Origin of the sequence: Pseudomonas sp. OF001 (genome assembly GCF_904426495.1) — a bacterium.
Lineage (GTDB): Bacteria > Pseudomonadota > Gammaproteobacteria > Pseudomonadales > Pseudomonadaceae > Geopseudomonas.
This window is the reverse complement of sequence record NZ_CAJGBM010000034.1, coordinates 220994-275762: the sequence shown is the minus strand read 5'-3', so window position 1 is coordinate 275762 and position 54769 is coordinate 220994. Positions and strand designations below refer to the sequence as shown.

Below are 54769 nucleotides of genomic sequence, written 5' to 3'. Positions count from 1 at the left end.
ACGTGGATGGATTCGTCGACGCCGGCGGTCTTCACCACGCAGCCGTCCAGGGCGATGTTGCCGTACAGCACGGCCAGGCCGCCTTCCTGGGAGTAGGCGTTCGCCACGCTGCGGATGCAGCCCTCGAAGCGGTCGGTGTCCAGGCTCGGCCAGCGGGTGCTCTGGCTGAATGCGGTCTGCGACGGGATGCCGGCAGGGCCCGCCTTGAAGAAGGTGTGCACGGCTTCGTCGCTGGTCTGGGTGATGTCCCAGGCGGCGATGGCGTCGGCCATGGTCGGGCTGTGCACGGTCGGCACGTCGGTGTGCAGCAGGCCGCCGCGGGCCAGCTCACCGAGGATGCTGATGATGCCGCCGGCGCGGTGCACGTCTTCCATGTGGTACTTCTGGATGTTCGGCGCGACCTTGCACAGCTGCGGCACGCGACGCGACAGTTGGTCGATGTGGCGCAGGTTGAAGTCGACCTCGGCCTCCTGGGCGGCGGCCAAGAGGTGCAGGATGGTGTTGGTCGAGCCGCCCATGGCGATGTCCAGGGTCATGGCGTTCTCGAACGCCTTGAAGCTGGCGATCGAGCGCGGCAGCACCGACTCGTCGCTCTCGCCGTAGTAGCGCTGGCACAGCTCGACGATCAGGCGGCCGGCCTTGAGGAACAGCTGCTCGCGGTCGGCGTGGGTGGCCAGGGTGGTGCCGTTGCCCGGCAGGGAGAGGCCGAGGGCCTCGGTCAGGCAGTTCATCGAGTTGGCGGTGAACATGCCCGAGCAGCTGCCGCAGGTCGGGCAGGCGCTGCGCTCGTACTCGGCGACGGTCTCGTCGGAGCAGGAGTCGTCGGCGGCGGCGACCATGGCGTCGACCAGGTCGAGGCCGTGGCTGGCCAGCTTGGTCTTGCCGGCCTCCATCGGGCCGCCGGAGACGAACACCACCGGGATGTTCAGGCGCAGGGCGGCCATCAGCATGCCGGGGGTGATCTTGTCGCAGTTGGAGATGCACACCAGGGCGTCGGCGCAGTGGGCGTTGACCATGTACTCGACGGAGTCGGCGATGATCTCGCGGCTCGGCAGCGAATAGAGCATGCCGTCGTGGCCCATGGCGATGCCGTCGTCGACGGCGATGGTGTCGAATTCCTTGGCCACGCCGCCGGCCTTCTCGATCTCGCGGGCGACCAGCTGGCCGAGGTCCTTCAGGTGCACGTGGCCGGGCACGAACTGGGTGAAGGAGTTGGCGACGGCGATGATCGGCTTCTTGAAGTCCTCGTCCTTCATCCCGGTGGCGCGCCACAGCGCGCGGGCGCCGGCCATGTTGCGGCCGAAGGTGGAGGTTTTCGAGCGATAGTCAGGCATGGCGGGTTCCCGGAATGCAGGCGGATACTGAGCTTTCCAGAATACCAGCGATTGGCGGGCGGGTGCAGCGGGGCGGATGGGGTGCGCACGGCGCACCCTACGCAGGCCCGGGCGTAGGGTGCGCCGTGCGCACCAGAAGGATGCCGCCTCAGTTCGGCAGGATGCGGCAGGTCAGGCTCTTGATGTAGCGGGTCTCGTTGATCGCCGGGTGCACCGGGTGGTCCGGGCCCTGGCTGCCGCGCTCGAGCAGCTGGATGTGGCGGTCGAGGTGGCGGGCGCTCTGCAGCAGGATGTTCTGCAGGTCGTCCTCGGGCAGGTGCATCGAGCAGCTGGCGCTGACCAGGATGCCGTCCTTGCTCAGCAGGCGCATGGCCTGTTCGTTGAGGCGGCGGTAGGCGGCCTCGCCGTTCTTCAGGTCCTTCTTGCGCTTGATGAAGGCGGGCGGGTCGGCGACGATCACGTCGAAGCGCTCCTCGGCGGCCTTCAGCTCCTTGAGCGCCTCGAACACGTCGCCCTCGACGCAGGCCATCTTCTCGCCCACGCCATTCAGCGCGGCGTTACGCTCGACGCCGTCCAGCGCCAGCGCCGAGCCGTCCACGCACATCACCTCGGAGGCGCCGAACACCGCGGCCTGCACGCCCCAGCCGCCGACGTAGCTGAACAGGTCGAGCACGCGCTTGCCCTTGACGTAGGGCGCCAGGCGCGCGCGGTTGAGGCGGTGATCATAGAACCAGCCGGTCTTCTGGCCGCCCTGCACCGGCGCCTCGAACTTCACGCCGTTCTCCTCCAGGGCCACCCACTCCGGCATCACGCCGAAGGCGGTTTCCACGTAGCGTTGCAGGCCCTCGGCGTCGCGGGCGCTGGAGTCGTTCTTGAACAGGATGCCGGCCGGCTTGAGCACCTGCACCAGCGCCTCGACCACGGCGTCCTTGTGGCGCTCCATGGTCGCCGAGGCCAGCTGCACCACCAGGTGGTCGCCGAAGCGGTCGACCACCAGGCCCGGCAGCAGGTCGGAGTCGCCGTACACCAGGCGGTAGCAGGGCGCGTCGAACAGGCGCTCGCGCAGGGACAGGGCGACGTTGATGCGGTGCACCAGCAGCGACTTGTCCAGCACGTGCTTGGTGTCGCGGGAGATCAGCCGGGCGCAGATCAGGTTCTGCGGGCTGATCGCGACTATGCCCAGCGGCTTGCCGCCCGCCATCTCGAGGATGGCTTGGTCGCCCGGCTGGAACAGGCTGAGCGGGGTGGCCGCCACGTCCACCTCGTTGCTGTAGACCCACAGGTGGCCGGCGCGCAGGCGGCGCTCGGCGTTGGCTTTCAGTCGCAGGCTGGGCAGGGACATGGGGCACTCTCGCAAAAAGCGCGGAGTATAGCGGAAGGCAGGGCTTCAGGCGCCTGCCGGCGGGCGCGCGAGGGTGAGCGGGGCCGGCAATCCTGCTATGTTGGCGCCCCCTGTTTTGCCCGTGTCAGCCGCCATGCCAGAACTGCCCGAAGTCGAAACCACCCGCCGCGGCATCGCCCCGCACCTGGAAGGCCACCGCGTGACCCGCGTGATCGTCCGCGAGCGGCGCCTGCGCTGGCCGATTCCCGAGGATCTCGACGTGCGCCTGTCCGGCCAGCGCATCGAGCGGGTCGGCCGGCGGGCCAAGTACCTGCTGATCGAGGCCGAGTGCGGCACCCTGATCGGCCACCTGGGCATGTCCGGCAGCCTGCGCCTGATCGAGGCCGGCCTGCCGGCGGAAAAGCACGAGCACGTCGACATCGAGCTGGATTCGGGCCTGGCGCTGCGCTACACCGACCCGCGGCGCTTCGGCGCGCTGCTGTGGAGCCTCGACCCGCTGAATCACGAGCTGCTGCGCAAGCTTGGCCCGGAGCCGCTGGGCGACGAGTTCGACGGCGAGCGTCTGTACCGGCTGTCGCGTGGGCGTTCGATGGCGGTCAAGCCGTTCATCATGGATAACGCGGTGGTGGTCGGTGTCGGCAACATCTACGCCAGCGAGGCGCTGTTCGCCGCCGGCATCGATCCGCGCCGCGCGGCCGGCTCGATCTCGCGGGCGCGCTACCTGAAGCTGGCGGAAGAGATCAAGCGCATCCTCGCCCAGGCCATCGACTGCGGCGGCACCACCCTGCGCGATTTCGTCGGCGGCGACGGCAAGCCCGGCTACTTCCAGCAGACGCTGCTGGCCTATGGCCGCGGCGGCGAATTCTGCAAGGTCTGCGGCGCCACCCTGCGCGAGGTCAAGCTCGGCCAGCGTGCCAGCGTGTACTGTCCGCGCTGCCAGAGCTGAGCGCCGCTTGCGGTCCTGGTACGGGCGATTGACGGCGTTCACGCTGGCGCCGGACGATTGGCTGGTATAGTTATCCCCACGTGCAACGCGGCAAAAGGACCCTGCGCATGAAACTGTTCCGTTCCACCGCCCTAGGCCTGATCCTGACCACCGGACTGGCCGCCCTCCCGCTGTCCGCGTCAGCTACCCAGGACAATGTCAGCGGCGACCCGCACTACACCGTGGAGGCGCCCAAGGCCTTCTCCATGGTCGGCGACCTGCTGATCGCCCGTCCGCTGCTGATCGCCGGCACGGTGATCGGTGCGGGAGTCTTCGTGGTGACGCTACCGTTCTCGGCGCTGGGCGGCAACGTCGAGGAAGCCGGCCAGGCGTTGGTGATCGAGCCGGGCCGCGAGGCCTTCGTGCGCTGCCTGGGCTGCACCAGCTCCTGGGCCGCGGACGAGCAGTACGCCCGCTAAGCTGGTCGCGGGCGCCTGCCGGGCGCCCGTTCGCTCTCCCCCCCGCCCCCTTTCCCCGCGCATTTCGGGCAGAATGCCCGACGGCCGTCATTGGCCGGTCTCGGGGCGCCTGCCGCCCCCCGTTCGCCGAGCATGCCGCCTTCGGCAAGCCGATTCCCGGGAGAAGCCTTGTCCATCAACAAGAACAACAAGCTCAACGCAGCCGCGCTGTGGCTGCTGGTGGCGGCGCTGGCCGTGTCGTTCTGGTTCAGCCCGGGGTGGACTCGCCTGGCCGGCGGCCTGGCGCTGTTCCTGTTCGGCATGCAGTGCCTGGAGGAAGGGCTGCGCCAGCTGGCCGGCAGCGAGCTGGAGCGCATCCTCGGCAAGGCCACCGACCGCGCCTGGAAAAGCCTCGGCTTCGGCATCTTCGCCACCGTCATGGTGCAGTCGAGCACCCTGGTGTCGCTGCTGGCCATCGCCTTCCTCGGCACCGGGCTGATCGGCCTGGCGGCCGGCCTGTGCATCGTCTTCGGCGCCAACCTGGGCACTACCAGCGGCATCTGGCTGCTGGCGATGATCGGACAGAGCGCCAGCCTCGGCAGCCTGGCCCTGCCGCTGGCGGTGTTCGGCATCCTGCTCGGTTTCAACGGGCCGAGATCCAGGGGTGCCGGGCGGGTGCTGCTGGGCGTGTGCTTCCTGTTCCTCGGCATCGACCTGATGAAGGGCGGCTTCAGCGATGCCACCGCCATGTTCGATCCGGCCCGCTTCAAGGTGGAGGGCGTGCTCGGCATCCTGCTGTTCACCGGCATCGGCGCGCTGGTCACCGCGGTGGTGCAGTCCAGCCACGCCAGCCTGATGCTGGTGCTGACCGCGCTGGCCTCGGGGCAGATCGACTCCAGCCAGGGCTTCGCCCTGGCCATCGGCACCAATGTCGGCGGCGTGCTGACCGCAGTCATCGGTTCGCTGGGCGGCGCCCGCGCCGGCCAGCGGCTGGCGCTGGCCAACGTGATCTTCAACTGGTCGCTCGCGCTGCTCGCCCTGCTGTTCCTGCAGCCGCTGACGGCGCTGGTACTGCTGCTGGCGGAGCGCCTGGGCTTCGCCGGCAATGCGCTGCTCGAGCTGGCGCTGTTCCACAGCCTGTTCAACGGCCTGGGCCTGCTGCTGTTCATACCCTGGCACGGCCGCCTGGCGCTCTGGCTGGAGCGCCTGCTGCCCGAGCCGGCCGAGCCGCACGTGCTGATCGCCGAGGTGGGCAACGGCCAGGCCCCGCAGGCGCTGCCGCAGACCCGCGCCCGCTATCTGGACGAGAACGCCCTGGGCTCGGCGGGGGCCGCGGTGCAGGCGGTGGCCCGCGAGCTGCAGCACCTGGCGCGCCTGAGCCTGGAAGTGATCTGCCACGCCCTGTACCTGCCGGTCGACCAACTGAACAGCCGGCAGATCGACGACACGGTGTTGCGCAGTTCGGCGCAGATGGCCGGGCATGCGCTGGATGCCGAGCAGCTCTACCAGCGCCACATCAAGGGCGTGTATGCCGACCTGCTGAGCTACATGGGCCGCCTGGAGGCCAGCCTGGACGAAGCGCACAACCGCGCCTGGATCGCCAGCCAACTGGTGGCGCTGCAGCTGGTGGATGCGGTGAAGGACGCCAAGCACCTGCAGAAGAACCTCAGCCGCCTGCTGGTCAACGGCGAGCCGGCGGTCAGCGCGGCCTACGCCGACCTGCGCCGCCACCTGCTCTGGGTGCTGCGCGAGATGCGCGCGATCAGCCTGCTCGATCTGCCGGCCGAGGCCCTGCGCTCGCGCCTGGATCTGTTCGACAGCCAGGCGGCGAGCTTCGACACGGCCTTCCGCGAGCGGCTGTTCGCCGCGGTGCGCGAGCAGCGCCTGGACGGCCTGCGCGCCAGTTCGCTGATGAACGACCTGGGCTACGCCAGCCGCATCGGCCAGAGCCTGCGCAACGTGCTGCTGCTCGGCCTCGGCGACGGCCGCGAGGTGATGCCGCAGCTGCCGTTCCGCAGCGAGAGCGACGAGCCGCTGATCCAGCTGGAGAGCAAATGAAAACGCCGGCCCACAGGGGCCGGCGTCGGTCGACAGCGGGGGGCGGTGGATCAGGCCTTGCCGCTGATGATCAGGTACTTCTGCATCAGCTCGTCGCGGGTTTCCGCGTGGTTGGGGTCGAGCGGGATGCAGTCCACCGGGCAGACCTGCTGGCACTGCGGTTCGTCGTAGTGGCCGACGCATTCGGTGCACAGGTTGGGGTCGATCTCGTAGATCTCCTCCCCTTGGGAAATGGCGCCGTTCGGGCACTCCGGTTCGCAGACGTCGCAGTTGATGCAGTCGTCGGTGATCATAAGGGACATGGGGCAACTCCAGGAGCAGGTACAGTCAACGATCTTTATTGTGCCGCAAGCGCCGGCGCGCCGCACCCGCCGCGTCAGCCGGCGAAGCGCTCGCGCAGGGCCTGGGCGACCACCGGGTGGACGAACTTGCCGATGTCGCCGCCGAGCGCGGCGATTTCCCGCACCAGGGTCGAAGAGATGTAGGAGTACTGTTCCGAGGGGGTGAGGAACAGGCTCTCCACCTGCGGCGCCAGCTGGCGGTTCATGTTGGCCAGCTGGAACTCGTACTCGAAGTCCGACACCGCGCGCAGGCCGCGGATCAGGATGTTGGCCTGTTGCTGCTGGGCGAACTGGGCGAGCAGGTTGGAGAAGCCGATCACCCGCACGTTGGGTAGATGGGCGCTGACTGCCTCGGCCAGCTCGACGCGCTTGTCCAGGCTGAACAGCGGGTTCTTCTTCGGGCTGGCCGCCACGGCGATGATCACCTCGTCGAACAGCCGCGCGGCGCGCTCGAGCAGGTCGCTGTGACCTTTGGTGATGGGGTCGAAAGTGCCCGGGTAAAGCGCTCGGTTCATCCTGTTGTCCTGTTGGCAGGGAGCGTCGGAGGCCCGGATGGTAGCGCAGCGCCCACCGGGCGGCCAAGCCGAACCTGAAGCCGGCTCAGGCGGGCACCGCCTCGGCCTCGCTGCACACCCGGTTGCGACCGCCGTTCTTGGCCGCATACAGCGCCTGGTCGGCGCGCTGCAGCAGGCTCTCGCGGCTGTCGCCGGGGCGCGCGCTGCTGACCCCGAAACTGGCGGTGACCCGGCCGACTTCGGCGAAGGGGCTGTCCTGCAGCAGCCGGCGCAGGCTCTCGGCCAGGTGGCTCGCCTGGTCGGCGTCGGTCTCCGGGCAGATGACGATGAACTCCTCGCCGCCCAGGCGGCAGAGGCTGTCGATGCGCCGCAGGCGCGCGCCGATGCGCCGGCACAGTTCCTGGAGCACGCGATCGCCGGCGTCGTGGCCGAAGCCGTCGTTGATCCACTTGAAATGGTCGATGTCCAGCATGATCAGGCTGAGCGGGCGCTGGGTGCGGCTGCGCCGTTCCAGCTCGCCGGCGAGCTGCTCGAGGAAGTAGCGACGGTTGTGGATGCCGGTCAGCGGGTCGGTGATGGTCAGGGTGCGCAGCTCTTCCTCCACCTGCTTGAGGCTGCTGATGTCGGTGATGAAACCGTGCCAGAGCACCGAACCGTCGGCCAGCGGCTCCGGCATCGCCTCGCCGTGCAGCCAGCGCTGGCCGCGCTGCGGCAGCTGCACGCGGTAGTCCTGCTGCCAGCGGGTGAGGGTCAGTGCCGACTGGCGGATCGAGTCGATGACCCGCTCGCGGTCCTCGGGGTGGATGCGCTGGATCGCCGGGCCGGCCTCGCTGCGTACCTCCTCCGGCGTGACCTCGTAGACCTCGCGGATGCCGGCGCTGGCGTAGGGGAAGCAGCTGCGGCCGTCGGGGTACAGGCGGTACTGGTAGATGGTGCCGGGGATCTGCGCGCCGAGTTTCTCCAGCAGCCGGCTGCGCTCCTCCAGGGCCTGGCGGGTGCGCAGGCGCTCGCCGATGTCGAGGGCGATCAGCAGGTAGCCGCCGAGCTGGCCGTCGGCCTCGAGGATGGCCGACAGCATCAGGGTGACGTGCAGCGGCTCGCGGTTGCGGTGCAGCAGCACGGTGTCCAGCTCGCGGTGCTGGCGGGGCGCGAGCAGGGCGGCGAGCAGCGCCGGGGCGTTGTCGGGTACCTCCGCCAGGCCGGCGGCAGCGGCCAGTCGCGGGGCGTCGAGCAGCGGGTCGAGGAGCTGGCCGTGCAGGCTGCCGCGCTCGTGGCCCAGCAGGCGTTCGGCGCCGGCGTTGAAGGTGCGGATGCGGCCGTCGGCGGTGACGCCGATGATCGCCACCTGGGTGGCGGCCTCGAGCAGCCCCTGCAGGCGCGCGTGGCTCTGGCGCAGCTCCAGCTCCAGCGCCTTGCGTACCGAGATGTCGACGTGGGTGCCGATGATCCGTGCAGGCTGGCCGTCGGGCAGGCGTTCGACCACCTTGCCGCGCGCCAGCAGCCACAGCCAGCTGCCGTCCTTGCAGCGCAGGCGCTTCTCGCAGCGGTACATCGGCGTGCGCCCGGCCAGGTGCTCGTGCAGGGTCTGCTGGCAGCGCGCGGCGTCTTCCGGGTGCAGGCGGCCGCGCCATTCCTCGGGCGTGTCGCCGATCTCGTCCTCGGCGTGGCCGAGCAGGGACTTCCACATCGGCGAGAAGTAGATGCGGTCGCGGATCAGGTCCCAGTCCCACACCCCGTCGCCGATGCCGTCGAGGGCCAGGGTCCAGCGTTCCTCGCTGATGCGCAGCGCCTCGCGGCTTTCCTGCAGCTCGGTGGTGCGCCGCTCGACCAGCGCCAGGGCGCGCTGGCGCTGGCTGAGCAGGACGAACAGCAGGGTGCCGAGCAGCAGGCTGAGCGCCACGCCCGGCACGGCGACGCTCCAGACGGGCAGGAGCGGGTGCTGGGCCAGGAAGCTGGCGGTGGGGCGGATCACCAGGCGGTAGTGGTGGCGCGCGGCGTGCAGGTCGCGGCTGGCCTGCAGCGCGCTGTCGGGCGCCGGGGTGCCCAGGCGGTACAGCGGTGCGCTGCCGGGCTGGCCGAGGTCGTGCAGCTCCAGGGCCAGGTTGTTCAGGGTCTGTACGGTCTGCCCTTTCTCCAGCAGCTGGTGCAGGCTGATCGAGCTGAACAGTGCGCCGCGCAGCGGCGCTTCGTTCCGTCCGGCGTGCTGGAGGATGGCGGCGTCGCGTACCGGGGCGACCAGCAGCAGGCCGAGGCGGTCGCTTTCGGCGCCGCTGGTGAAGCGCAGGATGGCGCTGCGGCTGATGCGGTCGTCGCGCAGGGCCTGCTCCAGGGCTTCGCCGCGGGGGCCGGGCGAGGCCATGTCCTGGCCCAGCGGCAGATCGCTGACGCTGCGCGACAGGCTGAACAGCAGCGGGAGGTAGCGCTCGCGGGGCTGCAGCGGATGCAGCTGGCCGGCGGCATCGGCCTCGCGCAGCTGGAAGCGGCTGCCGACCTGGGTTTCGGCGCGGCGGGCGAAGGCTTCCAGCTGCTCCTCGCGCCGCTCGGCGTCGATCGGCAGCAGCGGCGCCCAGGACAGCACCAGATGGTCGTCCAGCAGCGGACGGACGAACTGCTCGAACTCGCTGCGGGTCACTTCGCCCGAGCTTTCGAAGAAGCGGCGCACGCTGTCGAGGTCGCGCTGGCGCACCTGCAGGCGTTCCTCCAGGCGGTTGAAGTGCTCCTCGGCCTGGTGCTCGAACTGCTGGCGGTGCAGGGCCTGACTGTCGTGCCACAGCTGGCGGGTGAGCAGCGCGGTCAGGGCCAGGCCGGTCAGGGTCAGCAGGCCGCACAGCAGCAGCTGGCAGCGGCGTTGGCAGCGGCCGGACGTGGCATCGCGGGGGGCGGGCATGGGGCTCCTTGTCCGCCGCGGGAGGGCAGGGAGGCGGGCGGACGACGGTGCCTAGGATACCGTTCGGCTTGTCGGTTTTGCAGCAGTGTGATGGGGTCGACAGTTTGCTGTGTGACGAAATCGACGGTTTTTCGCCGCGGGAGTCAGTCCGACGTCGCTGGCTGGCGCTGCCACAGGGCGTAGTGCACCTGGCCGGTGTGCTTCTCGCGGTGCAGGCGCCAGTTGCCCGGCAGGCCGAGGGTCGAGGGCGCGCTCTCGCTTTCCGTGTAGATCCAGGCGTCGGCCGCCAGCCAGCCGCGGCCCTCCAGCTGGGCGCAGGCGGGGGCGAGCAGGTCCCTGTGGAATGGCGGATCGAGGAACACCAGATCGAAGGGCTCGGTGCTCGCGCCCTGCAGGTGCTGCAGGGCATCGGCCTGGCGCACCTCGGCGTTGCCGGCGCGCAGCAGCTCGAGGTTGCCGCGCAGGGCGCTGGCGGCGGCCGGGTTGAGCTCCAGCGCCAGGCCGCGGCTGGCGCCGCGCGACAGGGCCTCCAGCAGCAGGGCGCCGCTGCCGGCGAAGGGGTCGAGCACGCGGGCGCCTTCCACGTAGGGCGCCAGCCAGTTGAACAGGGTCTCGCGCACGCGATCCGGCGTCGGCCGCAGGCCGGGAGCGTCGGGGAAGCTCAGGCGCCGCGAGCGCCACTCGCCGCCGATGATGCGCAGCTGGCCCTGCCCCTGGGGCTGGCTGGCGGAGGGCTTGCGGGCGGGCTTGGTGCTGGGACGGGCCATCAGTGCTCCGGTACGCCGGCATTCTGCGCGGCGGGACGTTCGACGGGAGGCGGCAGCGGCTGCTGCGCGACGGTGGGGCCGCTGGAGACCACCACGAAGGCATCGGCATCGAGGTGGCGGGCCATGGCCGCGCGCACCTGCTCCACGCTGAGCTGCTGCACCTGGTTCATGAAGTCTTCCAGCTGGGTGCTCGGCAGGTCGTAGAAGCCGATGGCGGCCAGTTGGCCGACGATGTCGGCGTTGCTGGCCGTGGACAGCGGGAAACTGCCGGCCAGCTCGCGCTTGGCCTGCTTGAGTTCCTCCTCGGTCGGCCCCTGGGCGACGAAGTCGCGCACCAGCGAGCGCACCAGCTCGAGGGTGGCCTCGCTCAGTTCGGCGCGGGTCTGCACGTTGATCATGAACGGCCCGGCCACCTGCATCGGGGTGAAGCCGGAGTAGATGCCGTAGGTCAGGCCGCGCTTCTCGCGCACCTCCTCCATCAGCCGGGTGCCGAAGCCGCCGCCGCCGAGGATCTGGTTGCCGACGTAGAGCGCGGCGTGATCCGGGTTGCGGCGGTCGATGCCGAGCTGGGCGAGCATCAGGTGGGTCTGCTGCGAGGGGAACTCGATGTGCTGGCGCTTGGCCGCGGGCGCCGCGGGCGCGGGCGGCGGCGGCAGCGCCGGCCCCTTGGGCAGGGCGGCGGACAGCCGGGCGGCGATCGCTTCGGCCTCGGCGCGGGAGAGGTCGCCGACCAGGGCGATCACCGCGTTGCCGGCGGCGTAGGCGCGGGCGTGGAAGGCGGCCAGCTGCGCGCGGTCGAGGGCGGGAATGCTCTCCAGGGTGCCGTCGCTCGGCCGGGCGTAGGGGTGCGCACCGTACAGCTGCTGGAACAGGGCGATGCTGGCCAGCTTGCCGGGGTTCTGCTTCTGCTGCTCGAGTCCGGCGAGGATCTGGTTCTTCAGCCGCGCCAGGGCGCCTTCCGGGAAGGTCGGCGCGCCGACCACCCGGGCGAACAGGGCCAGCGCCGGCTCGCGCTGCTCGGCGGCGGACAGGCTGCGCAGCGAGGCCACCGCCATGTCGCGATAGGCGCCGTTGCCGAACTCGGCGCCGAGGCCCTCGAAGCCGGCGGCGATGGCGGTGGTGTCCTGGCCCTCGATGCCCTCGTTGAGCATGGCGTTGGTCAGCATGGCCAGGCCGGGATGCTCGCCGTCCTGGCTGCTGCCGGCGGCGAAGGTCAGGCGCAGGTCGAACATCGGCAGTTCGCGGGCCTCGACGAACAGCACGCGGGCGCCCTCGGCGGTGTTCCAGCGCTGGATGTCCAGGGCGCGGCGCGCCGGCGCCTGGCCGTTGAGCTTGGCCAGCGAGGCGATCGCCGGTGCCGCGGCCGGCGCGCTGCCGGTGGCGGGCGTCGCCGGGGCCGGGCTGTCCGGTCCGGCCGCCGGGCGGCTGATCAGCAGGAGCAGGCCGAGCAGGCCGAGCAGTGCGACTATCAGCAGTAGGTGGCGCTTATTCATGGCGGGTCTCCTTGGCCTGCTCCAGCGGCAGCACCTGGGCCAGGGTCAGTCGTTCGCGCTGGAACAGGCGCCGCGCGGCGGCCTGGATATCGGCGGGGGTGACCGCCCTGAGGGCTTCGAGATCCTGGTCGAGCAGTTGCCAGGACAGGCGGACGGTCTGCAGCTGGCCGATGCTGGTGGCCTGGCTGGCGATGGAGTCGCGCTCGTAGACCAGGCCGGCGATCACCTGGGCCTGCACGCGTGCCAGTTCCTCGGCGCTCGGCGCCTGGGTCTTGAGGGTCTCCAGCTCCTGCCACAGACCGGCCTCGACCTGTTCGAGGGTCTTGCCCTGCTGCACGTTGGGCCGCGCCGACAGCACGAACAGGCTGTCGCCGCGGGTGAAGGGGTTGTACCAGGCCGAGGCGCCGGTCACCAGTTCCTGCTCGCGCTCCAGGCGGCTGGACAGGCGCGCGCTGTAGCCGCCGTCGAGCAGCGCGGCGATCAGGCGCAGGGCATGCACCTCGCGCGGGTTGTCGCTGCTGGCCAGGCCCGGCACGTTGAAGCCCATCAGCAGGCTGGGCAGCTGGGTCTTGACCCGCAGGGTCAGGCGCCGCTCGCCGAGGGCCGGCAGTTCCAGCGGTGCCTTGGCGGCCGGCAGCGGGCGTGCCGGGATGGCGGCGAAGTGGCGCTGGGCGAGGGTCTTCACCTCGTCGGCGGTGACGTCGCCGACCACCACCAGGGTGGCGTTGTTCGGGCTGTACCAGTCGTTGTGCCAGGCGCGCAGGTCGTCCACCGACATGCGCTCGAGATCGCTCATCCAGCCGATGGTCGGGTTGCGGTAGCCGGTGGCCGGGTAGGCGGCGGTCTTGAAGCGCTCGAAGGCCAGCGAGGCGGGGTTGTCCTCGGTGCGCAGGCGGCGCTCCTCCTTGATCACCTCGATCTCGCGGGCGAACTCGTCGGCGGGCAGGCGCAGGCCAGCCAGGCGGTCGGCTTCCATTTCCAGGGCGACTTCCAGGCGGTCGCGCGCCAGTACCTGGTAGTAGGCGGTGTAGTCGTCGCTGGTGAAGGCGTTCTCCTCGGCGCCCAGCTCGCGCAGGATGCGCGAGGATTCGCCGGGGCCGAGCTTGCTGCTGCCCTTGAACATCATGTGCTCGAGGGCGTGGGACAGGCCGGTGAAACCGGGGCGCTCGTAGCTGGAGCCGACCTGGTACCACAGCTGGGACACCACCACCGGGGCGCGGTGGTCCTCGCGCACGATCACGGTCAGGCCGTTGTCCAGGCGGAACTGGTGGGTCGGCTGCGGCACGGCGGCCTGGGCGGCCGGCGGCAGGCCCAGGGCAACCAGCAACAAGCCGGCTAGGCGGCGTGTGAATGCGTTCATCATCAGTGACCTGTCAGACTGCCGGCCGGTTTTGGCGCCGGCGGGCGAGGAGGTGCTAGGATACCCAACCGATTTCCTGGCGGCCACGTCAGTGCGCAGCCGCCCACTTGAGATGCAAGCCGTCCATGTTTGGTTCCAAAGACGACAAGAAGACTCCGGATGCCGGAGAAAAGAAAGGCCTGTTCGGCTGGTTCCGCAAGAAGGCGCAACCTGAGGCCGTCGAGCAGCCGGTGGCCGAAGTCGAGCCGGCTGCAGCTGAGCCGTCGGGGGCGGTGCCGGCGGCCGAGCCCGCACCGGCAGTGACCGCAGCCGAGCCGGCCGCTTCCCCCAGCGTGGCTCCGGTCCAGGCCGAAGCCCCGGTCGCCGCCCCGTCCGCCCCGGTTGCCGTGCCGCCGCCGGCACCCGCTGCCAGGCCCGAGCCGCTGGCGGAGCCCGTGGCCGCGGCCCCGGTGGCCGCGGAGAAGCCTGCCAAGCTCGGCTTCTTCGCCCGTCTCAAGCAGGGCCTGGCCAAGACCAGCGCCAGCATCGGCGAGGGCATGGCCAGCCTGTTCCTCGGCAAGAAGGCCATCGACGACGACCTGCTCGACGAGCTGGAGACCCGCCTGCTGACCGCCGACGTCGGCGTCGAGGCGACCAGCGCGATCATGCAGAGCCTGACCAGGCGCGTGTCGCGCAAGGAGCTGGCCGACAGCGACGCGCTGTACCAGGCGCTGCAGGAGGAGCTGGCCGCCATCCTGCGCCCGGTCGAGCAGCCGCTGGCGATCGAGGCCGGCAGCAAGCCCTACGTGATCCTGGTGGTCGGCGTGAACGGCGCCGGCAAGACCACCACCATCGGCAAGCTGGCCAAGAAGCTGCAGGACGAGGGCAAGAAGGTCATGCTCGCCGCCGGCGACACCTTCCGCGCCGCCGCCGTCGAGCAGCTGCAGGTGTGGGGCGAGCGCAACGGCATCCCGGTGATCGCCCAGCACACCGGCGCCGATTCCGCCTCGGTGATCTTCGACGCGGTGCAGGCCGCCCAGGCGCGCGGCATCGACGTGCTGATCGCCGACACCGCCGGCCGCCTGCACACCAAGGACAACCTGATGGAGGAGCTGAAGAAGGTCCGTCGGGTGATCGGCAAGCTCGACGAGAGCGCGCCGCACGAGACCCTGCTGGTGCTGGATGCCGGCACCGGACAGAACGCCCTCAGCCAGGCGCGCCTGTTCCACCAGGCGGTCAGCCTCAGTGGCCTGGCGCTGACCAAGCTGGACGGCACCGCCAAGGGCGGGGTGATCTTCGCCCTGGCCAAGCAGATGGCGCTGCCGATCCGCTACGTCGGCGTCGGCGAGGGCATCGACGACCTGCGCCCGTTCGAGGCCGAGGCCTTCGTCAAGGCGCTGTTCGCAGGACAGGAGAGCGCATGATCCGTTTCGAGCAGGTGGGCAAGCGGTATCCCAACGGCCACGTCGGCCTGCACGAACTGAGCTTCCGCGCCCGGCGCGGCGAGTTCCTCTTCGTTACCGGGCACTCGGGGGCCGGCAAGAGCACCCTGCTGCGCCTGCTGCTGGCGCTGGAGCGGCCGACCAGCGGCAAGCTGCTGCTGGCCGGCCAGGACATCGGGGCCATCGGCAATTCCGAGATTCCCTTCCTGCGCCGGCAGATCGGCGTGGTGTTCCAGAACCACCACCTGCTGTTCGACCGCAGCGTGTTCGACAACGTCGCCCTGCCGCTGCAGATCCTCGGCCTGCCGCGCGCCGAGATCGAGCAGCGGGTCGGCGAGGCGCTGGAGCGGGTATCGCTGAAGGACATGGGCGAGGCGCTGCCCGCCGACCTGTCCAGCGGCCAGCAGCAGCGCGTCGGCATCGCCCGTGCGGTGGTGCACCAGCCGGCCCTGCTGCTCGCCGACGAGCCCACCGGCAACCTCGACCCGCGCCTGGCGGCCGAGATCATGGGCGTGTTCGAGGACATCAACCGTATGGGGACCACCGTGCTGATCGCCAGCCATGACCTTGCCCTGATCGCGCGCATGCGCCATCGCCTGCTGACCCTGCAACGCGGTCGCCTGATCGGCGACGGAGAGCCCAGCTGATGGGGGCCAGCAAGCAACTGCCGCGCGGCGCCGAGGAAGGCGCCCCGGAGCAGCGCCAGCGCCGCCTGCAGGAGGCCGAGACCACCGACTGGGGTGGCCTGCTGCGTGCCTACCTGGACAGTCATCGCGCCAGCCTGGCCGACAGCCTGCGTCGCCTGGCCCGCCAGCCGTTCAGCAGCTTCCTCACCTGCCTGGTGATGGGCATCGCCCTGGCGCTGCCGATGGGCCTGTCCCTGCTGCTGGACAGCGTCGAGCGCCTCGGCGGCTCCTGGCAGCGCGCCGCGCAGATCTCGGTGTTCCTCGACCTGGAGGTGGCCGACGTCGAAGGCCAGGCGCTGCGCGAGCAGATCGCCGGGATGGACGGCGTGCTCGCCGCCGAGTGGATCAGCCGCGAGCAGGGGCTCGAGCAGCTGCAGCAGCACTCCGGCCTCGGCGATGCGCTCAGGGAACTGCCGGACAACCCGCTGCCGGCGGTGGTGCTGGTCACCCCGCAGGAGGTCGACAAGGCCGGCCTGGAGGCACTGCGCGCGCGCCTGGCGGAGCTGCCCGGCGTCGAGCAGGCGCAGCTCGACCTGCTGTGGGTCGAGCGCTTGGGCGCCATCCTCCACCTCGGCGAGCGCTTCATCTTCGGTCTGGCCGTGGTGCTGATCCTCGCCCTGCTGCTGGTGATCGGCAACACCATCCGCCTGCACATCGAGAACCGCCGCGCCGAGATCGAGGTGATCAAGCTGGTCGGCGGCACCGACGGCTACGTGCGCCGGCCGTTCCTGTACACCGGCGCCTTCTACGGCATCGGCGCCGGCCTGCTGGCCTGGGGCGTGCTGGAGTACGGGCTGAACTGGCTGAACCAGTCGGTGGTCGGCCTGGCCGGGCTGTACGACAGCGACTTCGCCCTCGGCGGCGTGCCGGCCGAGGACGGCCTGTCGTTGCTGGTCGGTGCATTGCTGCTCGGCTGGGTCGGTGCCTGGCTGGCGGTGGCGCGCCACCTGCGCCAGCTCGCCCCGCAGTGAGACGAAGCGTCGTTACTCCGTTGTAAGTTATTGTTTTGTAAGGGTTTTCCGGCTTGTAAGGGAACTTTTCGCGGGCATTCACAGTCTTATCGGCACAGTGCTATAGTCACCAGCCGATTCGGTAACCTGGAGGATGTCCATGTCCACCTCTCTGCAGCCTGTCTATGCCCTGGCTCCCGGCGCCAACCTGGAGGCCTACGTGCATTCGGTCAACAGCATCCCGTTGCTGTCGGCCGAGCAGGAGCGCGAGCTGGCCGGGCGTCTGTACTACGAGCAGGATCTCGAGGCTGCGCGGCAGATGGTGCTCGCGCACCTGCGCTTCGTCGTGCACATCGCCCGCAGCTACTCCGGCTACGGCCTGGCCCAGGCCGACCTGATCCAGGAAGGCAACGTCGGCCTGATGAAGGCGGTCAAGCGCTTCAACCCGGAAATGGGCGTGCGCCTGGTGTCCTTCGCCGTGCACTGGATCCGCGCCGAGATCCACGAGTTCATCCTGCGCAACTGGCGCATCGTCAAGGTCGCCACCACCAAGGCGCAGCGCAAGCTGTTCTTCAACCTGCGCAGCCAGAAGAAGCGCCTGGCCTGGCTGAGCAACGCCGAGGTCGAGGCAGTGGCCGAGAGCCTCGGCGTCGAGGCGCGCGAAGTGCGCGAGATGGAGAGCCGGCTGACCGGTCAGGACATGGCCTTCGATCCGGCCAGCGACGCCGACGACGACACCGCCTTCCAGGCTCCGGCCCACTACCTGGAAGACAACCGCTACGACCCGGCCCGCCAGCTGGAGGAGGCCGACTGGAGCGACAGCGCCAACGCCAGCCTGCACGACGCGCTGGACGGTCTCGACGAGCGCAGCCGCGACATCCTCCACCAGCGCTGGCTGGCCGAGGAGAAGGCCACGCTGCACGAGCTGGCGGCCAAGTACAACGTCTCCGCCGAGCGCATCCGCCAGCTGGAGAAGAACGCCATGACCAAGCTCAAGGGGCGCCTGCTGGCCTGACCGGCAAGCGCCGCGCAACGCGAAAGCCGCATCCCCGGGTGCGGCTTTCGCGTTTCTGCGCGCTACAGACGCTGGAGGTAGTGGCTGCCGCCCAGCTGCCACATCTGCTGGCGGATCCAGTTCGCCCGGCGGCTGACGTAGGCGCTCGGCCGGCCGGCGCTCCAGGTGCGCGGGCTGGGCAGCACGGCGGCGAGCAGGCTGGCCTGCTGGCGCGACAGGTAGGGGGCGCCCCGGCCGAAGTGGTGGCGCGCCGCCGCCTCGGCGCCGAACACGCCGTTGCCCCACTCGGCGCTGTTGAGGTAGACCTCGAGGATGCGCTGCTTGGGCCACAGGGTCTCGATCAGCAGGGTGAACCAGGCCTCCAGGCCCTTGCGCAGCCAGCTGCGCCCGGACCACAGGAACAGGTTCTTGGCCACCTGCTGGCTGAGCGTGCTGGCGCCGCGCAGGCTGCCGCCGCGCTCGTTGTGCGCCAGGGCGGCGCGGATCGCGGCCGTGTCGAAGCCCCAGTGCTCGGCGAACTTCTGGTCCTCGGCGGCGATCACCGCCACCTTGAGGTCGTCCGGCAGCTCGGTCCACGGCCGCCAGGTGCGCTGCAGGTCGATCGGCTCGCCCGTGAACCACGATTCCAGCTTGCGCTCGACCATCAGCGCCGTGCCCGGCGGCGGCAGCCAGCGCAGCAGCAGCACGACGAGGACGCTGGCGAGCAGGGCGCCGAGCAGTGTGCGGGCGGCGAGGGCGGACAGGCGGCGGAGCGGGAGGCGACGCATGGCGGACCGGGGCAGGGCGGACGAAGGCGCCAGTATAGCGGCCCGCCCGCAGCGCTGCCGGCAGTCCGTCGCGCCGGCGGGTTTGCCAGCGCCGGCGGGGGCGGCGATCATGTGCCGCTGTCGCCCCCGCCGGAAGCCTGCCATGTCCCGCCTGTTCGTCCTGTTCGCCGCCGTCTTCGGTCTCGCCGGGGTCGGCCTCGGCGCCTTCGCCGCCCATGGCCTGCGTGGCCGTCTCAGCCCCGAGTACCTGGCGGTATTCCAGACCGGGGTGCTCTACCAGCTGGTCCACGCCCTGGCCCTGCTCGGCGTCGGCGCGCTCGCCCTGCACTGGCGCTCGCGCCTGCTGGCGGCGTCCGGCGGCCTGTTCGCCGCCGGCATCCTGCTGTTCTCCGGCAGCCTGTACCTGCTGACCCTGAGCGGCCTCAGGGTCGGCATGGTCACCCCGCTGGGCGGCGTCTGCTTCCTCGCCGGCTGGCTGTGCCTGGCGCTGGCCGCCTGGCGGGCCCGGCCGCAGGCCGGCTGAGCCGCCTGGCCGGCGCCTTGGTCATCCCCTGCGATCGGCGCTAGAATGCCGGCTTTCCCTGAGTTTGCGAGCGGATACCCATGCGCATTCAGCTGAATGGCGAAGCTCTCGATCTGCCCGACGGCCTGTCCGTCGCCGACCTGCTGAGCCGCCTCGACCTGGCCGGCAAGCGCGTGGCGGTCGAGCTCAACCTCGATATCGTGCCGCGCAGCCAGCACGCCGTCACCCGGCTCGGCGACGGCGACCGGGTCGAGGTGGTGCATGCCATCGGCGGCGGCTAGCGTCCGGAGCCCGTCCGTCCCCCGTTTCCGCCCGTTCGAATGGAGCCTCCCATGACCCAGTCCTCCCGCACCGACAAGCCGCTGGTTCTCGCCGGCCGCACCTACAACTCGCGCCTGCTGGTCGGTACCGGCAAGTACAAGGATCTCGACGAGACCCGCCGCGCCATCGAGGCTTCCGGCGCGGAGATCGTCACCGTCGCGGTGCGCCGCACCAACATCGGCCAGAACCCCGGCGAGCCGAACCTGCTCGACGTGATCAGCCCGGACAAGTACACCATCCTGCCCAACACCGCCGGCTGCTACGACGCGGTGGAGGCGGTGCGCACCTGCCGCCTGGCCCGCGAGCTGCTCGACGGTCACAAGCTGGTCAAGCTGGAAGTGCTGGCCGACCAGAAGACCCTGTTCCCCAACGTCATCGAGACCCTCAAGGCCGCCGAGACCCTGGTCAAGGACGGCTTCGACGTGATGGTCTACACCAGCGACGACCCGATCATCGCCCGCCAGCTGGCCGAGATCGGCTGCATCGCGGTGATGCCGCTGGCCGGCCTGATCGGCACTGGCCTGGGCATCTGCAACCCGTACAACCTGCGCATCATCCTCGAGGAGGCCAGCGTGCCGGTGCTGGTGGATGCCGGCGTGGGCACCGCGTCGGATGCGGCCATCGCCATGGAGCTGGGCTGCGAGGCGGTGCTGATGAACAGCGCCATCGCCCACGCCCAGGACCCGGTGCTGATGGCCGAGGCGATGAAGCACGCCATCGTCGCCGGCCGCCTGGCCTACCTGGCCGGGCGCATGCCGAAGAAGCTGTACGCCAGCGCCTCGTCGCCGCTGGAAGGCTTGATCCGTTAATCGTCCGGACGGCGCCCGGCGCCGTCCTCCCCACACGCGAGCCCTGCCCTGCGGCAGGGCTCGTTCGTCTTTCAGGAAGGGTTCATGACCGACGAAATCCAACAAGCGCCGGACACCGCCGGCGAAGCGCGGCGGATGCGCACCATCAAGAGCTTCGTGATGCGCGCCGGGCGCATGACGGAAGGGCAGCAGCGCGGCCTCGAGCTGGGCTGGCCGAAGTTCGGCCTGCAGCTGGAGGACGGCCTGCGTGACTTCGACCAGCTGTTCGGACGCACCGCGCCGCGCACCTTCGAGATCGGCTTCGGCATGGGCCACGCGACCCTGGAGATGGCCGCCGCGGCGCCGGAGCAGGACTTCATCGGCGTCGAGGTGCACAGGCCGGGCGTTGGCGCCCTGCTCAGCGGCGCCCTGGCGCAGGACCTGACCAACATCCGCGTGTACAGCTGCGATGCGCTGGACGTGCTGCGCCAGTGCGTGGCCGACGCCAGCCTGGATCGCGTGCTGCTGTTCTTCCCCGATCCCTGGCACAAGGCCAAGCACAACAAGCGCCGCATCGTGCAGCCGGCGTTCGCCGAGCTGGTGCGGCAGAAGCTCAGGGTCGGTGGCGTGCTGCACATGGCCACCGACTGGCAGCCCTATGCCGAGCACATGCTCGAGGTGATGAGCGCGGCGCCCGGCTACCGCAACCTGGCGGCGGACGGCGGCTACGTGCCGCGCCCGGAGGAGCGCCCGGTCACCAAGTTCGAGCGTCGCGGCGAGCGCCTCGGCCACGGCGTGTGGGACCTCAAGTTCCAGCGCGTCGACTGATCGAGATCGCGCAAGCCGGGCATCGCCCGGCTTGCGCGTTGCCGGCCACCCGGCAGGCGGGCCTCAGTTGCGCTCGGCCAGCATGCCGATGGCGACCAGGGTGGTGACCAGCACCGGCGCCAGGGTGTAGTTGTTCAGCTGCTCCAGCCCCCTGACCAGCCAGGGCGGCAGGTAGACGATGGCAGCGCCATACACTGCGGCGCAGAGGGCAACGAACATCAGGGTGCGCAGCACGAAGTTCATGCTGCCGACTCTCTGTTGCGTCCATGCCTTGAAGCTGGGGCCCAGTACGACCAGCAGGGCGGCCATCAGGCCCAGCGCGATCTCGTCGAGATGACCACGGCACCAGCGCGAAGCGGTGACGAAAAGCTCGAGCATGGCTTCCATGCAGACTCCTTGTCGGCGATCACAGAATTGACGCGCAGTCTATCAGGTTTTTGCGTGCTGCCAGCCGGGGGGCGGCAGCGGATGGTCGTAGCCCCGCGAACGGGGCTGGACGTCCTTTCAGGGCAGGAAGTGCTGCAGCAGGTCGTTGAGGAACAACTGGCCGCGGGCGGTGGGCCTGAGCCACTGCGGATCGCTGTCCAGCAGCCCGGCCGCGCGCGCCGCGGCGCAGCCCTCGGCGAGGGTGGCCAGCGGCAGGCCGGTGCGCTGCTCGAACAGCGCGGCCGGCACGCCCGCGGTGAGGCGCAGGGCGTTCATCAGGAACTCGAAGGGCAGCTCGCTCGCCTCCAGTACCCGCTCGCCGGCCTGGAAGCGCTTGGCCGGGTCGAGATAGTCCCTGGGCAGGCGGGTCTTCCAGCTGCGGCGGATGCGCCCGTCCGGCTCGCTCAGCTTGGCGTGGGCGCCGGCGCCGATGCCGAGGAAGTCGCCGAAGGTCCAGTAGTTGAGGTTGTGCCGGGCGCGGCGACCATCGCGGGCGTAGGCCGAGGTCTCGTACTGGGCGAAGCCCTCGGCGGCGAGCAGCGCCTGGCCGGCCTCCTGGATGTCCCAGAGGATGTCGTCCTTGGGGATCTCCGGCGGCTGGCTCCAGAACAGCGTGTTCGGCTCCAGGGTCAGCTGGTACCAGGACAGGTGGGTCGGCCCCAGGTCGATGGCCTGGCGCAGGTCGGCCAGCGCGCCTTCGACGTCCTGGCCGGGCAGGCCGTGCATCAGGTCGAGGTTGAAGTTGTCGAAGCCGGCCGCGCGGGCCATCCCGGCGGCGCGCACCGCCTCGAGGCCGTCGTGGATGCGCCCCAGTGCCTTGAGCTGCTCGGTCTGGAAGCTCTGCACGCCGATCGACAGGCGGTTGATGCCGAGGCTGCGGTAGTCGCGGAACTTGGCCTGCTCGAAGGTGCCGGGATTGGCCTCGAGGGTGATCTCGATGTCGCGGGCGAAGCCCAGGCGCCGCTCGACACCCTGCAGCAGGCTGTCGAGGGCGCGCGCCGAGAACAGGCTGGGTGTGCCGCCGCCGAAGAAGATCGAGCCCAGCTCGCGGCCGTGGGCGGCGGGAAGGTCAAGGTCGAGGTCGGCGAGCAGGGCGTCGACGTAGGCCTCCTCCGGCAGCTCGGGGCCGGCGGCATGGGAGTTGAAGTCGCAGTACGGACACTTGCGCACGCACCACGGGATGTGCACGTACAGCGCCAGCGGCGGCAGCTGGAACAGGCTCAAGCGAGCCCCAGCCGCTGCTTGAGCTGGGCCATGGCACGGGCGCGGTGGCTCAGGCGGTTCTTCTCGGCGGCGGGCAGCTCGGCGCTGGCGCAGTCGCATTCGGGCACCCAGAACAGCGGGTCGTAGCCGAACCCGTGCTCGCCGCGCGCCTCATGCAGGATGCGACCGTGCCAGATGCCCTCGCAGAGGATCGGCAGCGGGTCGTCGGCATGGCGGACCAGGGCCAGGGCGCAGACGAACTGGGCGCCGCGCTCGGCGTCCGGCACGTCCGCCAGTTCGGCGAGCAGCTTGGCGTTGTTGGCCGCGTCGTCCTTGCCGCCGGCGTAGCGCGCCGAGTAGATGCCCGGCGCGCCGCCGAGGGCGTCCACGGCGAGGCCGGAGTCGTCGGCCAGCGCCGGCAGGCCGGACACCCGGGCGGCGTGGCGGGCCTTGAGAATGGCGTTCTCGACGAACGACAGGCCGGTCTCTTCCGGTTCGACGGTGCTGAACTCGGCGACCGAGCGCACGCGCACGGCGTCGCCCAGCATGGCCTGCAGTTCCTTGAGCTTGCCGGCGTTGTGGCTGGCCAGCACCAGTTCGGTCAGGGCTTTCATTCGTCGGGGAACACTTCCTGGTTGAAGGTGAGGTTGTGGGTGGCGCCGCCTTCCTGCACCTTGAGGTCGAAGGTCAGCACCTCGCGCTCGGTCACCGGGAACTGCGCCAGGTGGTAGACCGCCTGCTTGTCGCCTTCACCCTCGCTGACGCGCTGGAAGGCCAGCGGCTTGCTCTGGCCGAGCAGGTTCTTCACCGTGCCGCTGACCGCGGCGGCCGGCACCGCCTTGCCGGCGCGCATCACGGCGACGTTGACCACGCCCTGGGTCTTGCTGCGGGTCAGCCCGGAGGCGGCGGCGATGTCCGGCTGCAGGAAGCTGGAGTTGAACACGTTGTAGTGCACCTCGAGGTCGCCGAAGCGTTGCAGACGCTCGGCGGCGGCCGGCAGGGCCAGGCTCAGGGTGAGCAGCATGAGAGCTAGACGACGCATGGGCAGTTCTCCTTTCAGCGGGTAACGCGGTAGATGCCGATCTCACCCAACAGATTAGGCCACAGCCGGGCGAGCGCACGCAGGCGGTGGTCGCGGTCCACGGCCAGGCGGTCGAGCACGCGCAGCTGCTGCTCGCGGCACAGCGCCTCGAAGTCGCGGAAGGTGCAGAAGTGGATGTTCGGTGTGTTGTACCAGGTGTAGGGCAGGAAATCGGAGCGCGGCATCTCGCCGCGGCGCGCCAGGTACCAGCGGCAGCGCCAGTGGCCGAAGTTGGGGAAGGTGATGATGCAGGTCTTGCCCACGCGCAGCATGTCGCGCAGCAGGCGGTCGGGGTAGTGCACGGCCTGCAGGGTCTGGGTCATCACCACCACGTCGAAGCTGTCGTCGCCGAAGTGGTCGAGGCCCTGGTCCAGGTCCTGCTCGATGACGTTGACGCCGTGGTCCAGGCATTGGGCGATCTTGTCCGGATCGCGCTCCAGGCCGTAGCCGTGCACCTGCTTGTGGTCGCGGAGGAAGGCCAGCAGTTCGCCGCTGCCGCAGCCGAGGTCGAGGACCCGGCTGCCGGAGGGGATCCATTCCTGAATGATTTCCAGATCGGCACGCATGTCGGACAGACTTCCTTACACGGCAATACGGTTCATGTAGCGACCGAAGCCCTGGATGTAGCGCGGGCTCGGGATGAGGAAGGCGTCGTGGCCGTGGGCCGACTCGATCTCCAGGTAGCTGACGTTCTTCTTCGCCGCCACCAGGGCGTCGACGATCTCCCGCGAGCGCGCCGGCGAGAAGCGCCAGTCGGTGGAGAAGGAGACCACGCAGAAGTTGGCGCGGGCCGGTTCGAGGGTCTTCACCAGGTCGCCGTCGTGGGCGGCGGCCGGGTCGAAGTAGTCCAGCGCCTTGGTCATCAGCAGGTAGGTGTTGGCGTCGAAGCGCCCGGAGAACTCCTCGCCTTGGTAGCGCAGGTAGCTCTCCACCTGGAACTCGACGCTGTGGAAGTCGTAGTTGAGCTGGTCGGTCTTCAGCTCGCGGCCGAATTTCTCGCCCATGGCGTCGTCGGACAGGTAGGTGATGTGGCCGACCATGCGCGCCAGCATCAGCCCGCGCTTGGGAATGGTGCCCTGTTCCTGGAAGTGGCCGCCATGGAACTCCGGGTCGGTGAGGATCGCCTGGCGTGCCACCTCGTTGAAGGCGATGTTCTGCGCCGACAGCTTGGGCGCCGAGGCGATCACCACGCAGTGGCGCAGGCGCTCGGGGTAGCTGATGCTCCACTGCAGGGCCTGCATGCCGCCGAGGCTGCCGCCGACCACCGCGGCCCACTGATTGATGCCGAGGGCGTCGGCCAGGCGTGCCTGGCTGTGCACCCAGTCCTCCACGGTCAGCACCGGGAAGTCGGCGCCGTAGGCGCGGCCGGTCTCCGGATTGCGGCTGCCGGGGCCGGTGGAGCCGTTGCAGCCGCCGAGGTTGTTGAGGCTGACGACGAAGAACTTGCGGGTGTCGATCGGCTTGCCGGGGCCGATGCAGCTGTCCCACCAGCCCGGCTTGCGGTCCTCGGGGCTGTGGTAGCCGGCGGCGTGGTGATGGCCGGAGAGCGCATGGCAGATCAGCACGGCGTTGCTGCGCTCGGCGTTGAGCGCGCCGTAGGTTTCGTAGACCAGCTCGTAGTCGGCCAGCTGGCGGCCGCAGGCGAGCGGGAGGGGATCCTTGAAATGCAGGACCTGGGGACTGACCAGGCCGACGGAATCTTCCGCGAAGACGGTGGGCATCGACCCTGCTCTCGAAAAGTGAAGTCGGCAAGTCTAAAGAGCGCGTCCCCGGGGGGCAAGGGCGCGGCGGATGCGGGCGTAGGGTGCGCCGTGCGCACCACCACCACGGCGATGGTGCGCATGGCGCAGCCTACATCGGGCGGCTGCCTTCGAGTTCGCCGGCCAGCTCGGCCGGCAGTTTCTGCGGCGCGCGGATGCGCACGCGCTTCTGCCGGTTGAGTTCGCCGCTCTCCAGCAGCACCTGGCTCTTGGCCACGCCGAAGGCCTTGCCGAGGAAGGCCAGCAGGTGGGCGTTGGCCTTGCCCTCCACCGGCGGCGCGGTGAGGCGGATCTTCAGGCGCTCGCCGTGCAGCCCGGCGAACTCGTCCTTGCTCGCCTTGGGCTGCAGGTGGCAGTCGAGGACCAGGTCCGCGCCGTCCCAGCGGAACCAAGCCATCAGAGGAACGGGCTGAGCAGCTGCGGCATCTGGCTCATCGCCGCGAGGTTGCGGATCACCAGCATGTCGACCAGATTCAGCGCGATGAAGGCGAAGATCGGCGAGATGTCCAGGCCGCCGAGATTGGGGAGCAGGCGGCGGATCGGCATCAGCAGCGGCTCGCAGATCTGGTTGATCAGCTGCGCCGCCGGGTTGTAGCTGCCCGGGGCGACCCAGGAGAGGATCACGCTGGCGATCAGGGCGAAGAAGAACACCTTGAGGAACAGCGCGGTGACGCCGATCACCGCCCAGATCAGCAGTTGCGGCAGCAGGGCGGCGATGCCGATGCCCATCAGCAGCAGGGTCAGCGCCATCAGCAGCAGCTGGACCAGGATCGCCAGCACCAGCGACGCCAGATCCAGCCCGCCGAAGCCGGGGATCACCTTGCGCAGCGGATTGAGCAGCGGCTTGGTGGCCTTGACCGCGAACTGGCTGAGCGGGTTGTAGAAGTCGGCGCGCACCAGCTGCAGGATGAAACGCAGCAGGACGATCAGCAGGTACAGGCTGCCGAGGGTCTGCAGCACGTAGATGGCCGCGGTATTGAGTCCGTTCATCGTGCCTCCTTACTGGCCGAGCTGCTCGGCGAGCTCCGCCGAGCGGTGGGCGGCGGCCTGCAGGGCCTGCTCGACCAGCGCCTCGAAGCCGCCGGCCTGGAAGGTCTTGATCGCCGCCTCGGTGGTGCCCTTGGGCGAGGTCACCCGGCGGCGCAGTTCGGCCGGGTCGACGTCGCTGGCCAGGGCCATGCGCGCGGCGCCGAGGGCGGTCTGCCGCGCCAGCAGGCTGGCGGTCTCGGCGGACAGGCCGAGGCGCTCGCCGGCGGCGGTCATCGCCTCCATGAGCAGGAAGAAGTAGGCCGGGCCGCTGCCGGACACGGCGGTGACCGCGTCGATCTGCGCCTCCTCGTCCAGCCACAGTGCCAGGCCGACCGCCTCCAGCAGTGCCTCGGCCTGGGCGCGCTGGGCGGCGCTGGTGCGCGCGTTGGCGTACAGGCCGCTGGCGCCCTCGCGCAGCAGCGCCGGGGTGTTGGGCATGCAGCGCACGATGGCCTTGGCGCCCAGCCAGCGCTCCAGGCTGGCGCAGGGAATGCCGGCGGCGATGGAGACGACCAGCGCGTCGGCCGGCAGCGCCGGGGCCAGCGCCAGGCAGACCTCCTTCATCACCTGCGGCTTGACCGCCAGCACCACGATGTCGGCGCCGGCCACCGCGACGGCGTTGTCGTCCAGCACGGCGATGCCGTGCTCGGCGGCGATGCGCTGGCGCTGCTCGGCCAGCGGCTCGCTGGCGCTGAGGTTGGCGGCGGGCAGGCCGCGGGCGAGCAGGCCGCCGATCAGGCTGGCGGCCATGTTGCCGGCGCCGATGAAGGCAATGCGGGGATGGTTCATGGGGGATTCCTTGGTCGTCGGGGAGGGCGGCGCCGGCTCAGGCGGCCGGGCCCTCGGAAGCATTTCGGGAAGCGTAGTCGCGGGCGCCGAACAACGCGCTGCCTATGCGCACCCAGCTGGCGCCCTCGGCGATGGCGGCCTCGAGGTCGTCGCTCATGCCCATCGACAGGGTGTCGAGCGGCAGCGGCAGGCTGTCGCGCAGGGCGCGAAGGCGGGCGAAGGCGGCGCGCTGGGCGGTGACATCGGAGGTGGGTTCGGGGATGGCCATCAGGCCGCGCAGGCGCAGGTTGGGCAGCGCCGCCACGGCGGCAGCCAGTGCCGGCAGTTCTTCGGGCGAGCAGCCGGACTTGCTGGCCTCGCCGCTGACGTTGACCTGCAGGCAGACGTTCAGCGGCGGCAGGTTGGCGGGGCGCTGGGCGGACAGGCGTTCGGCGATCTTCAGGCGGTCCACCGAGTGCACCCAGGCGAAGTGCTCGGCCAGCGGCCTGGTCTTGTTCGACTGGATCGGGCCGATGAAGTGCCAGGCGAGGTCGAGATCGGCCAGCTCGGCCTGCTTGGCCAGGGCCTCCTGCAGGTAGTTCTCGCCGAAGTCGCGCTGGCCGCAGGCGAAGGCCTCGCGCAGCGCTGCGGGCGGCTTGGTCTTGCTCACCGCCAGCAGCTGCACGCTGCCGGCGGCACGGCCGCCGGCTTGCTCTGCCTCACGGATGCGTGTTCGGACCTTTGCAATATTGTCTGGGATCGTGGACATTTGGTTCCGCTTCCTGCCCGGCCGCTGGCTGTCGCGGCATTCTACCCGCTAGTTTGTGATTGGGGACCCCCATGGATATTACCGAGCTGCTGGCCTTCAGCGCCAAGCAGGGCGCATCCGACCTGCACCTCTCCGCCGGCCTGCCGCCGATGATCCGCGTCGACGGCGACGTGCGTCGCATCAACCTGCCGCCGATGGAGCACAAGCAGGTGCATGCGCTGATCTACGACATCATGAACGACAAGCAGCGCAAGGATTACGAGGAGTTCCTCGAGACCGACTTCTCCTTCGAGGTGCCCGGCGTGGCGCGCTTCCGGGTCAACGCCTTCAACCAGAACCGCGGCGCCGGCGCAGTGTTCCGGACCATTCCCTCGCGGGTGCTGAGCATGGAAGACCTCGGCATGGGCGAGGTGTTCAAGAAGGTCTCCGACGTGCCGCGCGGCCTGGTGCTGGTCACCGGCCCGACCGGCTCGGGCAAGTCGACCACCCTGGCGGCGATGCTCGACTACATCAACAACACCAAGTACCACCACATCCTCACCATCGAGGATCCGATCGAATTCGTCCACGAGTCGAAGAAGTGCCTGGTCAACCAGCGCGAGGTGCACCGCGATACCCTCGGCTTCGCCGAGGCGCTGCGCTCGGCGCTGCGCGAGGACCCGGACATCATTCTGGTCGGCGAGATGCGCGACCTGGAAACCATCCGCCTGGCGCTGACCGCGGCGGAAACCGGCCACCTGGTGTTCGGCACCCTGCACACCACCTCGGCGGCCAAGACCATCGACCGTATCGTCGACGTGTTCCCCGCCGAGGAGAAGTCCATGGTCCGCTCCATGCTCTCCGAGTCGCTGCAGGCGGTGATCTCGCAGACCCTGCTGAAGAAGGTCGGCGGCGGCCGGGTGGCCGCCCACGAGATCATGATCGGCACCCCGGCGATCCGTAACCTGATCCGCGAGGACAAGGTGGCGCAGATGTACTCGGCGATCCAGACCGGCGGCGCGCTGGGCATGCAGACCCTCGACGCCTGTCTGAAGACGCTGGTGACCAAGGGGCTGGTCAGCCGCGAGGCCGCCCGCGAGAAGGCCAAGGCACCGGAAAGCATCTGATACAGTCTCCGGCGCGGCGGACGGCCGCGCCGGAACGTCGAGGAAATCCATGGAATTCGAGAAACTGCTGCGCCTGATGGTCGAGAAGGGCGGCTCCGACCTGTTCATCACCGCCGGCGTGCCGCCGTCGATGAAGGTCAACGGGCGCATCCTGCCGGTGACCAAGACCGCCATGTCGCCGGAGCAGACCCGCGAGACGGTGCTGGGCGTGATGAACGAGCACCAGCGCCGCGAGTTCGCCGGCAACCACGAGTGCAACTTCGCCATCAGCGCCCGCGGCATCGGCCGCTTCCGGGTCAGCGCCTTCTACCAGCGCAACCTGGTGGGCATGGTGCTGCGCCGCATCGAGACGCAGATCCCCACCTTCGACGAACTCCAGCTGCCCGAGGTGCTCAAGCAGCTGTCGATGACCAAGCGCGGCCTGGTGCTGTTCGTCGGCGCCACCGGCGCGGGCAAGTCCACCTCGCTGGCGGCGATGATCGGCTACCGCAACAAGAACTCGCAGGGGCACATCATCTCCATCGAGGACCCCATCGAGTTCATCCACCAGCACCAGGGCTGCATCGTCACCCAGCGCGAGGTGGGCATCGACACCGAGTCCTTCGAGGTGGCGCTGAAGAACACCCTGCGCCAGGCGCCGGACGTGATCATGATCGGCGAGGTGCGCACCCGCGAGACCATGGACTACGCGGTGGCCTTCGCCGAGACCGGTCACCTGTGCCTGGCCACCCTGCACGCCAACAACGCCAACCAGGCGCTCGACCGCATCATCCACTTCTTCCCGCCGGACCGTCACGAGCAGGTGTGGATGGACCTGTCGCTCAACCTCAAGGCCATCGTCGCCCAGCAGCTGGTGCCGACGCCCGATGGCAAGGGGCGCCGCGCGGTGATCGAGGTGCTGATCAACACGCCGCTGGCCGCCGACCTGATCCGCAAGGGCGAGGTGCACGAGCTGAAGAACCTGATGAAGCGCTCCACCGAGCAGGGCATGCAGACCTTCGACCAGGCGCTCTACCAGCTGTACAGCAATGCCGAGATCACCTACGAGGACGCCCTGGCCCACGCCGACTCGGCCAACGACCTGCGCCTGATGATCAAGCTCGGCTCGGAGACCGATGCCGAGCACCTGAGCAACCTGACCCGCAGTCTCAGCCTGGAAGGCAGCGACGAGCCGCAGAGCGGCCTGCGCCGGCGCTGAGGGGCCCGTCGGCGGAACGCCGCAGGCCGAGCGGGGTCAAACCGGGTGGCAGCCTCGGGCTGTCACCCCGTTTTCCGACTGGAGGGCAGCATGACGACACTGAACCGGGACACCCACAGCAAGACCATCGGCTACCTGCTGTGGATCTTCGGCTTTCTCGGCGCGCACCGCTTCTACTACGGGAGGCCGGTCACCGGCACCCTCTGGTTCTTCACCCTCGGCCTGCTCGGCATCGGCTGGCTGATCGACCTGTTGCTGATCCCCGGCATGGACCGCGAGGCCGACCTGCGCTATCACAGCGGGCGCACCAGCTACAACGTGGCCTGGGTCCTGCTGACCTTCCTCGGCGTGTTCGGCGTGCACCGCATGTACATGGGCAAGTGGATCACCGGCATCCTCTACCTGTGCACCGGCGGCTTCTTCCTCGTCGGCGTGCTCTACGACTTCTGGACGCTCAACGACCAGATCTCGATCCGCAACGCGCGCTGGTTCTGAGCGCGGCGCTGCAACGACAAGGCCCGCCGATCGGCGGGCCTTGTCGTTTGCGCTCGGTGCTCAGCCCTGGTGGCTGATGCGGCCGCCCTGCAGGGTGTGGCGCACCGCGCCGGGCAGGCAGTGGCCGAGGAACGGGCTGTTGCCGCCGCGCGACAGCCAGCGCTCGCCGGCCAGGGTCTGCGCCTTGGTGTCGAACAGCACCAGATCGGCATGCTCGCCGACGCCCAGCCGACCGACCGGCAGGCGCAGGGCAGCGGCGGGGCCGCAGGTCAGGCGGGCGAGCAGGGTCGGCAGGTCGAGCAGGCCGTCCTCGACCAGGGTCAGCGCCAGCGGCAGGAGAATCTCCACGCTGCTGATACCCGGCTCGGTGGCGCCGAACGGCGCCAGCTTGGCGTCCGGCTCGTGGGGCTGGTGGTGGCTGGCGATGGCCGACACCACGCCGGCCTTCACCGCCTCGCGCAGGGCGTCGCGGTCGGCGCGCGAGCGCAGCGGCGGCTGCACGTGATACAGGCTGGAGAAGCCGGTCAGCGCCTCGTCGGTGAGGATCAGCTGGTACAGCGCCACATCCGCGGTCACCGGCAGGCCGCGGGCCTGGGCCGCGGCGATCATCTCCACGCCGCGCGCGCTGGTCAGCTGGCTGAAGTGGGCGCGCACGCCGCTCTGCTCGACCAGCAGCAGGTCGCGGGCCAGGGCCACGGTCTCGGCGCTTTCCGGGATGCCCGGCAGGCCGAGGAAGCTGGCGGTGGGACCCTCGTGGGCCAGGCCACCCTCGGCCAGATCGGCATCCTGCGACTTGAACACCACGGTCAGATCGAAGGTGGCGGCGTATTCCAGGGCGCGGCGCAGCACGCGGTTGCCGGCCAGCGGCGCCAGGCCGTTGGTGAAGGCCACGCAGCCGGCGTCGCGCAGGGCGACCAGCTCGGCCAGCTGCTCGCCTTCCAGGCCCTTGGTCAGCGCGCCGATGGGGAACACGCGGGCGTGGCCGGCCGCTGCGGCGCGATCGAGGATCAGCTCGACCACCGCCGAGGTGTCCAGCACCGGCTTGGTGCGCGGCGGGCAGCACAGGCTGGTGACGCCGCCGGCGGCGGCGGCGCGGGTTTCGCTGGCGATGCTGCCCTTGCGGGTGTAGCCCGGCTCGCGCAGGCTCACCGCCAGGTCGACCAGCCCGGGTGCGGCGATCAGGCCGTGGGCGGAGATCTGCTGCTCGGCATCGAAGCCGGCCGGGGCCGCGCCGAGGGCGGCGATGCGGCCGCCTTCGATGTGGATGTCGCTGACCTGGTCGAGGCCGCTGGCCGGATCGATGACGCGGGCGCCGTGGATGCTGACTTTCACTGGCCGTCTCCCTGTGCGAGCTGGCGCTGGGCCTGCTGGCCGCTCATGGCCATGGACAGGACCGCCATGCGGATGGCAATGCCGTAGGTTACCTGGTTGAGAATCACCGACTGGGCGCCGTCGGCCACCGCCGACTCGATCTCCACGCCGCGGTTGATCGGCCCCGGGTGCATGACGATGGCGTCCGGCTTGGCCAGCGCCAGGCGCTGCTCGCTGAGGCCGTAGAGCTTGTAGAACTCGCCCTGGCTGGGCAGCAGGCCGCCCTGCATGCGCTCGCGCTGCAGGCGCAGCATGATCACCACGTCGACGTCCTTGAGGCCTTCGGCGAGGTCGGTGTAGGCGCGCACGCCGTACTGCTCGATGCCGACCGGCAGCAGGGTCTTCGGTGCGATCACGCGGATGTCCGGGCAGCCGAGGGTCTTCAGCGCCAGCATGTTGGAGCGCGCCACCCGCGAGTGCAGGATGTCGCCGACGATGGCCACCGAGAGGTTCTCGAAGCCGCCCTTGTGGCGGCGGATGGTCAGCATGTCGAGCATGCCCTGGGTCGGGTGGGCGTGGCGGCCGTCGCCGCCGTTGATGATGGCCACGTCGGGGCAGACGTGCTCGGCGATGAAGTGCGCGGCGCCCGAGTCGGCGTGGCGCACCACGAACATGTCGGCGGCCATCGCCTCGAGGTTGCGCAGGGTGTCGAACAGGGTCTCGCCCTTGCTGGTCGAGGAGGTCGACACGTTGAGGGTGATCACGTCGGCGGACAGGCGCTTGGCGGCCAGCTCGAAGGTGGTGCGGGTGCGCGTGGAGTTCTCGAAGAACACGTTGCACACGGTCTTGCCGCGCAGCAGCGGCACCTTCTTCACCGCGCGCGCACCGACCTCGAGGAAGGAGTCGGCGGTGTCGAGGATCTCGGTGAGCAGCTCGCGGGGCAGGCCGTCGAGCGAGAGGAAATGGCGCAGCTGGCCCTGGTCGTTGAGCTGCAACGGGCGCTTGGCGTCGGTTGGCGTCATCGCGGAAATTCTCAGTGGGAGGCGGCGAGGGTCTGCAGCTCGAGGGCGAGCGGTGCGGGACCGTGCAATTTTACCCGCTGGTCGGGGGCCAGCGACAGGGTGGCGCCGAGCACGTCGGCGCGGATCGGCAGCTCGCGGGCGTCCAGGTCGAGCAGGCAGGCCAGGGTCACGCTGGCCGGGCGGCCGTAGTCGAACAGGGCGTTGAGCGCCGCGCGCACGGTGCGCCCGCTCATCAGCACGTCGTCGATCAGTACCAGGTGGCGGTCCTCGACATCGAACGGCAGCGCCGAGGGCTGCACCTGCGGGTGCAGGCCGTGGCGGCTGAAGTCGTCGCGGTAGAAGGACACGTTGAGCACGCCCAGCGCGGTGTCGTCCTGGCCGAGCTCGGCGAGCAGGGCGCGGGCCACCCACACGCCGCCGGTGTGGATGCCGACGAACAGCGGGTCGCGGATGCCGCGGCGGTCGAGATGGGCGCGCAGGTCGGCAGCCATCTGCGACAGCAGGGCGGCGGGATCGGGCAGGGTCATGGGCACTCCTCGGGCAGTCAAAGCGGGTGGGCGGGCTGCTGTTCCAGCCAGCCCTCGAGCAGCAGGGCGGCGGCCAGGGCGTCCACCGGGCGTTCACGATAGCCGCCGCGCTGGCCCTCGGCCAGGCGCCGGCCCTTGGCCTCGAAGGTGGTCAGGCGCTCGTCGTGGGTGAACACCGGCAGGTTGAAGCGGCCGTGCAGGCGGCGGGCGAACTTCTCGGCGCGGGCGCTCATCTCGCTGGGCGTGCCGTCCATGTTCAGCGGCAGGCCGACGACGATGGCGTCCGGCTGCCACTCCTTGACCAGTCGTTCGATCTGGCTCCAGTCCGGCACGCCGTTCTGCGCCTTGAGCACGCACAGCTCGCGGGCCTGGCCGGTGATCGCCTGGCCGACGGCGACGCCGATCTGCCGGGTGCCGTAGTCGAAGCCGAGCAGCAGGCGCGGGGCGCTCATGCGTGGCCGGCCTGGCTGGTGAGCAGGCCGAGGTCGACGCCCAGCTCCGCGGCGGCGCGCTGCAGGCGCTGGTCGGCGGCGACGTCGAACAGCACCGTCGGCTCGGCCGGGCAGGTCAGCCAGGCGTTGTCGATCAGCTCGGCCTCCAGCTGGCCGGCTTCCCAGCCGGCGTAGCCGAGGGCGATCAGGTGGCGGTCCGGGCCGCTGCCGTCGGCGATGGCCAGCAGCACGTCCTGCGAGGTGGACAGTGCCAGCTCGCCCAGCTCGAGGGTGGCCTGGTAGTGCCAGCCGTGCGGATGGAGGACGAAGCCGCGGTCGGTATGAACCGGGCCGCCGGCGTAGATCGGCACCTGCCGGCAGTGTTCGGCCGGTTCGCTGCCGGGGCGCAGCTGTTCGAGCACGTCGGCCAGGTCGAGTTCGCCGGGGCGATTGACCACCAGACCCATGGCGCCGTGCTGGTTGTGCTCGACCAGGTAGATCAGCGTCTGGGCGAAGTTGGGATCGGCCATGTGCGGCATGGCGATCAGGAAGTGGTGCTTGAGGTAGCCGGAGTCTGTGTTCATGGGCCCTAGTTTCGGCGGTGGGGGCAGTCGCTGCAAGGGGCCGTACGCCCTGGCTGGTGCGGCCTCAGTAGCTGCCGAGGCGGTCGCCGCGCTCGAAGCGCCAGGTGCGGATGATCTCCAGCACGTCGACGTCGCTGAGGTCGCCGCTGAACGGCGCGAAGGGTGCGGACAGGCGCACGATGCGCAGGGCGGCCTGGTCGAGGATCGGCTGGCCGGAGGACTCCAGCACCTGCACCTCGCGCAGGGTGCCGTCGCGGTTGATCGCCACCAGCAGGCGCAGGTTGCCGTAGATGCGCTCGCGACGGGCGGCGTCGGGATAGTTGAGGTTGCCGACCCGCTCGACCTTGCGCCGCCATTCCTCCTTGTACCAGGCACCCTTGTCGCGCATGGTCGAGGCGGCGTTGAGACGGTGGATGCGCGGGCGCTTGGCGTACAGCTGGCGCTCGTGGCTGAGCTGGGCTTCCAGGCTGGCGATCTCCGAGGACAGCTGGCTGCTGTCGAATTCCGGCGCCTTCTGTGCCGGCTGCGGCGGGCGCGGGGTTTCCGCCTTGGCCTGGGTCTTCTGCGGCTGCGGCGTGCGGGTGGCGACCGCGGCCTTGCTCGGCTGCGGCGGCTGGCTGGCCTTGGGCTGTGCCGGCGGCTCGATGCGGCGGATCTCGCTGTCCTGGAACGGCGCCAGCTCGGTGGTCTTCGGCGTGGCCTTGTGCTCCAGGCTGCCGCTGCCCTGCTGGTCGTGCTGGGCGAGGAAGTCGGCCTGCCTGGGCTTCTCCGCGCTCCTGAAGCTGGCCAGGGTGACGTCGAGGGTCTTGCTCACCAGGCTCGGCTCGGGCAGGGCGAAGCTCACGCCGAGGATCAGCGCCAGGTGCACGGCGGCGGCGAGGAACAGGGTGAAGCCCAGACGGTCCGCCGGGCGCACGCCGGCGGAGCTGGGGTAGGAGGTGTGGACGGCAGCGTTCATCGGTTGGCGCATGGCAGGGAGTCGGCGCAGTCTGCCGCCGGCTCCGGCAAAAGTCCATGAAGTGCTCCGCGCCTTGGCGCTTTGCCACGGCGTGCCGCCGTCTGCGGCTCAGCCCTGGCGAGCGGCCAGCTTGCCGGCGATCGCGTCCATCAGTTGGCCGGCGATGTCGGTGCCGAAGGCGGCGTCGATCTCGCGGATGCAGGTCGGGCTGGTCACGTTGATCTCGGTGAGGTGCTCGCCGATCACGTCGAGACCGACGAACAGCAGGCCCTTGTCGCGCAGGGTCGGGCCGACCTGGGCGGCGATCCAGCGGTCGCGCTCGGTCAGCGGGCGCGCCTCGCCGCGCCCGCCGGCGGCCAGGTTGCCGCGCGTCTCGCCCTGCGCCGGGATGCGCGCCAGGCAGTAGGGCACCGGCTCGCCGTCGATCATCAGGATGCGCTTGTCGCCGTCCTTGATCGCCGGCAGGTAGCGCTGCGCCATGATCTGCCGGCTGCCGTGGGCGGTCAGGGTCTCGAGGATCACCGACAGGTTGGGGTCGCCGTGGCGGTGGTGGAAGATCGACGAGCCGCCCATGCCGTCCAGGGGTTTGAGAATGATGTCACGCTGCTCGTCGGCGAACTCGCGCAGAATGTCGACGCGCCGGCTCACCAGGGTCGGCGGAGTGCACTGCGGGAAGCGGGTGGCGAACAGCTTCTCGTTGCAGTCGCGCAGGCTCTGCGGGCGGTTGACCACCAGCAGGCCCTCGCGCTCGGCCTGCTCGAGCAGGTGGGTGCAATAGAGGAACTCGTTGTCGAAGGGCGGATCCTTGCGCATCAGGACCACGTCCAGTTCGTGCAGGGCCAGATCCTGCTCGTCGTCGAGGTGGAACCAGTGCTTGGGGTCATGGATGACCTGCAGCGGCCGCGTGCGGGCGCGTACCTGGCCGTCGCGCAGGTAGAGGTCGCTCTGCTCCATGTAGAACAGCGACCAGCCGCGGGCCTGGGCGGCGAACAGCATGGCCAGCGAGCTGTCCTTCTTGAAGGCGATGCGGGCGATGGGATCCATGACGATGCCCAGGCGAACGCTCATAAGGGAAGTCCTCCACAACGAAACCACGGCTTGGCAGCCGAACAAGGCGATTGACGGTAGCCCAAGGTGGCCGCGAGTTTGCCTTGAGTCAAGGAAAAACCTTGCACTTCCGGGGCTTATGGCTTTGCTTCGGAATAGTGTGCTAAAAAGCCCCGGCGATCAGGTTGCAGCCCGTGAGTGGCAGCGCTGCATGCGTATGGGCGATGGACAACAACGACTCACCGAGGCAATGGTAGGGCAGACATGGATCAACACTCCGAAGGCTTGAAAGTCATGGTGATCGACGATTCGAAGACGATTCGTCGGACCGCCGAAACGCTGCTGAAGAAAGTGGGTTGTGACGTCATCACTGCCGTCGACGGTTTCGATGCCCTGGCCAAGATCGCCGACTCGCATCCGAACATCATCTTCGTCGACATCATGATGCCGCGCCTGGATGGCTACCAAACCTGCGCCCTGATCAAGAATAATAGTGCGTTCAAATCCACGCCGGTGATCATGCTGTCCTCCAAGGACGGTCTGTTCGACAAGGCCAAGGGACGTATCGTCGGCTCCGACCAGTACCTGACCAAGCCCTTCAGCAAGGAGGAGCTGCTCGGTGCGATCAAGGCGCACGTTCCGGGCTTTGTGCCGGTGGAGCAAGCAACCACCTGACGTCCGGCCTTCCGGCTGCCGACGCGTGCCTTTTTTTGGGGGATTCCATGGCTCGTATTCTGATTGTTGATGACTCGCCGACCGAGATGTACAAGCTGACCGCCATGCTCGAAAAGCATGGCCATCAGGTACTCAAGGCGGAGAACGGCGCCGACGGTGTCGCCCTGGCGCGCCAGGAAAAGCCCGACGTGGTGCTGATGGACGTGGTCATGCCGGGGCTCAACGGTTTCCAGGCCACCCGTCAGCTGACCAAGGATCCGGAAACCGGTCACATTCCGGTCATCATCGTCACCACCAAGGATCAGGAAACCGATAAGGTCTGGGGCAAGCGCCAGGGCGCGCGCGACTACCTGACCAAGCCGGTCGAAGAAGACACCCTGCTCAAGACCATCGCCGCCGTCCAGGCTGGCTGAGGGGCGGAGCACGACAACCCCAGACAAGAAGAAGGCCAGGGCCGGCATGTCCGATGTCATCACACCTTTCCAGCGACTGCTCGGCATCGACCAGCTCTGCCGGCGCTATTCCGCGGGCCTGCCGGCCCAGCAGGAAGTGGCGCAGAGCTGGAGCGGCATCGGCTTTCGCATGGGCGCGCGGCTGTTCGTCTCGCCGATGGGCGAGGTCACCGAAGTCCTGCACGAGCCGCGCTACACCCTGCTGCCCGGGGTCAAGAACTGGGTGAAGGGCGTCGCCAACGTGCGCGGACGCCTGCTGCCGATCATGGATCTGTGCGGCTTCCTGGGGGGCGAACTGTCGCCGCTGCGCAAGCAGCGCCGGGTGCTGGTGGTCGAGCACGACAAGGTGTTCGCCGGCCTGGTGGTCGACGAAGTGTTCGGCATGCAGCACTTCTCCGTGGAAGCCTTCACCGAGCAGCTGCCGCCGCTCGAGGCGGCTCTCCAGCCCCTGATTCATGGCGTGTTCCTGCGCGAGCGACCCTGGCTGGTATTCAGCCCGCATGCGCTGGCCAGGGAGCAGGCGTTTCTCGATGTTGCCGTATAGCTACAGCTAGATCTTTCGGGCGGGTCGGCGTTGCCGGCCCGCGGTGTTACTTGGGATCCGTTTCAGTGTGGAAGGTCCAGGCGGGGGCCAGACGATGAAAAAACTCAACGCAGGCAATCTGTTCACCGGCATGCGCAGCAGCACGCTGATCGGGGGGCTGTTCGCCATCCTGATCGTCTCCGTGGTGCTGCTGTTCGCCAACTTCGCGTACCTCAACCAGCAGGCCGAGCACGACAAGCAGTATATCGGCCACGCCGGCGAGCTGCGACTGCTGTCGCAGGGGATCGCCAAGAACGCCATCGAGGCGGCGGCGGGCAAGGGCGAAGCCTTCGCCCTGCTGAAGAGCGAGCGCGACGACTTCCAGCAGCGCTGGGACTGGGTGGCCAAGGGTGACCCGGCCACCGGCCTGCCGGCCAGCCCGGAGGCGGTCGCCGCCGACATGGCCGCCCTGGAGGGCGAGTGGACGCGCCTGCGCGACAGCGCCGACGCCATCCTGGCCAGCCAGCAGACCGTGCTGTCGCTGCACCAGGTGGCCGAGACCCTGGCCGAGACCATTCCGCAGCTGCAGGCCGAATACGAGGAAGTGGTGGACATCCTCCTCGAGAACGGCGCTTCGCCCGACCAGGTGGCGGTGGCCCAGCGCCAGACCCTGCTGGCCGAGCGTATCCTCGCCTCGGTGAACAAGGTGCTCGCTGGCGCCGAGGACTCGGTGCAGGCCGCCGACAGCTTCGGCCGCGACGCCAGCCTGTTCGGTCGCGTACTGAAAGGCATGAACGAGGGCAACCCGGCGATGTCGATCACCAAGGTGACCGATGCCGAGGCGATCAGCCGCCTCAACGAGATTTCCGAACTGTTCGCCTTCGTTTCCGGTTCGGTGGACGAGATCCTCGAGACCTCGCCGCAGCTGTTCCAGGTGCGCGAGTCCGCCAACAACATCTTCGGCGTGTCGCAGAAGGTGCTGGAGCACACCACCCAGCTGGCCGACGACTTCGAAGGCCTGGTCGAAGAGCGCGCCTTCAACACCCTGGCCGGCTACCTGCTGGGCCTGGTGGCGCTGGCCTCGATCATGCTGATGGCGTTGATCCTGGTACGCGATACCCGCGGCCGTCTGGCCGAGACCGCCGAGAAGAACGACCGCAACCAGACCGCGATCCTGCGTCTGCTCGACGAGATCGGCGACCTCGCCGACGGTGACCTGACCGTGCAGGCCACGGTGACCGAGGACTTCACCGGCGCCATCGCCGACTCGATCAACTACTCCATCGACCAGCTGCGCGACCTGGTGGAAACCATCAACCAGACCGCCGTGCAGGTGGCCGCCGCCGCCCAGGAAACCCAGGCCACCGCGATGCACCTGGCCGAGGCTTCCGAGCACCAGGCCCAGGAAATCGCCGGCGCCTCCGCGGCGATCAACGAGATGGCGGTCTCCATCGACCAGGTATCGGCCAACGCCGCCGAATCCTCCGCGGTGGCGGAGCGCTCGGTGGCCATCGCCAACAAGGGCAATGAGGTGGTGCAGAACACCATCGCCGGCATGGACAACATCCGCGAGCAGATCCAGGACACCTCCAAGCGGATCAAGCGTCTCGGTGAATCGTCCCAGGAGATCGGTGACATCGTCAGCCTGATCAACGACATTGCCGACCAGACCAACATCCTGGCACTCAACGCGGCGATCCAGGCATCCATGGCCGGTGACGCCGGTCGCGGCTTCGCCGTGGTTGCGGACGAAGTACAGCGCCTCGCGGAACGCTCCTCGGCGGCGACCAAGCAGATCGAGGCACTGGTGAAGACCATCCAGACCGACACCAACGAGGCGGTCATCTCGATGGAGCAGACCACCACCGAGGTGGTGCGCGGTGCCCGTCTGGCACAGGACGCCGGTGTGGCCCTGGAAGAGATCGAGAAGGTATCGCGCAGCCTCGCGGCGCTGATCCAGAACATCTCCAACGCCGCCCGCCAGCAGTCCTCCTCGGCCGGCCACATCTCCAACACCATGTACGTGATTCAGGAAATCACCACGCAGACCTCGTCGGGTACCACCGCGACGGCGCGCAGCATCGGTACCCTGGCCAAGATGGCCAGCGACATGCGCAAGTCGGTATCCGGTTTCACCCTGCCGGAACGCCGGGAACAGGCCTGAAACCATGGAGCGCGGCAGCCTGAACGGGCTGCCGCCGGACGAGCATGAGCGAGGGGCGCGGCATGCAGCCAAGCGCGGTCTGGGCGATGAAGCCGCTGCCCGATATCACGGCAGCGGAATTCCGTGCCTGGCAGGAATTGCTGGAAACCCGCAGCGGCATGGTGCTCAACGAGCAGCGCCGCGCCTTCCTGCAGACCACCCTGGGCAAGCGCCTGCGCGAGCTGGGGCTGGACAGCTACGCCAGCTACTACCAGCAGGTGACCGACGGCCCGCGCGGTGCTGTGGAGTGGTCGCACCTGATGGACCGCCTGACCGTGCAGGAAACCCGTTTCTTCCGTCATCCCGCGTCCTACGAGTATCTCGCCGGTTACCTGCGTGAGCGGCTGGAGCAACTTGAGCGCGGACGTGCCTGGCAGCTGTGGAGCGTGGGCTGCTCCAGCGGCGAGGAGGCCTACTCGCTGGCAGTGGTGGCGGCGGAGGTGCAGCGCGAGGCCGGTCTGGAAGGGCGCCGCTTCGGCGTCACCGGCACCGACCTCAGCCTCAGCGCCCTGGCCCGGGCCCGCGAGGGGCGCTACGGCGCCCGGCGGGTCGGCGAGCTGCCTGCCGAGCTGCTGGAGCGCTACTTCCTGGACCAGTCCGACGGCAGCTACCAGGTCTGCGAGTCCCTGCGCGAACGCGTCTGCTTTGCCCGACTGAACGTGCTCGAACTCGAGCGTGCGCCGCAGCGCGGCATGGATGTCATCTTCTGTCAGAACCTGCTGATCTACTTTCGGCGCTGGCGCCGGCGCGAGATCCTGTCGCGCCTGGTCGAGCGTCTGGTACCGGGCGGGCTGCTGGTGATCGGCGTCGGCGAAGTGGCCGACTGGCGTCACCCGCAGCTGCAGCCGGTCGCCGATGAGCGGGTTCTGGCCTTTACCCGAAAGGGGTAACCATGATCAATGTGTGGAGTCGCTATGGGTGATCGGCACGACTATGTCGCCCTGGAGTGGGTCAAAGGCGAAATCGCGGAAACCCTCAAGCAGGCCCGCCAGGCCCTGGAGGCGTTCGTCGAGAGCCCGCAGGACCTGACGCGCCTGCGTTTCTGCCTGAACCACGTCCATCAGGTGCAAGGCACCCTGCAGATGGTCGAGTTCTATGGCGCCGCTCTGCTGGCCGAGGAAATGGAGCGGCTGCTGCAGGCCCTGATCGAGGGGCGCGGCAGCCGTGGCGAGGCGCTGGAAGTGCTGATGCAGGCGATCCTGCAGCTGCCGGTCTACCTCGAGCGAATCCAGAGCGCCCGCCGCGACCTGCCGCTGGTGGTGCTGCCGCTGCTCAACGACCTGCGCGCCGCCCGTGGCGAGAGCCTGCTGTCGGAAACCAGCCTGTTTTCCCCCGACCTGTCGGCCGCACGGCCCGCAGCGCTGGCTCCGGCTGCCCTCGAGCGACTGGAGCGTGCCGGCCTGCCGACCCTGCTGCGCAAGCTGCGGCAGATGCTGCAGGTGGCGCTGGCAGGCTACATCCGCAACCAGGAACCGGCGACCCAGCTGGGTTATCTGGTCAAGGTGTTCGCCAAGCTGGAAAGCCTGACCGCCACTGCCCCCGTCGGCCCGCTGTGGTCGGTGGCTGCCGGCGTGGTCGAGGGACTGCTCGACGGCAGCATCGCCGCCAGCAACACCCTGCGCACCCTGCTGCGCGAGGTCGATCACGAGCTCAAGCGCCTGATCGACGACGGCATGCCGGCGCTCAACCAGCCGGCGCCCGACCAACTGCTGAAGAACCTGCTGTTCTATGTGGCCAAGAGCCCCAGCGAGGCGGGGCGTACCGCCGAGCTGAAGGCGCGCTTCCAGCTGGCCGAGGCGATGCCCGACAGCCGTCTGGTGGACGAGGAGCGCGCCCGCATGGCCGGCCCCGACCGCGACGCCATGCGCTCGGTGGTCGGGGCCCTGTGCGAGGAGCTGGTGCGGGTCAAGGACAGCCTCGACCTGTTCGTGCGCAGCGATCGGCGCCAGCTGAGCGATCTGGTCGGCCTGCAGGTGCCGCTCAAGCAGATCGGCGATACCCTGGCGGTGCTCGGCTTCGGCCAGCAGCGCAAGGTGATCGCCGACCAGCTGCTGACCATCGGCCAGCTGATCGGCGGTCAGTGCCAGCCCAACGACGCGGTGCTGATGGACATCGCCGGCGCGCTGCTGTTCGTCGAGGCCACCCTGTCCGGCATGGTCGGTCCGGCCGAAGGCGAGCGTGGCGAGGACAACCTGCTGCCGACCACCGATGTGGGGCAGATCCACCAGTTGGTGATCAAGGAAGCACGCAACGGCCTCGAGCAGTCCAAGGATGCCATCATCGAGTTCATCGGTTCCCAGTGGAATCACGAGCATCTGGCCCGCGTGCCCGAGCTGCTGACCCAGGTGCGCGGCGGTCTCGGCATGATCCCGCTGCCGCGTGCCGCGGCCCTGCTGGATGCCTGCTGCCGCTACATCCGCGAGCAGCTGCTGGTGCGCCAGGCGGTGCCGAGCTGGCAGAGCCTGGACACCCTGGCCGACGCCATCACCAGCGTCGAGTACTACCTCGAGCGGATCGCCGAGGATCATGTGACCCAGGGCGACCTGATCCTCGACGTCGCCGAGGAAAGCCTGACGACGCTGGGCTATGGCCTGCAGCCGACCCGTTCGATCCTCGACGAGCCGATGCCCGAGCTGGTGGAGCTGCGCGCCGAACCGGCCGTTGCGGTCATCGCCGAGCCCGAGCCGGACATTTCCGCGCCGCGGCTGGAGCCCCTGGCCGAGACGCCGCCCGTGGCAACCCCGCTGGCGGTCGAAGCTCCGGCGCCGGTCGAGGCCGCCGAAGCGGCGGTCGGGGTGGATCCCCAGGCCGCGGCTGTCGAAGCCGAGGCCCTGGTGGCCACGGAGCCGGTCGTAGTGCCCGCCGAGGCGCCGCAGCCGGCAGTGCCGGCAGCCGAGCTGAGCCTGGCCGCCGTGCTGGCGACGCCGGTAGCGGCGATCAATCCGCCGGCCCAGGACGCCCCGCCGCAGCTGCTGCCGCCGCCCGCCGACGAGGAGCCGGTGGACGAGGACCTGCAGGAGGTGTTCATCGAGGAAGCCGGCGAGGTCCTCGACACCATCAACGAATTCCTGCCGCAGTGGGCCGCCGACACCGGCAACCGCGAAGCGCTCACCGAGGTGCGCCGCGCGTTCCACACCCTCAAAGGCAGTGGCCGGATGGTGCGCGCCCTGGTCATCGGCGAGCTGGCCTGGTCGATCGAGAACATGCTCAACCGGGTCATCGACCGCAGCATCCAGGTCGATGCACCGCTGCTGCAGGTGATCCGCGACGTGGTCGACCTGTTGCCGGCGCTGGTCGATGAATACGCCGCCAAGGCCCAGCGCCAGCGCGACGACGTCGACCGCCTGGCCGCCAGCGCCCATGCCCTGTCGCGCGGCGAGCCCCTGCCTGGCGCCGTACCGGCGATCGAGGCGGTCGCCGCCGGCCTGCCGGCAGAGTCCACCGTCGCATCCGCCGAGGCTGCGTCCGACGAGGAGTTGCTCGATCCGCAACTGCTGGAGGTGTTCCTCGCCGAGGCCGAAGCCCATCTGGAAGCCATCGTCCGCTTCCTCGGCGCCTGCGACCGCGAACTGCCGCAGGCGGTCACCGACGAACTGCAGCGTGCCCTGCACACCCTCAAGGGCAGCGCCTACATGGCCGGTATCCAGCCGATCGCCGAAGTGGCGGCGCCGCTGGAAAGACTGGCGAAGGAGTTCAAGACCAACCTGATACCCTTCGGCCTGGCCGCCGCCGAGCTGCTGCGCGATGCGGAAAAGCTCCTGCGCCGCGGCCTGGAGCGCCTCGGCAGCGAGCCGCTGGCGCGCCTGCCGGGCAGCGAGGAGCTGCTGACCCGGGTGCAGCTGCTGCACCAGGAGCAGCTGGATGCCGCCGAGGCCGGCTGGCGCAGCCAGGACCGGCGCGATCCCAAGCTGATCAGCCAGTTCCTCGCCGAGGGCATGGACATCCTGCTGGATGCCGACGATCTGCTGGCGCGCTGGCGTCAGCATCCGGCCGAACGCGAGGAACTCGAGGCCCTGCGCAGCGAGCTGGCGACCCTGTCGCGCGGTGCGCAGCACGCCGAGCTGCCCCAGGTCGATCAGCTGTGCATCGCCCTGCTGGCGATCTATGCGGCCGTCGGCGAGTCGCGGCTGGTGGTGGATGGCCCGTTCTTCCGCGAGGTGGAGGCGGCCCACGAAGCCCTGATCGGCATGATGGATCAGGTTGCCGCCGGCCTCGAGGTCGCTCCGCAGCCGGCGCGCGTGCAGGCTCTGCAGCAGCTGCTGGTTCAGGCCAGCAGCGTGGTCGAGGCCCCGGAGTTCGATCTGTTGGTGGAAGCCGAGCCGGTGGTCGATGCCGATATCGTCCCGCCAGTCGAGTTCGAGCCGTCGCCGGCCGACGAGCCGGTGGCCGAGGCCGATGCCGTCCCGCCGCTCGGGTTCGAGTTGTTCCTGGCCGAGGAGCCGGAAGCGGAACCCGAAGCCGCCGCGGTCCTGGAGTTCGAGTCGCTGGCGGCTGCCGAGCCGGTGGCCGTGGCCGATGCCGTCCCGCCGCTCGGGTTCGAGTTGTCCCTGGCCGAGGAGCCGGAAGCGGAACCCGAAGCCGCCGCGGTCCTGGAGTTCGAGTCGCTGGCGGCTGCCGAGCCGGTGGCCGAGGCCGATGCCGTCCCGCCGCTCGGGTTCGAGTTGTCCCTGGCCGAGGAGCCGGAAGCGGAGTCCGATGCCGCCGCGGTCCTGGAGTTCGAGTCGCTGACGGATGCCGAGCCGGTGGCCGATGCCGAGGCCGCCCCGCTGGCCGGACTCGAGCCGTCGCCGGCCGATGAGCCGGCGGCGGAGTTCGCAGCCGCCGCGGGCCTGGAGTTCGAGTCGCTGGCGGATGCCGAACCGGTGGTCGAGGCCGATGCGGATGTCGTCCCGCCGCTCGGGTTCGAGTTGTCCCTGGCCGACGAGCCGGTGGCGGAGCCCGCAGCCGCCGCGGGTCTGGAGTTCGACCTGCTCGCACAGACCGAGGTCGATGTTGTTTCGCTGCCCGGGATCGAGCTGGCGGCAGAAGCCGAGCCGATGGCCGAACTCGATCCGCCGCTGGCCGATGGCGTTGCCGAACCGGCACCCCTGCCGGTGGTGCCCGAGGACGAGGCTCCCGATGCGGAGATGGTCGAGATCTTCCTCGAGGAGGCGGGCGATATCCTGGAGAGTGCCGGCGAGGCACTCGAGCGCTGGCTCGCCCAGCCCCAGGCCCGCTCCGCCCTGGCTTCGCTGCAGCGTGACCTGCACACCCTCAAGGGTGGTGCGCGCATGGCCGGGGTCCGTGCCATCGGCGATCTGGCCCACGAGCTGGAGTTCGTCTACGAAGGTCTCACCGATGGTCGTTTCGACCTCGCCGAGGGCGCTGTCGGCCTGCTGCACGAGGGCCACGACCTGCTGGCCCGGCAGGTGGAGGAGCTGCAGTCGGGCCTGCCGCTGACCGCAGCGGGCGCACTGCTCGAACAGATGCGCGCCCTGCGTCAGGGGGAGATGCCGGACTTGCCGGCAGGCGCCCTGCCCGCACATCCTGAAGCCGAAGCCGAAGCCGAAGCCGAAGCCGAAGCCGAAGCCGAAGCCGAAGCCGAAGCCGAAGCCGAAGCCGAAGCCGAAGCCGAAGCCGAAGCCGAAGCCACGGACCTGGACTTCCTGGCACTGTCGCTGGCCGAGGAGCGCGGATTCGCCGAGCCGATGGCCGCCGAGGCTCCGGCGCTGCCCGCTGCATCGCAGCATGCGGCGGCCCTGCAGGCCGACCTGCAGAGCAGCCTGGTGGTCGAGCGCGACCCGGAGCTGGTGGAGATCTTCCTCGAGGAAGGCTTCGACATCCTCGACTCCGCCAGCGAGGCCCTGCAGCGCTGGATCGAGGCAGGCGCCCGCGGTCCGGGCCTGGAAGCCCTGCAGCGCGATCTGCACACCCTCAAGGGCGGTGCGCGCATGGCCGAGGTCAGCGAGGTCGGCGACCTGGCTCACGAGCTGGAATACCTCTACGAAGGCCTCGGCGATGGCCGCCTGCAGGCGGAGTCTTCGCTGTTCGGTCTGCTGCACGACAGCCACGACCGCCTGGCCCTGATGCTCGAGGCCTTGCGCAGCGGCAAAGCGCTGCCCGATGGCGCACAACTGATCGAGGCGATCCGTCGCTTCCGCCGGCAAGGGCAGCAGGGCGGCGATACCCGCCAGCCTGCCGCTCCGGTCCTGCCCGAGGCTGCCGCGTCTTGCGCGGCGCCGCTCGATGCGCTGGCGCAGGCCGGGCAACCGCTCGACGACAGCGCGGCGGACGATGACGAATCGGGCTTCCTCACTCCGGAGCTGAGCGACAACGATGTGCTGTCGCTGTTCCTCGAGGAGGCCGGCGACCTGCTGGAGGCGCTGGAGTCCGCACTCGGCAGCTGGGAAGGCCGTGGCGCCGCGCCGCTGGACGACCTGCTGCGCGTGCTGCACACCCTCAAGGGCGGTGCGCGCCTGGCCGGCCTGCGGCATCTGGGCGAGCTGGCCCTCGAACTCGAGCAGCACCTGAACGCGGCCGCGACCGACAGCAGCGCGCTGGCCTCGCTGTTCCCGGCCCTGCAGAGCGGTTACGAGCGCCTGCTGGCCGATGTCGAGCAGCTGCGCACGCGGCTGCCCAGCGAGGCGGCCGAAGGGCCGGAGCCGTCCGCTGCGCCGGTCGCGCCGCGCCTGGAGCCGCTGGTGCAGCGGCTCACCCCGGTGCGCGACGACGTTCCGCGCAAGGTGCTGCCCTTCGTCCAGCGTGCCCAGCAGGCGGCTGCCGAGGCCGCTGCGCGTCGCGCGCCGCAGGAGCTGGTCAAGGTGCCGGCGGAGCTGCTCGAGGCGCTGGTCAACCTGGCCGGCGAGACCTCGATCTTCCGGGGGCGCGTCGAGCAGCAGGTCAACGACACCGCCTTCACCCTCGGCGAGATGGAAGCGACCATCGAACGGGTGCGCGACCAGCTGCGCCGCCTGGATACCGAAACCCAGGCGCAGATCCTCTCGCGCTACCAGGCCGAGAGCGAGCGGGCCGGCTACGAGGACTTCGACCCGCTGGAAATGGACCGCTACTCGCAGCTGCAGCAGCTCTCGCGCGCACTGTTCGAGTCGGCGTCCGACCTGCTCGACCTCAAGGAAACCCTGACCGCGCGCAACCGCGATGCGGAGACCCTGCTGCTGCAGCAGGCGCGGGTCAACACCGAGCTGCAGGAAGGCCTGATGCGCACCCGCATGGTGCCGTTCGACCGCCTGGTGCCGCGCCTGCGCCGTATCGTGCGCCAGGTCGCCGGCGAGCTGGGCAAGCAGGTCGAACTGGTGGTGCACAACGCCGAAGGCGAGATGGACCGCAGCGTGCTGGAAGGCATGGTGGCGCCGCTGGAGCACATGCTGCGCAATGCCGTCGACCACGGCATCGAGGCGCAGGAAGTGCGCCGCGCCGCCGGCAAGCCGGAGGCGGGCACCATCCGCCTGAGCCTGAGCCGCGAGGGCGGCGACATCCTGCTGACCCTGGCCGACGACGGCGCCGGGGTGAACATCGCTGCAGTGCGCCGCAAGGCCGTCGAGCGCGGCCTGATGGCCGCCGAGTCCGAACTGTCCGACTACGAGGTGCTGCAGTTCATCCTCGAGGCCGGCTTCTCCACCGCCGCCAAGGTCACCCAGATCTCCGGGCGTGGCGTGGGCATGGACGTGGTGGCCTCCGGGGTCAAGCAGCTCGGGGGCTCGGTCAGCATCGACTCGGTCGCCGGCCAGGGCACCCGCTTCCTGGTGCGCCTGCCGTTCACCGTGTCGGTCAACCGCGCGCTGATGGTGCACTCCGGCGAAGACCTGTACGCCATCCCGCTGAACACCGTGGAGGGCATCGTGCGCATCTCGCCCTACGAGCTGGAGGCCTACTACCAGCCGGGCGCACCGCGCTTCGAGTACGCCGGGCAGCAGTACCAGGTGAAGTATCTCGGCGAGCTGCTGAACAACGGCCAGCAGCCCAAGCTGGCGGCGCAGAGCCTGCCGCTGCCGGTGATCCTGGTGCGCTCGGCGGAATACGCCACCGCGGTGCAGGTGGACAGCCTGGCCGGCTCGCGCGAGATCGTGGTGAAGAGTCTCGGCGCGCAGTTCTCCGGCGTGCCGGGGATCTCCGGCGCAACCATCCTCGGCGACGGCCGGGTGGTGGTGATTCTCGACCTGCTGGCCACCCTGCGTGCCCGCCAGGCCCAGCAGCTGCCAAGGCAGGCCGGTGTGGCGCGCCTCGGCACGGAGAGCGCCGACAAGCAGCGCCCGCCGCTGGTCATGGTGGTCGACGACTCGGTGACCGTGCGCAAGGTGACCACGCGCCTGCTCGAGCGCAATGGCATGGAGGTGCTGACCGCCAAGGACGGCGTCGACGCCATCGCCCAGCTGCAGGACGTGGTGCCGGACGTGATGCTGCTCGACATCGAGATGCCGCGCATGGACGGCTTCGAGGTGGCCACCCTGGTGCGCCACGACGAGCGTCTCAAGGACCTGCCGATCATCATGATCACCTCGCGGACCGGCGAGAAGCACCGCGAGCGCGCGCTGGCCATCGGAGTCAACCAGTATCTCGGCAAGCCGTATCAGGAAGCGGCGCTGCTCGAGCAGATCCAGCAGTTGGTAGGTCGTCATGAGTGAACGTAGCAGCGGCCGCGTCGCGGTCATCGCCGACACCTCGCTGCAGCGCCACGTGCTGCAGCAGACCCTGCAGGCCAATGGCTACCAGGTGCTGCTCAACAGCGACCCGCTGCGTCTCGACGACGAGCAGCTGAGCGCCTGCATGCCGGACCTGTGGCTGGTCGACCTGGCCCAGCTGGAGGATTCGCCGCTGATCGACCGGCTCCTCGAGCAGGCCAGCGCCCCGGTGCTGTTCGGCGAGGGACAGGCTCCGGAGCGCAGCTCCGAGCACTACCCCCGCTGGGAGCGGCGCCTGCTCGGCAAGCTCAAGCGCCTGGTCGGCGATCCGGCCCGCGCGGTCGGCCCGAGCCTGGAGGCGCTGCTCGCCAACGGCCAGCGCCCGCCGCGGCTCAACCTGCCGGAAGCGCTGGCCGAGACGGCGCTGGCCATCGGCGAACCGGCCGAGCAGGTGTGGCTGCTGGCGGCCTCGCTGGGCGGCCCGGAGGCGGTCAAGGAGTTCCTCGACGCCCTGCCCGGCGGCCTGCCGCTGGGCTTCATCTACGCCCAGCACATCGATCCGTCGTTCGAGCAGCGCCTGCCCCAGGCGGTCGGCCGCCACAGCCAGTGGCCGGTCAACCTGGCCCGCGAGGGCGACCGGGTGCGCTGCGGCGAGGTGGTGGTGGCGCCGATCAGCCACGAGCTGGCCTTCGACGAGGATGGCTGCATGCGCATCCTCGACCGCTCCTGGCCGGAGCCCTACAGCCCGTCGATCGACCAGATGATGCTCAACCTGGCCCAGCAGTTTCCGTCCTGCTGCGGCGTGATCGCCTTCAGCGGCATGGGCAGCGACGGCAGCGCCGCCGCCGCCTATCTGCGCCGTCAGGGCGGCCTGATCTGGACCCAGAAGGCCGACAGCTGCGCCTGCCCGAGCATGCCGGACAGCCTGCGCGACGGAGGCCACAGCAGTTTCAGCGCGACCCCGCGCGAGCTGGCCGAGGCGCTGGTGGTGCGCCTGGCCGAGCAGTACGACCAGTGAGCAGGAGTCAGCCATGAGCCAAGCAGCCCCCGTCACCGCCGGCGCGGCACAACAAACCCTCAACACCCTGCTGTTGCCGCTCAGCGACCGCGTCCTGCTGCTGCCCAGCGTGGCGCTGGCCGAGCTGATCAACCAGCGTCCGGTCGAGGCGCATCCGGGGACTCCGGACTGGTATCTGGGCGACCTCATCTGGCGCGACCTGCGCCTGCCGCTGCTGTCCTTCGAGGCGGCGTCCAGCGGCAAGCCGCCGGCGGTGGGCAGCGGGGCGCGCATCGCGGTGATCAACGCCATCGGCGGCCGGCCGCAGTTGAAGTTCTTCGCCCTGCTGGTGCAGGGCATCCCGCGGCCGCAGCGGCTCGATACCCAGCTGGCCAGCGCCGGCGCCCCGCTGGCCGCGCTGGAGCTGGATTCGGCGCTGGTCGAGGGCGAGCTGGCGCGCATCCCCGACCTGATCGCCCTGGAGCAGAAGCTGGCCGATATCGGCCTGATCTGAGCTGAACCGCCGCAACGCCACAGGCCCGCATCTGCGGGCCTGTGGCGTTTCAGGGGCAGGCGTTCAGAAGTCGCCCCACAGCTGCTGGGCCACGCTGAGCGCCACCACCGGCGCGGTCTCGGTGCGCAGCACCCGCGGGCCGAGGCGGGCGGCCTGGTAGCCGGCGCGCTGCGCCTGCGCCACCTCGGCATCGCTCAGGCCGCCTTCCGGGCCGATCAGGAAGGCCAGCGAGGCCGGGCGGGCATGGCCGGTCAGCGGTTCGGCGACCGGATGCAGCACCAGCTTCAGCTCGGCGGCGGTCTGCTCCAGCCACTCGGCCAGGGTCAGCGGCGCATGGATGATCGGCAGCACCGAGCGGCCGCACTGCTCGCAGGCGCTGATCGCCACCTGGCGCCAGTGGGCCAGGCGCTTGTCGGCACGCTCGTCCTTCAGGCGTACCTCGCAGCGCTCGCTGATGATCGGGGTGATCTCGGCGACCCCCAGCTCGGTGGCCTTCTGGATCGCCCAGTCCATGCGCTCGCCGCGCGACAGGCCCTGGCCGAGGTGGATGTGCAGCGGCGACTCGGCGAGCCCGGCGAGCTGCTCGCGCAGCTCCACCTGCACGTTCTTCTTGCCCACCTCGACCAGTTCGCCGACGAACTCGCGGCCGCTGCCGTCGAACAGCTGCACGGCGTCGCCGGCGGCGAGCCGCAGCACGCGGCCGATGTAGTGGGCCTGGGCCTCCGGCAGATCGAAACGGCCGAGGGACAGGGGGAGATCGACGAAGAAACGGGATAGACGCATGGTGGGCAGCGGCGGACGGCGACGGAAAGACGGCTAGCTTACCGGTTTCCGTGCGCCGCTTGCAGGTCAGCCCGGATCGTGGAAGGTCGCCGGGCCGCCGGCCGGCACGCTCACGCGGACCGCCTCGCGGGTGGCGATGTCGATGCCCTCGCTGGCCACCTCGGCGAGGAAGTCGATCTGCTCGGGGGTGATCACGTAGGGCGGCAGGAAGTACACCACGCTGCCCAGCGGGCGCAGCAGCGCGCCGCGCGCCAGAGCGTGCTGGTAGACGGCGAGGCCGCGGCGCTCCTGCCACGGATAGGGCGTCCTGCCGGCCTTGTCGGCGACCATCTCGATGGCCAGCGCCATGCCGGTCTGGCGCACCTCGGCGACGTGCGGGTGGTCCCCGAGGTGCGCGGTGGCGCTGGCCATGCGCGCGGCCAGGGTCTTGTTGCGCTCGATCACGTCGTCCTGCGCGAAGATGTCCAGGGTCGCCAGGGCGGCGGCGCAGGCCAGCGGGTTGCCGGTGTAGGTGTGCGAGTGGAGGAAGGCGCGCAGGGTGGCATAGTCGGCGTAGAACGCCTGGTAGACGTCGTCGGTGGTCAGCACCGCGGCCATCGGCAGGTAGCCGCCGGTCAGCGCCTTGGACAGCACCAGGAAGTCCGGGGTGATACCGGCCTGCTCGCAGGCGAACATGGTGCCGGTGCGGCCGAAGCCGACGGCGATCTCGTCGGCGATCAGGTGCACGCCGTAACGGTCGCAGGCCTCGCGCAGCAGCCGCAGGTACACCGGGTGATACATGCGCATGCCGCCGGCGCCCTGGATCAGCGGCTCGACGATCACCGCGGCGATCTCGCCGTGATGCTCGGCCAGGGTCTGCTCCATGTGGGCGAACATCGCCTGCGAATGCTCCTCCCAGCTCACCCCCTCCGGGCGCAGGTAGCAGTCCGGGCTGGGCACCTTGAAGGTGTCCAGCAGCAGCGGCTTGTAGGTGTCGGTGAACAGCGCCACGTCGCCCACCGACATGGCCGCCACGGTTTCGCCGTGGTAGCTGTTGGTCAGGGTGACGAAGCGCTTCTTGCCGTCGCGGCCGACGTTGCGCCAGTAGTGGAAGCTCATCTTCAGCGCCACCTCGATGCCCGAGGAGCCGTTGTCGGCATAGAACACCCGGGAAAGACCCGGCGGGGTGATTGCCACCAGGCGTTCGGACAGCTCGATCACCGGCTGGTGGCTGAAGCCGGCGAGCATCACGTGCTCGAGGCTCTCCAGCTGCTCCTTGATGCGCGCGTTGATCCGCGGGTTGGCGTGGCCGAACACGTTGACCCACCAGGAGCTGACCGCATCCAGGTAGCGCCGGCCGTCGAAGTCCTCCAGCCACACGCCCTCGCCCCGACGGATCGGGATCAGCGGCAGCTGCTCGTGGTCCTTCATCTGCGTGCAGGGGTGCCAGAGCACGGCCAGATCGCGCTCCATCCACTGTTGATTGCGGCTCATCGACGGCGCTCCTCGAACGGACAGGGCGCACAGTGTAGCCCCGGGGCCGCAGGGATGGGCAGAGGCGCGGATCCATCGGACATTCGAATTGTTTTGAACCAGAAATTCCGCTTTATATCGATGGGTTTGTTGCTAGTCTTGGCTTCTCGCTTTTAACGGGAATTCTTCTCATGCAATGGCGCAATTCCGCCCGCCGCTACGGGCTGGTCAGCATCCTCCTGCACTGGGGCATCGCCCTGGCGGTGTTCGGCCTGTTCGGCCTCGGCCTGTGGATGGTCGGCCTCGACTACTACAGCAGCTGGTACCGCCGCGCCCCCGACCTGCACAAGGGCATCGGCATCCTGCTGCTGCTGGCCATGCTGCTGCGGGTGGTCTGGCGGCTGGTCAGCCCGCCGCCGCCGGCGCTGGCCAGCTACAGCGCGCAGACCCGCGCCGGCGCCGCGCTGGCCCACGGCCTGCTGTATCTCGGGCTGTTCGCCCTGATGGTTTCCGGTTACCTGATCTCCACCGCCGACGGCCGCGCCATCGAGGTGTTCGGCTGGTTCAGCGTGCCGGCCACCCTCAGCGGCATCGACGGCCAGGAAGACATCGCCGGCCTCGTGCACCGCTGGCTGGCCTGGGGCCTGATCGGCCTGGCCGTGCTGCACGCCCTGGCCGCCCTCAAGCACCACTTCATCGACCGCGACGCGACCCTCAAGCGCATGCTGGGCCGCGCCGAATGACCCCTAGACTGCAACGGAGTCCCACCATGCTGAAGAAATCCCTGCTCGCCCTGAGCCTCGGTTCCCTGCTGTTCGGCGCCCAGGCCATGGCCGCCGACTACAAGATCGACAAGGAAGGCCAGCACGCCTTCGTCAACTTCAAGATCAGCCACCTCGGCTACAGCTGGCTGTACGGCACCTTCAAGGACTTCGACGGCAGCTTCAGCTTCGATGCCGCCAAGCCGGAGGAGAGCAAGGTCAAGGTCGAGCTGAAGACCGCCAGCGTCGACTCCAACCACGCCGAGCGCGACAAGCACCTGCGCAGCGCCGACTTCCTCAACGTGGCCAAGCACCCGACCGCCACCTTCGAGTCCACCGGCGTGAAGTCCACCGGCGAGGGCACCGCCGACATCGCCGGCAACCTGACCCTCAACGGCGTGACCAAGCCGGTGGTGATCGCCGCCAAGTTCATCGGCGAAGGCCAGGATCCGTGGGGCGGCTACCGCGCCGGCTTCGAGGGCAGCACCAGGCTCAAGCTGAAGGACTTCGACATCCAGAAGGACCTCGGCCCGGCTTCCCAGGAAGTCGAGCTGATCATCTCCGTCGAGGGCGTGCGCCAGTAACGCGCCGTCCCTGAACGACAACGCCGCCCGAATGGGCGGCGTTGTCGTTTCCGGCAGCGACTGCGCCGCAGGAGCGGCGCGGGCGCTTACTTGTTGCGGGTCAGCAGCGCCGGCTTCTCGCTGCGCGGGCGGTTTTCCTGCTCCAGCTGTTCCAGCTGCTCGGCGGTGGGCAGGCGGTCGCTGCGCGACGGCTTGCGCACGATCACCGGCTGGGTGTCGCGCGGGCTGCGCACGGCCGCCGGCTCGCGCAGCGGCGGCTCACGCAGCAGGCTGTCGCGGGCGCGCTGGCCGAGGTCGCCGCGGCGCTGGCCGCCGCCGGCGTTCTGCCGGGCACCGCCCTGGCCACGCGGGGCATTGCCGCCGCCCTGCGGGCGAGCGCCGCGGCCCTGCTTCTTGCCCTGGTAGGGGCTGACGTACTCGACGCTGTTGCCGAAGTTGTCGTACTCATCGTCGAGGAAGGCCTCCGGATCGCGATCGGGGCGGGTCGGCAACGGCAGTTCGCCCGGTGCCAGCTGGACCGCCGCCGGCTGGCCGCCGCGGCGCTCGTTGCGGCCCTGTCCCTGCGCCTGGCCCTGACCGCCACGGCGGTTGCGCGACTTGTCGCCACCCTGGGCAGCCTGGCCCTGCGGGCGATCGCCGCGAGCCGGCTTGGCCGACGGCTTGTCCGCCTTCTCGCCGCGGGCCGGTCTGGCGGCCTTGTCGGTCTTGTCGCC

Annotated in this window: 53 protein-coding genes (2 of these 53 cut by a window edge); 24 read left to right on the top strand and 29 right to left on the bottom strand. The window is 69.7% G+C overall.

The genetic code is table 11. The features are described from left to right. Positions 1–1334: the 5' portion of a dihydroxy-acid dehydratase gene (gene ilvD / locus RA210_RS17375; RefSeq protein ID WP_201487419.1), read on the bottom strand. It extends 505 nt beyond the left edge of the window; only the first 1334 of its 1839 coding nucleotides appear in the window; the start codon lies at positions 1332–1334; its stop codon lies beyond the left edge, outside the window. Between the two features lie 148 nt (positions 1335–1482). Further along, positions 1483–2676, bottom strand: a complete 1194-nt coding sequence (locus RA210_RS17370; protein WP_201487418.1) for a class I SAM-dependent rRNA methyltransferase — start codon at positions 2674–2676, stop codon at positions 1483–1485. 133 nt (positions 2677–2809) lie between these two features. On the opposite strand from RA210_RS17370, the gene mutM reads away from it, so the two are divergent. The 3 genes from mutM (at position 2810) to RA210_RS17355 (ending at position 6117) form a co-directional block, all read left to right on the top strand. Further along, the gene (mutM, locus tag RA210_RS17365) at positions 2810–3622 is read left to right on the top strand and encodes a bifunctional DNA-formamidopyrimidine glycosylase/DNA-(apurinic or apyrimidinic site) lyase (protein ID WP_201487417.1); all 813 of its coding nucleotides are present in this window, start codon (positions 2810–2812) and stop codon (positions 3620–3622) included. A gap of 107 nt (positions 3623–3729) precedes the next feature. After that, positions 3730–4080 carry a multidrug transporter gene (locus tag RA210_RS17360; RefSeq protein ID WP_136490972.1) on the top strand — a complete coding sequence of 117 codons (351 nt, stop codon included), beginning with the start codon at positions 3730–3732 and terminating at the stop codon, positions 4078–4080. A 168-nt stretch (positions 4081–4248) separates the two neighbouring features. After that, positions 4249–6117 carry a Na/Pi cotransporter family protein gene (locus tag RA210_RS17355; RefSeq protein ID WP_236574790.1) on the top strand — a complete coding sequence of 623 codons (1869 nt, stop codon included), beginning with the start codon at positions 4249–4251 and terminating at the stop codon, positions 6115–6117. A 50-nt stretch (positions 6118–6167) separates the two neighbouring features. On the opposite strand, the gene RA210_RS17350 is transcribed toward RA210_RS17355, so the two are convergent. The 6 genes from RA210_RS17350 to RA210_RS17325 form a co-directional block, all read right to left on the bottom strand. Further along, a complete protein-coding gene (locus RA210_RS17350; protein ID WP_136490974.1) occupies positions 6168–6419 on the bottom strand; it encodes a YfhL family 4Fe-4S dicluster ferredoxin in 252 nt (83 codons plus the stop codon). Positions 6420–6493: 74 nt separating this feature from the next. Further along, a complete protein-coding gene (coaD, locus tag RA210_RS17345; RefSeq protein WP_136490975.1) occupies positions 6494–6973 on the bottom strand; it encodes a pantetheine-phosphate adenylyltransferase in 480 nt (159 codons plus the stop codon). An 85-nt stretch (positions 6974–7058) separates the two neighbouring features. Then, positions 7059–9860, bottom strand: a complete 2802-nt coding sequence (locus RA210_RS17340) for a diguanylate cyclase (RefSeq protein WP_201487415.1) — start codon at positions 9858–9860, stop codon at positions 7059–7061. Between the two features lie 143 nt (positions 9861–10003). Continuing rightward, positions 10004–10627: a 16S rRNA (guanine(966)-N(2))-methyltransferase RsmD gene (gene rsmD, locus RA210_RS17335; RefSeq protein WP_136490977.1), complete on the bottom strand. Its 624-nt coding sequence runs from the start codon at positions 10625–10627 to the stop codon at positions 10004–10006. Continuing rightward, entirely contained in the window at positions 10627–12120 is a 1494-nt protein-coding gene (locus tag RA210_RS17330; RefSeq protein WP_201487414.1) for a M16 family metallopeptidase, read from the bottom strand. Before RA210_RS17330 ends, rsmD begins: the two co-directional genes overlap by 1 nt. Then, entirely contained in the window at positions 12113–13480 is a 1368-nt protein-coding gene (locus tag RA210_RS17325) for a M16 family metallopeptidase (RefSeq protein ID WP_201487413.1), read from the bottom strand. The genes RA210_RS17330 and RA210_RS17325 overlap by 8 nt, the downstream gene beginning before the upstream one ends. A 125-nt stretch (positions 13481–13605) precedes the next feature. Between RA210_RS17325 and ftsY the strand changes: the two genes are divergently transcribed. From ftsY to rpoH, 4 genes are all read left to right on the top strand, one after another. Further along, the gene (gene ftsY, locus RA210_RS17320) at positions 13606–14883 is read left to right on the top strand and encodes a signal recognition particle-docking protein FtsY (RefSeq protein ID WP_201487412.1); all 1278 of its coding nucleotides are present in this window, start codon (positions 13606–13608) and stop codon (positions 14881–14883) included. Then, positions 14880–15548 (top strand): cell division ATP-binding protein FtsE, encoded by a 669-nt coding sequence (gene ftsE, locus RA210_RS17315; protein WP_136490437.1) that lies wholly within the window; start codon positions 14880–14882, stop codon positions 15546–15548. Before ftsY ends, ftsE begins: the two co-directional genes overlap by 4 nt. Then, positions 15548–16558 (top strand): permease-like cell division protein FtsX, encoded by a 1011-nt coding sequence (ftsX, locus tag RA210_RS17310; protein ID WP_201487411.1) that lies wholly within the window; start codon positions 15548–15550, stop codon positions 16556–16558. Before ftsE ends, ftsX begins: the two co-directional genes overlap by 1 nt. A 139-nt stretch (positions 16559–16697) precedes the next feature. Continuing rightward, positions 16698–17552, top strand: coding sequence for an RNA polymerase sigma factor RpoH (rpoH, locus tag RA210_RS17305; RefSeq protein WP_136490439.1), 855 nt, complete (start codon positions 16698–16700; stop codon positions 17550–17552). Between the two features lie 62 nt (positions 17553–17614). Here the strand turns inward: rpoH and mtgA are convergent, their stop codons facing one another. Beyond that, on the bottom strand, positions 17615–18319 hold the full coding sequence (mtgA, locus tag RA210_RS17300; protein WP_136490440.1) for a monofunctional biosynthetic peptidoglycan transglycosylase: 705 nt from the start codon (positions 18317–18319) through the stop codon (positions 17615–17617). A gap of 142 nt (positions 18320–18461) precedes the next feature. Here mtgA and RA210_RS17295 point away from each other — a divergent pair, with 142 nt between their 5' ends. From RA210_RS17295 to trmB, 4 genes are all read left to right on the top strand, one after another. Continuing rightward, positions 18462–18842 (top strand): DUF423 domain-containing protein, encoded by a 381-nt coding sequence (locus tag RA210_RS17295; RefSeq protein WP_136490441.1) that lies wholly within the window; start codon positions 18462–18464, stop codon positions 18840–18842. An 80-nt stretch (positions 18843–18922) separates the two neighbouring features. After that, the gene (gene thiS / locus RA210_RS17290) at positions 18923–19123 is read left to right on the top strand and encodes a sulfur carrier protein ThiS (protein ID WP_136490442.1); all 201 of its coding nucleotides are present in this window, start codon (positions 18923–18925) and stop codon (positions 19121–19123) included. 51 nt (positions 19124–19174) lie between these two features. Continuing rightward, the gene (locus tag RA210_RS17285) at positions 19175–19972 is read left to right on the top strand and encodes a thiazole synthase (protein WP_136490443.1); all 798 of its coding nucleotides are present in this window, start codon (positions 19175–19177) and stop codon (positions 19970–19972) included. Positions 19973–20107: 135 nt separating this feature from the next. Continuing rightward, the gene (trmB, locus tag RA210_RS17280; protein WP_218569059.1) at positions 20108–20779 is read left to right on the top strand and encodes a tRNA (guanosine(46)-N7)-methyltransferase TrmB; all 672 of its coding nucleotides are present in this window, start codon (positions 20108–20110) and stop codon (positions 20777–20779) included. A 63-nt stretch (positions 20780–20842) separates the two neighbouring features. On the opposite strand, the gene RA210_RS17275 is transcribed toward trmB, so the two are convergent. The 10 genes from RA210_RS17275 to RA210_RS17230 all read right to left on the bottom strand — a co-directional run bounded on the left by RA210_RS17275 (position 20843) and on the right by RA210_RS17230 (position 27815). Next, positions 20843–21166: a DUF3392 domain-containing protein gene (locus RA210_RS17275; RefSeq protein WP_136490445.1), complete on the bottom strand. Its 324-nt coding sequence runs from the start codon at positions 21164–21166 to the stop codon at positions 20843–20845. A 117-nt stretch (positions 21167–21283) separates the two neighbouring features. Then, complete coding sequence (hemW, locus tag RA210_RS17270; RefSeq protein WP_372239884.1) at positions 21284–22405, bottom strand: radical SAM family heme chaperone HemW; 1122 nt, start codon at positions 22403–22405, stop codon at positions 21284–21286. Between the two features lie 20 nt (positions 22406–22425). Continuing rightward, a complete protein-coding gene (rdgB, locus tag RA210_RS17265; RefSeq protein ID WP_136490447.1) occupies positions 22426–23022 on the bottom strand; it encodes an RdgB/HAM1 family non-canonical purine NTP pyrophosphatase in 597 nt (198 codons plus the stop codon). Next, complete coding sequence (locus tag RA210_RS17260; RefSeq protein WP_136490448.1) at positions 23019–23450, bottom strand: DUF4426 domain-containing protein; 432 nt, start codon at positions 23448–23450, stop codon at positions 23019–23021. The genes rdgB and RA210_RS17260 overlap by 4 nt, the downstream gene beginning before the upstream one ends. A gap of 14 nt (positions 23451–23464) precedes the next feature. Continuing rightward, complete coding sequence (gene metW / locus RA210_RS17255) at positions 23465–24055, bottom strand: methionine biosynthesis protein MetW (RefSeq protein ID WP_136490449.1); 591 nt, start codon at positions 24053–24055, stop codon at positions 23465–23467. A gap of 15 nt (positions 24056–24070) precedes the next feature. Beyond that, positions 24071–25210: a homoserine O-succinyltransferase MetX gene (gene metX / locus RA210_RS17250; protein ID WP_136490450.1), complete on the bottom strand. Its 1140-nt coding sequence runs from the start codon at positions 25208–25210 to the stop codon at positions 24071–24073. A 130-nt stretch (positions 25211–25340) separates the two neighbouring features. After that, positions 25341–25646, bottom strand: coding sequence for a DUF167 domain-containing protein (locus RA210_RS17245; protein WP_136490451.1), 306 nt, complete (start codon positions 25644–25646; stop codon positions 25341–25343). Continuing rightward, positions 25646–26239, bottom strand: coding sequence for a YggT family protein (locus RA210_RS17240; protein ID WP_136490452.1), 594 nt, complete (start codon positions 26237–26239; stop codon positions 25646–25648). The genes RA210_RS17245 and RA210_RS17240 overlap by 1 nt, the downstream gene beginning before the upstream one ends. A 9-nt stretch (positions 26240–26248) precedes the next feature. Beyond that, entirely contained in the window at positions 26249–27067 is an 819-nt protein-coding gene (gene proC, locus RA210_RS17235; protein WP_201487410.1) for a pyrroline-5-carboxylate reductase, read from the bottom strand. Positions 27068–27104: 37 nt separating this feature from the next. Further along, positions 27105–27815 (bottom strand): YggS family pyridoxal phosphate-dependent enzyme, encoded by a 711-nt coding sequence (locus RA210_RS17230; protein ID WP_136490454.1) that lies wholly within the window; start codon positions 27813–27815, stop codon positions 27105–27107. A 71-nt stretch (positions 27816–27886) separates the two neighbouring features. On the opposite strand from RA210_RS17230, the gene RA210_RS17225 reads away from it, so the two are divergent. The 3 genes from RA210_RS17225 to RA210_RS17215 all read left to right on the top strand — a co-directional run bounded on the left by RA210_RS17225 (position 27887) and on the right by RA210_RS17215 (position 30614). Next, the gene (locus RA210_RS17225) at positions 27887–28921 is read left to right on the top strand and encodes a type IV pilus twitching motility protein PilT (protein ID WP_136490455.1); all 1035 of its coding nucleotides are present in this window, start codon (positions 27887–27889) and stop codon (positions 28919–28921) included. Between the two features lie 49 nt (positions 28922–28970). Then, positions 28971–30119, top strand: a complete 1149-nt coding sequence (locus RA210_RS17220; protein WP_136490456.1) for a PilT/PilU family type 4a pilus ATPase — start codon at positions 28971–28973, stop codon at positions 30117–30119. A 90-nt stretch (positions 30120–30209) separates the two neighbouring features. Beyond that, complete coding sequence (locus RA210_RS17215) at positions 30210–30614, top strand: NINE protein (RefSeq protein WP_136490457.1); 405 nt, start codon at positions 30210–30212, stop codon at positions 30612–30614. 60 nt (positions 30615–30674) lie between these two features. Here the strand turns inward: RA210_RS17215 and RA210_RS17210 are convergent, their stop codons facing one another. The 7 genes from RA210_RS17210 to gshB all read right to left on the bottom strand — a co-directional run bounded on the left by RA210_RS17210 (position 30675) and on the right by gshB (position 36515). Continuing rightward, a complete protein-coding gene (locus tag RA210_RS17210) occupies positions 30675–31946 on the bottom strand; it encodes a dihydroorotase (RefSeq protein WP_136490458.1) in 1272 nt (423 codons plus the stop codon). After that, positions 31943–32947: an aspartate carbamoyltransferase catalytic subunit gene (locus tag RA210_RS17205; RefSeq protein ID WP_136490459.1), complete on the bottom strand. Its 1005-nt coding sequence runs from the start codon at positions 32945–32947 to the stop codon at positions 31943–31945. Before RA210_RS17205 ends, RA210_RS17210 begins: the two co-directional genes overlap by 4 nt. Before the next feature lie 11 nt (positions 32948–32958). Beyond that, a complete protein-coding gene (gene pyrR, locus RA210_RS17200) occupies positions 32959–33474 on the bottom strand; it encodes a bifunctional pyr operon transcriptional regulator/uracil phosphoribosyltransferase PyrR (protein WP_136490460.1) in 516 nt (171 codons plus the stop codon). Between the two features lie 17 nt (positions 33475–33491). Then, positions 33492–33926 carry a Holliday junction resolvase RuvX gene (ruvX, locus tag RA210_RS17195; protein WP_136490461.1) on the bottom strand — a complete coding sequence of 145 codons (435 nt, stop codon included), beginning with the start codon at positions 33924–33926 and terminating at the stop codon, positions 33492–33494. After that, entirely contained in the window at positions 33923–34489 is a 567-nt protein-coding gene (locus tag RA210_RS17190) for a YqgE/AlgH family protein (RefSeq protein WP_136490462.1), read from the bottom strand. Before RA210_RS17190 ends, ruvX begins: the two co-directional genes overlap by 4 nt. Positions 34490–34553: 64 nt before the next feature. After that, a complete protein-coding gene (locus tag RA210_RS17185) occupies positions 34554–35447 on the bottom strand; it encodes an energy transducer TonB (RefSeq protein ID WP_201487409.1) in 894 nt (297 codons plus the stop codon). A gap of 108 nt (positions 35448–35555) precedes the next feature. After that, complete coding sequence (gene gshB / locus RA210_RS17180) at positions 35556–36515, bottom strand: glutathione synthase (RefSeq protein ID WP_136490464.1); 960 nt, start codon at positions 36513–36515, stop codon at positions 35556–35558. Positions 36516–36758: 243 nt separating this feature from the next. Here gshB and pilG point away from each other — a divergent pair, with 243 nt between their 5' ends. The 8 genes from pilG (at position 36759) to RA210_RS17140 (ending at position 50476) form a co-directional block, all read left to right on the top strand. After that, positions 36759–37169 carry a twitching motility response regulator PilG gene (gene pilG, locus RA210_RS17175; protein ID WP_136490465.1) on the top strand — a complete coding sequence of 137 codons (411 nt, stop codon included), beginning with the start codon at positions 36759–36761 and terminating at the stop codon, positions 37167–37169. 47 nt (positions 37170–37216) lie between these two features. After that, the gene (gene pilH, locus RA210_RS17170) at positions 37217–37582 is read left to right on the top strand and encodes a twitching motility response regulator PilH (protein WP_136490466.1); all 366 of its coding nucleotides are present in this window, start codon (positions 37217–37219) and stop codon (positions 37580–37582) included. A 46-nt stretch (positions 37583–37628) separates the two neighbouring features. After that, positions 37629–38165, top strand: a complete 537-nt coding sequence (locus tag RA210_RS17165; RefSeq protein WP_201487408.1) for a chemotaxis protein CheW — start codon at positions 37629–37631, stop codon at positions 38163–38165. A gap of 94 nt (positions 38166–38259) precedes the next feature. Next, positions 38260–40308, top strand: coding sequence for a methyl-accepting chemotaxis protein (locus RA210_RS17160; protein WP_201487407.1), 2049 nt, complete (start codon positions 38260–38262; stop codon positions 40306–40308). Positions 40309–40370: 62 nt separating this feature from the next. Then, entirely contained in the window at positions 40371–41237 is an 867-nt protein-coding gene (locus tag RA210_RS17155) for a CheR family methyltransferase (protein WP_201487406.1), read from the top strand. Positions 41238–41261: 24 nt separating this feature from the next. Further along, positions 41262–48968 (top strand): Hpt domain-containing protein, encoded by a 7707-nt coding sequence (locus RA210_RS22035; RefSeq protein WP_201487405.1) that lies wholly within the window; start codon positions 41262–41264, stop codon positions 48966–48968. After that, on the top strand, positions 48961–49983 hold the full coding sequence (locus RA210_RS17145; protein ID WP_136491535.1) for a chemotaxis protein CheB: 1023 nt from the start codon (positions 48961–48963) through the stop codon (positions 49981–49983). The genes RA210_RS22035 and RA210_RS17145 overlap by 8 nt, the downstream gene beginning before the upstream one ends. 13 nt (positions 49984–49996) lie before the next feature. Next, positions 49997–50476 carry a chemotaxis protein CheW gene (locus tag RA210_RS17140; RefSeq protein WP_201487404.1) on the top strand — a complete coding sequence of 160 codons (480 nt, stop codon included), beginning with the start codon at positions 49997–49999 and terminating at the stop codon, positions 50474–50476. Between the two features lie 63 nt (positions 50477–50539). On the opposite strand, the gene RA210_RS17135 is transcribed toward RA210_RS17140, so the two are convergent. Together RA210_RS17135 and RA210_RS17130 are read right to left on the bottom strand one after the other, a co-directional pair. Continuing rightward, positions 50540–51259 (bottom strand): 16S rRNA (uracil(1498)-N(3))-methyltransferase, encoded by a 720-nt coding sequence (locus RA210_RS17135; RefSeq protein WP_201487403.1) that lies wholly within the window; start codon positions 51257–51259, stop codon positions 50540–50542. A gap of 66 nt (positions 51260–51325) precedes the next feature. Then, complete coding sequence (locus RA210_RS17130; protein WP_201487402.1) at positions 51326–52732, bottom strand: adenosylmethionine--8-amino-7-oxononanoate transaminase; 1407 nt, start codon at positions 52730–52732, stop codon at positions 51326–51328. Positions 52733–52902: 170 nt separating this feature from the next. Between RA210_RS17130 and RA210_RS17125 the strand changes: the two genes are divergently transcribed. Continuing rightward, positions 52903–53454 (top strand): cytochrome b, encoded by a 552-nt coding sequence (locus RA210_RS17125; RefSeq protein WP_136491539.1) that lies wholly within the window; start codon positions 52903–52905, stop codon positions 53452–53454. 26 nt (positions 53455–53480) lie between these two features. Beyond that, the gene (locus tag RA210_RS17120) at positions 53481–54056 is read left to right on the top strand and encodes a YceI family protein (protein ID WP_136491540.1); all 576 of its coding nucleotides are present in this window, start codon (positions 53481–53483) and stop codon (positions 54054–54056) included. An 86-nt stretch (positions 54057–54142) separates the two neighbouring features. Here the strand turns inward: RA210_RS17120 and RA210_RS17115 are convergent, their stop codons facing one another. After that, positions 54143–54769: the end of a DEAD/DEAH box helicase gene (locus tag RA210_RS17115; protein WP_201487401.1), read on the bottom strand. 1302 nt of this gene lie beyond the right edge of the window; the window shows 627 of its 1929 coding nt (coding positions 1303–1929); the start codon falls outside the window, past its right edge; the stop codon is at positions 54143–54145.

What these genes read in the sequence shown, in the direction of transcription:
- RA210_RS17165 (WP_201487408.1), top strand. Translation starts at nt 37,629, where the DNA reads ATGTCCGATGTCATCACACCTTTCCAGCGACTGCTCGGCATCGACCAG.
- RA210_RS17295 (WP_136490441.1), top strand. Translation starts at nt 18,462, where the DNA reads ATGTCCCGCCTGTTCGTCCTGTTCGCCGCCGTCTTCGGTCTCGCCGGG.
- RA210_RS17185 (WP_201487409.1), bottom strand. Translation starts at nt 35,447, where the DNA reads ATGAACGCTGCCGTCCACACCTCCTACCCCAGCTCCGCCGGCGTGCGC.
- RA210_RS17145 (WP_136491535.1), top strand. Translation starts at nt 48,961, where the DNA reads ATGAGTGAACGTAGCAGCGGCCGCGTCGCGGTCATCGCCGACACCTCG.
- RA210_RS17275 (WP_136490445.1), bottom strand. Translation starts at nt 21,166, where the DNA reads ATGGAAGCCATGCTCGAGCTTTTCGTCACCGCTTCGCGCTGGTGCCGT.
- RA210_RS17215 (WP_136490457.1), top strand. Translation starts at nt 30,210, where the DNA reads ATGACGACACTGAACCGGGACACCCACAGCAAGACCATCGGCTACCTG.
- metW (WP_136490449.1), bottom strand. Translation starts at nt 24,055, where the DNA reads ATGCGTGCCGATCTGGAAATCATTCAGGAATGGATCCCCTCCGGCAGC.
- RA210_RS17125 (WP_136491539.1), top strand. Translation starts at nt 52,903, where the DNA reads ATGCAATGGCGCAATTCCGCCCGCCGCTACGGGCTGGTCAGCATCCTC.
- rdgB (WP_136490447.1), bottom strand. Translation starts at nt 23,022, where the DNA reads ATGAAAGCCCTGACCGAACTGGTGCTGGCCAGCCACAACGCCGGCAAG.
- RA210_RS17205 (WP_136490459.1), bottom strand. Translation starts at nt 32,947, where the DNA reads ATGACGCCAACCGACGCCAAGCGCCCGTTGCAGCTCAACGACCAGGGC.
- pilH (WP_136490466.1), top strand. Translation starts at nt 37,217, where the DNA reads ATGGCTCGTATTCTGATTGTTGATGACTCGCCGACCGAGATGTACAAG.
- RA210_RS17135 (WP_201487403.1), bottom strand. Translation starts at nt 51,259, where the DNA reads ATGCGTCTATCCCGTTTCTTCGTCGATCTCCCCCTGTCCCTCGGCCGT.
- pyrR (WP_136490460.1), bottom strand. Translation starts at nt 33,474, where the DNA reads ATGACCCTGCCCGATCCCGCCGCCCTGCTGTCGCAGATGGCTGCCGAC.
- RA210_RS17225 (WP_136490455.1), top strand. Translation starts at nt 27,887, where the DNA reads ATGGATATTACCGAGCTGCTGGCCTTCAGCGCCAAGCAGGGCGCATCC.
- RA210_RS17370 (WP_201487418.1), bottom strand. Translation starts at nt 2,676, where the DNA reads ATGTCCCTGCCCAGCCTGCGACTGAAAGCCAACGCCGAGCGCCGCCTG.
- pilG (WP_136490465.1), top strand. Translation starts at nt 36,759, where the DNA reads ATGGATCAACACTCCGAAGGCTTGAAAGTCATGGTGATCGACGATTCG.
- RA210_RS17350 (WP_136490974.1), bottom strand. Translation starts at nt 6,419, where the DNA reads ATGTCCCTTATGATCACCGACGACTGCATCAACTGCGACGTCTGCGAA.
- mtgA (WP_136490440.1), bottom strand. Translation starts at nt 18,319, where the DNA reads ATGCGTCGCCTCCCGCTCCGCCGCCTGTCCGCCCTCGCCGCCCGCACA.
- rpoH (WP_136490439.1), top strand. Translation starts at nt 16,698, where the DNA reads ATGTCCACCTCTCTGCAGCCTGTCTATGCCCTGGCTCCCGGCGCCAAC.
- thiS (WP_136490442.1), top strand. Translation starts at nt 18,923, where the DNA reads ATGCGCATTCAGCTGAATGGCGAAGCTCTCGATCTGCCCGACGGCCTG.
- metX (WP_136490450.1), bottom strand. Translation starts at nt 25,210, where the DNA reads ATGCCCACCGTCTTCGCGGAAGATTCCGTCGGCCTGGTCAGTCCCCAG.
- RA210_RS17160 (WP_201487407.1), top strand. Translation starts at nt 38,260, where the DNA reads ATGAAAAAACTCAACGCAGGCAATCTGTTCACCGGCATGCGCAGCAGC.
- RA210_RS17230 (WP_136490454.1), bottom strand. Translation starts at nt 27,815, where the DNA reads ATGTCCACGATCCCAGACAATATTGCAAAGGTCCGAACACGCATCCGT.
- RA210_RS22035 (WP_201487405.1), top strand. Translation starts at nt 41,262, where the DNA reads ATGGGTGATCGGCACGACTATGTCGCCCTGGAGTGGGTCAAAGGCGAA.
- RA210_RS17140 (WP_201487404.1), top strand. Translation starts at nt 49,997, where the DNA reads ATGAGCCAAGCAGCCCCCGTCACCGCCGGCGCGGCACAACAAACCCTC.
- ftsY (WP_201487412.1), top strand. Translation starts at nt 13,606, where the DNA reads ATGTTTGGTTCCAAAGACGACAAGAAGACTCCGGATGCCGGAGAAAAG.
- RA210_RS17240 (WP_136490452.1), bottom strand. Translation starts at nt 26,239, where the DNA reads ATGAACGGACTCAATACCGCGGCCATCTACGTGCTGCAGACCCTCGGC.
- RA210_RS17155 (WP_201487406.1), top strand. Translation starts at nt 40,371, where the DNA reads ATGCAGCCAAGCGCGGTCTGGGCGATGAAGCCGCTGCCCGATATCACG.
- RA210_RS17330 (WP_201487414.1), bottom strand. Translation starts at nt 12,120, where the DNA reads ATGAATAAGCGCCACCTACTGCTGATAGTCGCACTGCTCGGCCTGCTC.
- RA210_RS17260 (WP_136490448.1), bottom strand. Translation starts at nt 23,450, where the DNA reads ATGCGTCGTCTAGCTCTCATGCTGCTCACCCTGAGCCTGGCCCTGCCG.
- RA210_RS17360 (WP_136490972.1), top strand. Translation starts at nt 3,730, where the DNA reads ATGAAACTGTTCCGTTCCACCGCCCTAGGCCTGATCCTGACCACCGGA.
- RA210_RS17220 (WP_136490456.1), top strand. Translation starts at nt 28,971, where the DNA reads ATGGAATTCGAGAAACTGCTGCGCCTGATGGTCGAGAAGGGCGGCTCC.
- mutM (WP_201487417.1), top strand. Translation starts at nt 2,810, where the DNA reads ATGCCAGAACTGCCCGAAGTCGAAACCACCCGCCGCGGCATCGCCCCG.
- ftsX (WP_201487411.1), top strand. Translation starts at nt 15,548, where the DNA reads ATGGGGGCCAGCAAGCAACTGCCGCGCGGCGCCGAGGAAGGCGCCCCG.
- gshB (WP_136490464.1), bottom strand. Translation starts at nt 36,515, where the DNA reads ATGAGCGTTCGCCTGGGCATCGTCATGGATCCCATCGCCCGCATCGCC.
- RA210_RS17285 (WP_136490443.1), top strand. Translation starts at nt 19,175, where the DNA reads ATGACCCAGTCCTCCCGCACCGACAAGCCGCTGGTTCTCGCCGGCCGC.
- RA210_RS17340 (WP_201487415.1), bottom strand. Translation starts at nt 9,860, where the DNA reads ATGCCCGCCCCCCGCGATGCCACGTCCGGCCGCTGCCAACGCCGCTGC.
- coaD (WP_136490975.1), bottom strand. Translation starts at nt 6,973, where the DNA reads ATGAACCGAGCGCTTTACCCGGGCACTTTCGACCCCATCACCAAAGGT.
- ftsE (WP_136490437.1), top strand. Translation starts at nt 14,880, where the DNA reads ATGATCCGTTTCGAGCAGGTGGGCAAGCGGTATCCCAACGGCCACGTC.
- RA210_RS17190 (WP_136490462.1), bottom strand. Translation starts at nt 34,489, where the DNA reads ATGAACACAGACTCCGGCTACCTCAAGCACCACTTCCTGATCGCCATG.
- rsmD (WP_136490977.1), bottom strand. Translation starts at nt 10,627, where the DNA reads ATGGCCCGTCCCAGCACCAAGCCCGCCCGCAAGCCCTCCGCCAGCCAG.
- trmB (WP_218569059.1), top strand. Translation starts at nt 20,108, where the DNA reads ATGCGCACCATCAAGAGCTTCGTGATGCGCGCCGGGCGCATGACGGAA.
- RA210_RS17245 (WP_136490451.1), bottom strand. Translation starts at nt 25,646, where the DNA reads ATGGCTTGGTTCCGCTGGGACGGCGCGGACCTGGTCCTCGACTGCCAC.
- proC (WP_201487410.1), bottom strand. Translation starts at nt 27,067, where the DNA reads ATGAACCATCCCCGCATTGCCTTCATCGGCGCCGGCAACATGGCCGCC.
- RA210_RS17325 (WP_201487413.1), bottom strand. Translation starts at nt 13,480, where the DNA reads ATGAACGCATTCACACGCCGCCTAGCCGGCTTGTTGCTGGTTGCCCTG.
- RA210_RS17120 (WP_136491540.1), top strand. Translation starts at nt 53,481, where the DNA reads ATGCTGAAGAAATCCCTGCTCGCCCTGAGCCTCGGTTCCCTGCTGTTC.
- ruvX (WP_136490461.1), bottom strand. Translation starts at nt 33,926, where the DNA reads ATGAGCGCCCCGCGCCTGCTGCTCGGCTTCGACTACGGCACCCGGCAG.
- RA210_RS17130 (WP_201487402.1), bottom strand. Translation starts at nt 52,732, where the DNA reads ATGAGCCGCAATCAACAGTGGATGGAGCGCGATCTGGCCGTGCTCTGG.